Source organism: Bradyrhizobium sp. NBAIM08 (assembly GCF_020193935.1).
Classification (GTDB): Bacteria; Pseudomonadota; Alphaproteobacteria; order Rhizobiales; family Xanthobacteraceae; genus Bradyrhizobium; species Bradyrhizobium yuanmingense.
The window spans coordinates 1-55,268 of record NZ_JADYVR010000018.1 but is presented as its reverse complement, the minus strand read 5'-3'; the positions used below and the strand labels follow the sequence as shown (position 1 = coordinate 55,268).

The following is a 55,268-nucleotide window of genomic DNA, read 5'->3' as shown; positions in this document are numbered from 1 at the left end:
CTCGGCCTCGGCAATGATCACTATCCGTTGCCCTGGCAGTCGCTGAAGTACGACACCGAGCTCGGCGGTTACGTGACTGCGATCACCGCCAAGGATCTGGAAGGCGCGCCGAAATACGGTGAGAAGACCGACTGGAACTGGAGCGACGACGCCGCCGTGCGCGGCATCAACTCCTATTACGGTGTTCCCTTCGCTTGAGCTTTGAGAGGCGCGGCGCCTCACTCACTCCGCCGCTTCTCTCCGCCCCGGGCCCGCATGCACATGCACCTGCTTGGCATGCAGCACCTCGCCGCATTCCGAGCACACCATTACGGGATCGAACAGCTTGCCGCAGCTCTTGTGCTCGTGCAGCAGCGGGCGGCCGCGCTCGTCGCCCATATGGACGTCGCCCCAATGCACCATCGCCATGATGATCGGGTAGAGGTCGAGCCCCTTCTGGGTGAGGATGTATTCGTAGCGCTTCGGTGCCTCGGAATAGGGGACGCGGCGCAGGATGCCGAAGCGGACCAGCTTCTTCAGCCGCTCCGAGAGCAGATGGCGTGTGATCTGCAGCGAGGACTGAAACGCTTCGAACCGCCGTACCCGCAGGAAGCACTCGCGCAGGATCAGCAGCGTCCAGCGGTCGCCAATCGCGGCGACGGTGCGCGCGAGCGAGCAGGGCTCTTCCTCCAGCGTGTCCCATTTCATGATGCGGTTCCTGCAAGTCGTCAGTCTGAAAAAGGAACTAAGTTGATCGATCAGAGAGATTTTCACTAGAAGCTAACATTCAGCCGCTCAGTTTGACAGTTCTATTTTTGAACTATAGCCTCCGGCACATAAATGCCGCGCGCTCGCAGCGCGGCCCATGGGAGGAGGCGGTCTTGTCCAAGCGAAACGCCACTGCGGCCGTCATCGGAGCCGGCGATTTCATCGGCGCCGAGATCGCCAAGAAGTTTGCCGCCGAAGGGTTCTCGGTTTTCGCCGGCCGCCGCAATGGCGATAAGCTGGCGCCGCTGGTGCAAGAGATCGAAGCCGCCGGCGGCGAGATCCACGCCCGCTCACTCGACGCGCGGAAGGAAGACGAGGTCATCGCCTTCCTCAACGACGCCGACAAGCATGCACCGCTCGAAGTCTGCATCTTCAACGTCGGCGCCAACGTCAATTTCCCGATCCTCGACACCACCGAGCGCGTGTTTCGGAAAGTGTGGGAGATGGCCTGCTATTCCGGCTTCCTCGCGGGCCGTGAGGCGGCGCGGCTGATGCTGCCGCGCGGCGGCGGCAACATCTTTTTCACGGGTGCGACTGCAAGCCTGCGCGGCGGCAGCGGGTATGCCGCCTTCGCCAGCGCCAAGTTCGGCCTGCGCGCGGTCGCGCAGGCGATGGCGCGCGAGCTCGGGCCGAAGAACATCCACGTCGCCCATCTCATCATCGATTCCGGCGTCGACACCGAATGGGTGCGCCAGCGCCGGCTCGAGGCGCTCGGGCCGAATGCGCTCGATAATCCCGATCTCCTGATGCCGCCGTCATCGGTCGCGAGCGCCTATTGGCAGCTCTACCAGCAGCCGAAGAGCGCCTGGACCTTCGAGATGGAGATCCGCCCCTTCGGAGAGAAATGGTGACCGCCGCGAGAAAGTCCGGCTAGACTGAGCTCAACATCAAGCAAAACCGGGAGGATTTTCAGTGAAGACCGCGATCACCGAACTGTTCGGCATCGAGCACCCGATCATCCAGGGCGGCATGCATTTCGTCGGCTTCGCCGAGCTGGCCGCTGCCGTCTCCAATGCCGGCGGGCTCGGCATCATCACCGGTCTCACGCAGAAGACACCCGAGCTGCTCGCCAAGGAGATCGCGCGCTGCCGCGACATGACGGACAAGCCGTTCGGCGTCAACCTCACCTTCCTGCCGGCCTTCTCGGCGCCGCCTTATCCGGAATATATCGCGGCCATCGTCGAGGGCGGCATCAAGGCGGTGGAGACCGCGGGCCGCAGCCCGGAAGCCTACATGCCGGCGCTGAAGGCCGCCGGCATCAAGGTGATTCACAAATGCACATCGGTGCGCCACTCGCTGAAGGCCGAGCGCATCGGCTGCGACGCCGTCAGCGTCGACGGCTTCGAGTGCGGCGGCCATCCCGGCGAGGACGACATTCCCAACATGATCCTGCTGCCGCGTGCGGCGGAAGAGCTGAAGATCCCGTTCGTCGCCTCCGGCGGCATGGCCGATGGGCGCAGCCTGGTCGCGGCGCTCTCGCTGGGCGCGGCCGGTATGAACATGGGCACGCGCTTCATCGCCACCAAGGAAGCGCCGGTGCACCAGAACGTCAAGAACGCGCTGGTCGCGGCCACCGAGCTCGACACCCGCCTGATCATGCGGGCGTTGCGCAATACCGAGCGCGTCCTGAAGAACGCCAATGTCGACCGCCTGCTCGAGATCGAGCGCGAGAAGGGCGCCAAGCTCACGATCGACGACATCCACGACCAGGTCGCGGGCGTCTATCCCAGGATCATGCTGGACGGCCAGATGGATGCCGGCGCCTGGAGCTGCGGCATGGTCGCAGGTCTCATCCACGACATTCCTTCCTGCAAGGAGCTCATCGATCGCATCATGGGCGAGGCTGAAACCATCATCCGCAGCCGCCTGATGGGGTTCCTGGACGGGACGGACGCTGCGCGAAAGGTCGCCTGACACCGTCAAACTTCTTAACCACGGCGGCATCTGACCGCTGGAATTACGCGCGGCGCCTCTTAGATAGGGGTAAATTGCCCCTTTCATAAATCGATTTCAGGAGGCGTCCGTGGTCCTGAAAAGCGTTCCCTTCGCAATTGCCCTCGCCCTCCTGGTCGCAGGGGCCGGTGTTGCGCGCGCCGACGACTACAAGCCCGGCGAATATCTCGGTCTCGATCTCTCCAAGGCGGTGCTGTCGCCGAAACGTCTCGGGCCGGAGACGCACTTCGCGCCGGTCGCGCTCGAAGCGCGTGGCGCGAACGAAGCGCAGGCGCGTGCTGAGCCGGTCGATGTGCCGAAGAAGGTTGCCGCCGAACGTGTTCGTGTGGCCGAGCCGAAGAGCGCGCATGCGGCGAGCAGCCAGCCGCGGGGCGCGGCCCGCGCCAAGCTCGCGCACCGCCGCGGCAACCCGCTCGATGCGCAGGCACTGGACACCCGCATCCAGACCTGGCCATGCCGCTCCGGCGGCATCTGCAACTGGAAGCGGTGATCACAGGCGTCATCCCCGCGTCGCAAAACCGTAGGCGCGGAGTCAAGAAACCGTAAGCCGGGAGTCAAGGAGCGCAGGCACCTTCCGTCGCGATTCGACGAAGGTCTCCTGAATGGCAAAGCTCCGCGCCTCGCGCGCATGGACCCGGCGGCAGTTTCTGGTCCGCTCCGCTTCCAGTCTCGCCATCGCCGCGCTCGCGAAGCCTCATTTGAGCCGCGCCGCCGATCGGCCGCAGATCGCAGGCGGCATTCAGTCCGGCGATGTCTCCGGCGGCTCCGCGGTGATCTGGGCGCGCGCCAATCGGCCCGCGCGGATGCAGGTGGAATGCTCTACGGTCGAGAGCTTCAAGACCATCATCGCCTCGGCTTCCGGCGATGCGTTGCCCGACACCGATCTCACTGCAAAACTCCTGCTGGCGGATCTGCCGCCTGGGCAAGACATCTTCTACCGCATCCGCTTCGACGACATCGCCACCGGTCTCCTCGGTGGAAGCCGCGTCGGGCATTTCCGCACCGCGCCGGCAGCGCGCCAGTCGATCTCGTTTCTGTGGTCCGGTGACACCGCGGGCCAGGGCTGGGGCATCGACGTCTCCCGCGGCGGCTATCGCAGCTATCGCACCATGCTCGATAACAATCCGGATTTCTTCATCCACTGTGGCGATCACATCTACGCGGACTGCACGATCCCTTCCGAACAGAAGCTGCCGAACGGCGAGACCTGGCGCAACCTCGTCACCGAAGAGAAGTCGGAGGTGGCGCACACCCTGGCGCAGTTCCGCGGCAACTACAAATACAACCATCTCGACGAACACTTTCGCGCCTTCCATGCGCAGGTGCCGATGTTCGCGCAATGGGACGATCACGAGGTGACCAACGACTGGTCGCCGATCGGGACCTATGACGAGTCCGGACACGAGGACGACGGCACCCCGCGCCTGGTCGCGCGAGCCCGCCGGGCCTTCTTCGACTTCATGCCAATCCGCGACATCGGCGCGCGGCACGGCCGCGTCTATCGCAAGATCGCCTATGGCCCGCTGCTCGACGTCTTCATGATCGACATGCGCAGCTACCGCGACGAGAGCTGGAACAAGGGCGATGATCACCGCGGCTGGATCCTGGGCGCCGAGCAGCTCGCCTGGCTCAAGCGCGAGCTCGCCGCTTCGCGCGCGACCTGGAAGGTGATCGCGGCCGACTTGCCGATTGGCCTGATCAGCCTGGATGCCGTTGCGCTCGGCGATGGGCCGCCCGACCGGCGTGAGCACGAGATCGCCGATCTGCTCGCATTCATCACGCGCGCCGGTATCCGCAACATCGTCTGGCTCACCGCCGACATGCATTACACCGCCGCGCACTACTACGATCCGAAGAAGGCGCAATTTAAGGATTTCGAGCCGTTCTGGGAGTTCGTCTCCGGCCCGCTGCATGCCGGCAGCTGGGGACCGGGCGAGCTCGACGACACCTTCGGCCCGGTCGCGATGTACCAGCATGGCTGCAGCGCTGCGCAAGGCGAGAATCTCGCGCCCTGCTTCGGCTTGCAGTTCTTCGGGCGGGTCGACATCGATGGCCACAGCGGCGTGATGACGGTGACCCTGAAGGACGTCGACAATCGCGACCTCTGGTCGGTCGACATCGTGCCGCAGCCGCAGGTGCATCCGTCGCTGGTGGCGCAGCATTGGTGAGGTTGCTAACCCGATCTTGATTGGCCGCTTTGCTCCTCCCGCGCTAGGGTGAGGGGTCCCGCCACTTCTTTTCCATCACCGAAAAGTCTGCTCACGCGGCATCGCCGCGCGATCCGGTGGGCTGAATTGCTCAGGAGCCTGTTGCATGGATCATCTGAAAACACAGGGCATCAGCATGCCCAAGCTCGGCCTCGGCACCTTCCGCATGCAGGGCGATGCCTGCCGTGCCGCGGTCGAGAGCGCGCTTTCGATCGGCTATCGCCACCTCGATACCGCCGAGATGTACGCCAACGAGGAGGCGATCGGCGCGGCCATCGCCGCGTCCGGCGTGTCGCGTGGCGAGTTGCACGTCACCACGAAAGTCTGGCACGAGAACCTCAGCTCCGATGCGATCCGCCGCGCTTTCGACGCCAGCCTTAGGAAGCTCCGGCTCGACCATGTCGACCTCTATCTCGCGCATTGGCCGTCGAAGGCCGCGAACTGGGGGGCGGTGTTCGAAACGCTGATGACGCTCAAGGAGGAGGGGCGCACGCGCGCCATCGGCGTTGCCAATTTCACCACCGCGCTGCTCAAGGTCGCGGTCGAGGAGATCAAGGCGCCGATCGCCTGCAACCAGGTCGAATATCACGCCATGCTCGATCAATCGAAGGTGCTTGCCTATCTCCAGCCGAGGTCGATCCCGCTGGTTGCCTATTGTCCGCTGGCGCAAGGGCGTTTCGTGGCCGATCCGGTGCTGGCCGACATCGGGGCCCGGCACAATGCCACCGCCGCGCAGGTCGCTTTGAAATGGCTGCTCGACCAGGACGGCGTCGCCGCGATCCCGAAGGCCTCGCGGCGCGAGAGCCAGCAGGCCAATCTCGACGCGCTGAAGATCACGCTCGACGATGCCGATCGCGAGAAGATCGCCGCGCTGGCGAAGGACAGACGCTGCGTCAATCCAGGCTTCGCGCCGGCGTGGGATTAGGCGCTCTTTACCCTCTCCCCCTGTGGGAGAGGGTGTCTCGCCGCAAAGCGGCGAGACGGGTGAGGGGTCTCTCTCCGCGCATGAGTCTTTCACTTTCGGACTTGCTGACGCAACCCCGCATCCGGCGCAATAGCCGATGCGCATTATCGGCGTTCTCAAGAACGGCGGCCGAAGGCCGCCTATGCCACCTTCTCCCACAAGGGAAGAAGGAAAAGAACACAATAGAAATGGCCCCGTGAGGGGCCATTTCCTTGTCGCGTTGCGCATTAGTCCCAGTGGTGATGGCGATGGCTGCGCTTGATCACGACGACCTTGTCGCCGCGATGGTGGCGATGCCAGCCATGATGACGATGTCCGCGGAATTCGGCGCGGGCGCCGTACGGGCCGTGGTGATGATGATGATAGCCGCCGCTGCGCTTGATCACCACCGTCTCCGCACTTGCGAGCGTCGGCGCCGCGATCACGAGCGCACCGAGAGCCGCAACCACATAACCAAGCTTCGTCATGATGTCCTCCTCCAAACGAATGCACATCTAAACCGCAGATTTGCGCGAACGTTCCGGAGGAGCGGGGAGAGAATTCTGAACGGATGTTCAGACGAAGGCGTGCTAATCGCAGCGCTGCTGCGCGGGCGTCGGCGCACCGCTGGCGACGTATTTGCCGTTGCTGATCGTGTACTCGCCGCGCTCGCTGCGATTGTAGATCGCGCGCAGGCTGCCGTCCTTCTGCAACAGCAACCCGAACTCGCGGGCCTGATGCAGCGAGGGGAAGTACACCATGACATTGAGCAGGCCCTCGGCATTGACCGTGGCGGACACCACCTCGTTCTCGTCCCTGGCCTCGCCGAAATCGCGCCGGTACATCACACGGCCGTCTTTCCGGATTTCGTAAGTCAAGCGCGCGCCCTGGTCGCGGTCGGGCCTACCCGAGCAATCGACCGCCCAGGAGCCGAGCAGGCCCCATTGCTCCACGGTCACGGCCAGCGTCTCGGCACCAGCCGTGGGGGTGAACGCGACCCACAGCACCGCAGCCGCGATCCAGCGGCCCGAACAACGCATCATGTCCTGAAAAACCCCGCCTCGAACAATTCCAAAGTTTAGCATCCCGCGCGCGGCCCTGCCACGGCGGCTGCCGATCGCCCGCGAATTTGATCCGCGTCAATGAGGCGGGGCGGTTCGAAGATAAGATGGCGTTTCCCGAAGGCGAACGTGGATAGAGCAATGCTGAATCAAGTCATGGATTTTGCGGGCGAAGTACTGCCGGGGAGCTGTGCCGTACCGCCTTATTCCGAGGCCGCGTTTCTGAGCGAGCTGGGCGATCGGTTGCGGTCCTCACGCATGCGCTGCGATCTGTCGCGCCGGGAGCTCGCCCGGCGCTCGGGGATTTCCGAGCGCTACATCGCCCAGATCGAGGCCGGCAAAGGCAACGTCTCCATCGTCCTGTTGCTGCGGCTGGCTTCCGCGATTCACGGCAGTCAGCCACAGGCGGCGTGAGGAGACGTCCGGACTGGGCCTCAGGCTCGCTTCTCCACATTGGCGCTGCGGGCGGGCACGCCAAACTCCTTGCGGCAGACTTCGGCTAGCACGGCGACGCCATCGCGGATCTGCTGGTGCGTGGGGCTGGCAAAGCACAGCCGCAGCCGCGAGGTGGAATGGCCCTTGCTGGTCGACCATTCCGGCCCCGGATTGATCGAGACGCCGGCGGCGAGCGCGGCCTGATACAGCTTCAGCGTATCGACCTGGTCGGGCAGCTTCACCCAGAGGAAGATGCCGCCCTTGGGCTCCTCGAACTCAGCGGCGGTCCCGAACTGCTCGTTGAGCGCTTCCATGAGCGTGTCGAGCTTGGTGCGCAGCGCCTTGGTCAGGGCCGGCACGTGAGTTGAAAAATGCGGCTTGCAATAGGTGGCGAGCACCATCTGCTCCAGCGCACCGGAGCCAGCATCCGTCTTCAGCGACAGCATCCGCGACATCACCTCCCAGGGCGCCACGACGAAGCCGACGCGCAGCGCCGGCGCGATCGACTTGGAGAACGAGCCGATATGGATCACGCCGCCGCTCTCGCTCATCGCGTAGATCGCGGGCGGCCGCTGCCCCGACCAGATGAGGTCGGCATAGCAATCGTCCTCGAAGATCGGCACGCCATATTCGGTCGCGAGCCGCACCAGCTCGGTGCGGCGGCTCTCGGGCATGATACTGCCGGTCGGATTCTGCACCGTCGGGATCGTGTAGATGTATTTCGGCCGGATGCCGCGGCGCTTCAGGTCGGCCAGCGCGGAGGCCAGCAGATCCATGCGCATGCCGTCCTGGTCGAGGGGAATGCCGACGACGTTGACGCCGAGCCGCGCCAGCCGTGTCAGGGAGCCCTGATAGCTCTCCTGCTCGAAAATCACGGTGTCGCCGCGCGTCAGTAGGGTGGCGTTGACGAGGTCGAGCGCCTGCAGCGAGCCGGAGACGATCAGGAGGTCGTCGACCGTGCAGCTGATGCCGGCGTCGCGCTTGAGTTTCGTCACCAGGAATTCGCGCAACGGCAGGTAGCCCTGCGGACCATGCGCCAGACCGTAGGTGGCGAGCGAGCGGCCCTCGCGCCGCAGCACCGTGTCGGCCGCTTCGATCAGCTCGTCGAGCGGCACCTGTTCGGAATCGTTGTTGCCGCCGACGAAGCTGTATTTGGCAAGGCCCGTCCAACGCGCAGACGGGGCCGGCAGCCCTGCTGGAAACAGGGGCGCGAAATCGAAGCTGGACGTCATGGGAGCGTTCCTCGTTTTGTTCTTGTTGAGCGTCGGCTTTGCACCGGCCGCCTTACTTCTTGCCGGCCGTCCTGGTCGGACGGCCCTGACTGATGAAAGCGTAATGCGCGTTGGCGATGCCGCCAACCATTAAGGCTTCGACCACGGGTTCTGCGATCTCGCCCGTGGCGGCCCAGTCGACCAGAAAATTGGCGCCGGTCCCGCCGCGCACGTCGTCGGTCGGAATGAAGATCGAGACGGTGGCGAGCGGCCTCAACGCCACCGGCGTCTTCAGATAGCTCTCGACCTGCTTGCCTGCGGTGTCGAAATAGGCGATGCGTTTGATGACCAGCGGCTGGGTCTCGGAGGCGTTGTGTACGCTCAGCGTCACCGAGAAGTCGACACGCAGCTTGCCCTGGCTCATCGCGACGCTGGAATAGGCGGGCACGTAGAAACCGCCGGATACGGCGAGGTCCTCCTTCAGCGGCGTGGTGAGCGAATCGGCAAAGTTTTGTTCGATACTGACCTTGGATTGCGCGGCGGCGGGCACGGCAAAGGCGAGGGGAGCGAGCAGCATGGCTGCGAAGAGCCCATTCCGCATGTGACGAATTGCTCGCTTGTCGCACCGCAACCCACCTCTAGGGTGCGGCAAAACGGACCAATTTGGCATGCATGAGCTCATTCGCGATATCACACTCTCTATTCTGTTCGCCTGGATGCTGGGGCTTCTCGCCCATTTCTCCCGGCAACCGCTGATCCTGGCCTACCTTATCGCCGGCTTCTGCATAGGTCCATTCGGCGCCGGCTGGGTCCATTCGCAGGAATCGATCAGCGTCATCTCCGAGCTTGGCCTGATCTTCATGCTGTTCATGATCGGGCTCGAGATCGATCTGAAGAAGATCGTTCGGGCCGGGCGGGTGATCCTGTTCGCGGCGGGCAGCCAGCTGCTGGGCGGCTGTCTGCTCGGGCTTCTGTTCTTCGTCGGCATCGGCCTGTCGCTCGGCGGTGGGCATTTCGATGCGGTCTATCTCTGCGTCGCCTGCGCGCTGTCGAGCACGGTCATCATCGTCAAGGTGCTCTACGAGAAGCGCGAGCTCGATACGCTGCCGGGCCGCATCACGCTCGGCGTGCTGGTGCTCCAGGACATCTTTGCCATCCTGTTCCTGGCGGTGCAGCCGAGTCTCGCCAATCTGCAGGTCAGCGTCATCCTGCTCTCGATCGGCCGCGTCGCGGTGCTGGTCACGGCCGCGCTTCTGGTCAGCCGCTACGTGCTGCCGCGCGTCTTCCACCAGATCGCCCGGCGGCCCGAGCTGATCCTGCTCGGTGCGCTCGCCTGGTGCTTTCTCGTCGCCGAGACCGCCTATCAACTGTCGCTGTCGCGCGAGATGGGTGCGCTGATCGCCGGCGTCTCGCTCTCGACCTTCCCCTATGCGCTCGATGTCACCGCCAAGGTCACCACGCTGCGCGACTTCTTCATCACGCTGTTCTTCGTCGCGCTCGGCATGACCATTCCCGTGCCCGGCCTCTCGGTGATCAGCCTCGCCTTGATGATCGCGGCGTTCACGGTGGTGAGCCGCCTCGTCACCACCTTCACCCCGCTCTATCTGATGAAGCAGGGCCTGCGCGCCAGCCTGTTGCCGGCGCTCAACCTCGCGCAAATCTCCGAGTTCTCGCTGGTCGTGATCCAGACCGGCGTCGCGGACCGCCACATCGCAGCCGAGACGGCGAATGCGGCTTCGTTCGCCTTCGTGGTGCTGGCGGTGCTCTCGACCTTCGTGATGACCCGCAGCGACGAGATCACCCGCTGGGCGATCGGCCCCTTGAAGCGGATCGGCCTGCGCGATCTCGACCATGGCAACGGCCATGCCGAGGAGGGCCACGGGGGCGGCCATGGCGAGGCCCGCCGCATCGTCATCCTCGGCTTTTTCCGTGCGGCGAGTGCGCTGCTGGCCGAGATCGAACGGCAGGCACCGGTGCTGCTGGAGCAGATCACCGTGGTCGATTTCAACCCCAATGTGTACCAGACCCTGCTTTCACGTGGTCTGCACGTGATCTATGGCGACATCAGCAGCGCCGACACGCTGCTCCATGCCGGCGTCGGCAAGTCCGAGATGATCATCCTCAGCGTGCCGGATTCGCTGCTGAAGGGCGCCACCAACGAGAAGCTGGTCCGTCACGTCCGCGCGCTCAATCCGACCGCCCTGATCGTCGCCACGGCCGACCTGTTGGCCGACGTCGGCGCGCTCTACGAGGCCGGCGCCAGCTACGTCACCGTGACCCGGCTCAGCGATGCACATGAGCTGTTTACCGTGATCGAAGCCGCCCAGGCCGGCCTGCTCGCGGACAAGCGCGCCGAGCTCGATCAGCGCCTCGGCGAGCGCCGCGAGGTGCTGCCCTGACAGCGTAGGGCCGCCTTCCTTGCCCGCCTTCCTTGCGGGCAATCTGCGCCTATATCGCTGGTATGCCCGGTGCAAGCCTGAAACCCATCCGGCCGGCCCGCCCTCGGGCATATGTGGTTGCGCTGGGGAGACTAGCGCCCCGACCCAAGTCCGGCTAAGCCTCCCGGCCATAACCGATAGAGATTGGGAAATGCCCGATAGCGTTCAGGAAGTCTTGCAGGCCTTTGCTCGGGGTGAGCTCGTGGTCGTCACCGACGACGAGGACCGCGAGGGCGAGGGCGATCTGATCGTCGCCGCCTCGCTGTGCACCGCCGAGAAGATGGCCTTCATCATCCGCCATACCTCCGGCATCGTCTGTGCGCCTGTGACGACCGAGGACGCGCGCCGGCTGCGGCTCGATCCGATGGTCGCCCACAACGATTCCGCGCACACCACCGCGTTCACGGTCTCGATCGACTACAAGCCCGACGGCGGCACCGGCATCTCCGCCGAGGAGCGCGCCTCGTGCTGCCGCGCGCTCGCCAATCCCAATGTCGGCGCCAACGACTTCGCCCGGCCCGGCCACATCTTCCCGCTGATCGCCAAGGACGGCGGCGTGCTGCTTCGCTCCGGCCACACCGAGGCCGCGGTCGACCTCTGCAAGCTTTCCGGCCTGCCGCCGGTCGGCGTCATCAGCGAGCTCATGAACGACGACGGCAGCGTGATGAAGGGCGAGCAGGTCGCGCAATTCGCGGTCAGGCACAAGCTCAAGCACGTCACCATCGCGGACATGATCGCCTACCGCCAGGCGCGCGAGAAGCTGATCGAGCGGGTCTCGACCTTCGTCACCGACAGCCCGATCGGTCCCTTGCAGGGCTATGCCTACCGCTCGCCGTTCGATTCCATCGCCCACGTCGCCTTCGTCTATAACGGGGTCGGCGACGGCAAGAACGTGCTGACGCGCTTTCACAAGCCGAACATCGTCAAGGACACCTTCACCGGCCACAAGCGCATGGCCGCCGTGCTCGAGCATTTCAAGAAGACCGGCCGCGGCGTGCTGGTCTACCTGCGCGACGGCGCGGCCGGCGTGCCCGTTTCGCCGCTGCCGGACGAGACGTCGACGGAGGCCGACCGCAACCGCCAGTGGCGCGAGGTCGGCGTCGGCGCGCAGATCCTGCGCGACCTCGGCGTGACTTCGATCCGGCATCTCACCTCGTCGGTGCACGACTACAAGGGCCTATCGGGCTTCGGCATCGAGATCGTCGCCAACGAGCAGCTCGAAAGCTGACACGCATTGTCTTTCTCCCGGTCGCGCTGAAAGCGCCACCCCGGAACGACCAAGCCAGGATGCAATTGAACTTGTTGCCGCGGCGCTTTACTTTGTCGGGCAATTATCGACGGAACCAGACGCGAAAGGACGTTTCATGAGCGTGCGCCCTCAGGCCAAGGACAAGCCGGCTGCGGCTTCTTTCCAGTGGGACGATCCGTTCCTGCTCGACGAGCAGCTCACCGAAGACGAGCGCATGGTTCGCGACACCGCCCGCGCCTATGCGCAGGACAAGCTGCTGCCGCGCGTCTCCAAGGCCTATCTCGAAGAGAAGACCGACCGCGAGATCTTCAACGAGATGGGCGAGCTCGGCCTGATCGGCATCACGCTGCCGGAAGAATATGGCTGCGCCAATGCGAGCTACGTCGCCTATGGCCTCGTCGCGCGCGAGATCGAGCGGGTCGATTCCGGCTATCGCTCGATGAACTCGGTGCAGTCCTCGCTGGTGATGTACCCGATCTACGCCTATGGCGACGAGAACCAGCGCAAGAAGTACCTGCCCAAGCTCGCCAGCGGCGAGTGGGTCGGCTGCTTCGGCCTGACCGAGCCCGACGCCGGCTCCGATCCGGCCGGGATGAAGACGCGTGCCGAGAAGGTGTCGGACGGCTATCGCCTCACCGGCAGCAAGATGTGGATCTCGAACGCGCCGATCGCCGACGTCTTCGTGGTCTGGGCCAAGTCGGCCGCGCACGACAACCAGATCCGCGGCTTCGTGCTGGAGAAGGGCATGAAGGGCCTGTCCGCGCCGAAGATCGGCGGCAAGCTCTCGCTGCGCGCCTCCATCACCGGCGAGGTCGTGATGGACGGCGTCGTGGTCCCGGAGGACGCCCTGCTGCCCAACGTGTCCGGCCTCAAGGGCCCGTTCGGCTGCCTCAACCGCGCCCGCTACGGCATCTCCTGGGGTGCGCTTGGCGCCGCCGAGGACTGCATGCACCGCGCCCGTCAATACACGCTCGACCGCAAGCAGTTCGGCAAGCCGCTCGCCGCGACCCAGCTGGTGCAGAAGAAGCTCGCCGACATGGAGACCGAGATCGCCCTCGGCCTGCAGGGCTCGCTTCGCGTCGGCCGCCTGATGGACGAGGGCAAGTTCGCGCCCGAGATGATCTCGATCATGAAGCGCAACAATTGCGGCAAGGCCCTCGACATCGCCCGCACCGCCCGCGACATGCACGGCGGCAACGGCATCTCGATCGAGTATCACGTGATGCGCCACGTCCATAACCTCGAGACGGTCAACACCTACGAGGGCACCCACGACGTCCACGCCCTGATCCTGGGCCGCGCGATCACGGGCATTCAGGCGTTTTTCTAGTCACTGTGTTTTTCCGCCGCGGCTAGCTTGCTCAACTGTCATCGCCCGCGCAGGCGGGCGATCCAGTATCCCAGAGACTTCGCTTTTGTCACTGGCGCTGCGGCGTACTGGATACCCCGCCTTCGCGGGGTATGACGGCAGAGAGTGTGGCACAGGAAGTCCCATGTCCGACAACGACGACGTCCCGTTCAACCGCAACTTTCCGCTGAAGCCCGGCATCGTCGAGGAGGTCCGCCCCGGCGTGCGGCGCGTGCTCTGCAACAATCCGAGCCCGTTCACCTTCACGGGCACGGTCAGCTACATCGTCGGCAAGGGCAATGTCGCGATCATCGATCCCGGTCCAGACGATGCGGCGCATGCGGCGGCGCTGCTCGATGCCGTGCGCGGCGAGACCGTGACGCACATCTTCGTCACCCACACCCATCGCGACCATTCGCCGAACACCGCGCGGATCAAGCAGGCGACGGCGGCGCCGGTCTATGCCGAAGGCCCGCATCGCGCCTCGCGGCCGCGATTCGAGAGCGAGAAGCACAATCCGGAATCCGGCGCCGACCGCGATTTTGCCCCGGACGTCAATCTCGCGCACGGCGACGTCGTGGAAGGTGACGGCTGGCGGCTCGAAGCCGTCGCGACGCCCGGCCACACGGCCAACCATCTGGCATTCGCCTGGCCGGAGCGGAAGTTCAACTTCGTCGGCGATCACGTGATGGGCTGGTCGACCTCGATCGTGGCGCCGCCGGACGGCTCGATGATCGACTACATGGATTCGCTCGACCGGCTCGCCACCCGCGAGGAGGATCTCTATTTCTCGGGCCATGGCCCCGAGATTCCCGAGGGCCAGCGCTTCGTGCGCTTCCTGATCCGCCACCGCAAGGCACGCGAGGCCTCGATCCTGCACCGCCTCGCCAAGGGCGAGACCGACATCCCGACCATGGTCCGCGCGATCTATATCGGTATCGATCCGCGCCTGACGACAGCTGCCGGCTATTCCGTGCTGGCGCATTTGGAAGATCTGGTCGCCCGCGGCGTGGTGGCGACGGATGGCGATCCCGTGATCGGCGGGACCTATCGGATGGCCTAGGGGGCGAATAGCGAATGGGGAATAGCGAATGGGCGGCTCCATTCGCTATTCGCTACTCCCCATTCGCCAAGTCACTTCTTCACCGTCTTCGCCGGCGCCTTGGGCGGCGTCACCGGCGTCTTCTTCACCGGCTTGAGTGCATCGGCGTCGGCGGCGGTGTTGAGGTCGTCGATGAATGCCTTGACGCGTGCGGCGTTGCTGCCGAGGTCGCTGTCGAAATTGCGCGACGCAGAGCGGATATCGACGCGGGAATCATCGCCATCCGGCACGACCCTGATCGAAACGTCCTCGCGGAAACCCATGATCGGCGTGCGCGCCACCGCCTCGATGCGGCCGATGCGGCGCGGCGGCTGCGGTGCGCGCTCGTCGATCACGATCCATTTGCGCTTGTGGACGAGCTGAAGCGCGATCGCATAGGCGCGGTCGGCCGAGATCTCGAGCTCGACGGGCTCGATCTCGGGATAGAAATGGCGCTGCTGCTCCGCCGAATAGAGGCCGGCATAGACCGCGGTGTTGGTGCCCTCGCCGGTGCGCAGGCGCGCCAGCGCATCGAAGCGCGGCGGATCAATCGGATTGGTGGTGATGTCGTAGATCGACGGCAGCTTGCGATATTGAAAGGCCAGATAGGCGGGATAGGCGAGGATCGCCCCGTCGATCAGGAAGGCGAGCAGGATGCGCGCCATGCCGCGCGAGCCGTTCTGCCAGATTGCGGCAAAGCCGGCGAGCCCGAACAGGATCGAGAGGCCGGCGATCGCGAGCCCGCCGATGAACGTCGCCAGCGCCGGCTTGGGCTCCAGGAAATCGAAACGGACGACGATGATCGACACCACCACCGCCAGAACCGCGAACACGGCCAGATTGCGCGCCCAGCTCGCGAGGCTGGACACGGGCTCCGACTGGTAGGGAGCGGAAAACCTGCGGGCCATCGGGTGAGCTCTGCCGGGGTTGGCGATGCCGGCCGATTTGGCGCGACGATGCGCAGTTGAGACCACGGCGCGGGAGCAAATTCAAGGGTTCCGGCTACGCCCAAGCCGTCATGCCCGGGCTTGTCCCGGCCATCCACGTTCACTGCACCGTGGGGCAAGGCGTGGATGGCCGGGACAAGCCCGGCCATGACGTCGTGGAGGCTTCAACAAGTCGGACGCTGACGCCCCTCCAAGGAGGGGCGCACCCAGCCCGTCACGCCGCCGCGTTCGGGAACCGGTAATCCTTAAACTGGTCGCGCAGCGCCGTCTTCAGGATCTTGCCGGTGGCGGTGTGCGGAATGCCGTCGACGAAAGCGACGTCGTCGGGCATCCACCATTTGGCGATCTTGCCCTCCATGAACTTCAGGATGTCCTCGCGCGTGGCCTGCTGGCCCTGCTTGAGCTGCACGATCAGCAGCGGCCGCTCGTCCCATTTGGGGTGGAACACGCCGATCACGGCGGCTTCCGCCACGGCGGGGTGGCCGACCGCGAGGTTTTCGAGGTCGATCGAGGAGATCCACTCGCCGCCGGACTTGATCACATCCTTGGAGCGGTCGGTGATCCGCATATAGCCGTCCTCGTCGATGGTCGAGACGTCGCCGGTGTCGAAGAAGCCGTCCTCGTCGAGGATGTTGCTGTCGACACGGTAATAGGCCTTGGCGACGGCGGGCCCGGAGACCTTGAGGCGGCCAAAGGTCTTGCCGTCCCAGGGCAGCTCCTTGCCGGCATCGTCGGTGATCTTCATCTGCACGGCGAACGGCGCATAACCCTGCATCTGCAGCACGTCGAGCCTGGCATCGCCGGTCGCATTCTGGAACGGCGGCTTCAGCGCCGCGACGGTTCCGATCGGGCTCATCTCGGTCATGCCCCAGGCGTGGCGGACGTTCGAACCCATGTCGAGGAAGGCCTTGATCATCGAGCGCGGCATCGCCGAGCCGCCGCAGATCACCATCTTCAGATCCGGCAGTTTGAGATTGTTGGCCGTCATGTGCTGGAGCAGCATCAGCCACACCGTCGGCACGCCGGCGGTGTGCGTCACCTTCTCGGTCGAGAGCAGTTCGTAGACCGAGGCGCCGTCGAGCTTGGCGCCCGGCATCACCAGCTTGGTGCCCTGCGAGGGCGCGGAGAAGGCGATGCCCCAGCTGTTGGCATGGAACAGCGGAACCACCGGCAGCATTGTCTCGGACGCACTGGTGCCGAGCGCGTCGACGTTGTTGGCCATCAGCGCGTGCAGCACGTTGGAGCGATGCGAATACAGCACACCCTTGGGATCGCCGGTCGTGCCGGAGGTGTAGCACATCGCCGCCGCCGTGTTCTCGTCAAAGTCCTTCCATTTGAATTTGCCGTCGGCCTGCGCAATCCAGTCCTCGTAGGCGACCGCGTTCTTCAGCGTGGTCTCCGGCATGTGAGCCTTGTCGGTGAGCACGATGTAGCGCTCCACGCTGGGCAACTTGTCCGCGATCTTCTCCAGGATCGGAATGAAGGTGAGATCGGTCATCACGACGCGATCCTGCGCATGATTGATGATCCAGGCGATCTGTTCGGGGAAAAGGCGCGGATTGACGGTATGGCAGATGGCGCCGATCCCCATGATGCCGTACCAGACCTCCAGATGGCGCCAGGTGTTCCAGGCGATCGTTGCGACACGATCGCCGAGCTTGATGCCGTCGCGCTCCAGCATTTGCGACACTTTGAGCGCGCGCTTGTGGATCTCGGCGTAGTTGGTGCGATGGATCGGTCCCTCGACCGAGCGTGTGACCACCTCCTGCTTGCCATGAATCCTGGCGGCGTGTTCGATGATCCGGTGGCAGAGCAGGGGCCAATCTTGCATCAAACCAAGCATTCCGACGTTCCTCCGAGAAGTCGCTGGGCGCGTTATCGCTCTCAGCGTTGGGCCAAAGAATTGCCATGAGTTTTAGCCTGCCGGACTTTCGTCGCAAATGGTCTTGTCGCGGCTATATGTCCGCCGGGGCGGCAATGGTTACCGCTGCGGCGGGGCTGTTGCTGCTCGCCGAAAGGGCAGAGGCGCGGAAATATCCTGCGCCGCTCGATATCTTCAACCTTGGAGCACCGAAGCCCCGCGCAACCGTTCGCGCCGCCAGGATTCCGCTGCCGAAGCCGCGTCCCGAGGAGGCCCCCAAAGCGTCGGATGAGGGGGCGGCGCAGGCAGACGGCAAGCCGTCCCCCGACAAGCCAGGTGCGGACAAGCCCGCCGAGGCCGCGCCGCCGCCCGAGAAGCAGGCCTCGGCCTGCCGGCTGGCGCTGACCGAGGAGATCGCGATCGCGCCGTCCATTCCGGATATCCGCGGTCCCGGTGCCTGCGGCGGCGAGGATCTGGTGCGACTGGAGGCCATCGTGCTGCCGGACAAGCGCAAGGTGACGGTCAAGCCGGCGGCCATCCTCCGCTGCACCATGGCGTCCGCGCTCGCCGATTGGGTGCGCAAGGACATGGCGCCGCTGGCGACCAGCCTCGGCTCCGCCGTCAGCGAGCTCGACAATTTCGACAGCTTCGAGTGCCGCGGCCGCAACCGCGTGGCCGGCGCGATGCTGTCCGAGCACGGCAAGGCCAATGCCATCGACATCCGCGCCGTCAAGCTCGCCAATGGGCAGTCGATCGGCCTGACCGACCGCACCACCTCGCGCGAGGTGCGCGAGCGCGTGCTGCACTCGGTCTGCACTCGCTTTTCCACCGTGCTCGGCCCGGGTTCGGACTGGTACCACGAGGACCACATCCATCTCGATCTCGCGCAGCGACGCAACGACTACCGGATTTGCCAATGGAACGTGTGGGATCCGCTGCCTCAGGTCGCACCGCTGCTGCCGGCGGAGCGTCCCGAGGAGGCACCGCCGCGCGAGGTCGCGGCCAAGCCCGAGGCAAAGGAGGGCGCCGACGGCGGTGAGGCGGAAAAGCCTGCTGCACCTGCGGACAAGCCGGCGGCGGATGGCAACAAAACCCGATCGCACCAGCCGGCAACAAAAAAGCGCCGGTGAAACCGGCGCCTTTGAAAGGCCTCGGGCAAGGCCTGCTTAGTAGGGTGAACTGGAACCACCCTGGAGCGCGAGGCGCGGCTTGTAGGGCGAATCGCCGTGCTTGGGCTCGAGCACCACGACGAGGGTGCCGAGCTTGACGCGATCATAGAGATCGATCGCGTCCTCGTTGGTCAGGCGGATGCAGCCTGACGAGATCGAGGCGCCGATATATTCCGGCTGGTTGGTGCCGTGGATGCGGAACAGCGTGTCCTTGCCCCCAGAATGGAGGTACAGCGCGCGGGAGCCCATCGGATTGTCCGGTCCGGGTGCGACATAGGTCGGCACGCCCAAGCGCGAGATTTCGCCGGGGGTGGGGTGCCAGGCCGGCCATTCGGTCTTGCTGGCCACCTTGGCGATGCCCGACCAGGCCATGGCCTCTTCGCCGACAGTGATGCCGTAGCGGATCGCTTTGCCGCCCTCCAGCACGTAATAGAGGTAATGGTTGTCGGAATCGACCACGATCGAGCCCGGCGCTTCCTTGCGGTGGAATTCGACAATGGCGCGGCGGAACGGTTCTGCGACCGCGGTATTCTCGTATTTCACCTTGGCAAGGAGTTCTTTGTCCTTGGGCTTGAACGCCTTGGTGTCCGTCGCCTCGTAACGCGTCGTGGCCTGCATGCAGCCCGACAGCATCAGGCCAGCGGCCAAAATCCCAAACATAATTTTCAGCGACGACATGGTTTGGTTCCAATCAAAACAATACCGTGCGGAAGGGACCTGAGCGTAGCGCCCAAGTTCCTCGACTCCGTTAAGCCCATTATGGTTGAAATCTGCCACAATTCCAGCGCCGAAGCCGGTTTCCAGGGCTGTAAGACCGCACCTGTGGCTTTTCTGCCGCAAATTTGGGGGTGTCGTGCGGGTTTTTTTGGTAAGACGCGCCAGACTGTTCCTCCGGCGCCACAGTTGAGCCCTAGGGCCGCCGCAGATGCAAACGCTCCGTTAATGTTGTTGTCATCGTGAACCTGTCAGAATCGCGCTAAGGGCTGTCGTTCTGTCGCAGGATCTCTGGAGCTTTTGATGTTTTCGGTGTTCGTTCCCTCCGAGACCTCCCTCAAGAAGGCGGTTGTCGAGGATCTCACAGCGCTGCCGGAGAACGCAGTCTGGATCGACCTCGTCAACCCCTCGGCTGCCGAGGACAAGGCGGTCGAGCGGCTGGCGGGCATCGCCATCCCGACCCGAGAAGACATGCAGGAGATCGAGATCTCCAGTCGCCTCTATATGGAAAACGGCGCGCGCTACATGACCGCGACGCTGATGTGCCACTCCGATACCGACATGCCCCGGACCACGGCGGTGACCTTCATCCTCGGCGACCACCGCCTGGTGACGGTCCGCTACGACCTGCCCAAGCCCTTTGCGCTGGTCGAGGCCAAGCTCGCCCGCTCCTGCACGCCCTCGATCACCGGCGAGATGGTGCTGATGGAGCTCCTGGACGCCGTGATCGACCGCTGCGCCGACATTCTGGAGCGCTGCGGCGCCGAGATCGACCAGGTCTCCCACGAGATCTTCGAGCCGGAGAGCGAGCGCCACGGCCACGCCAAGCGATATTCCCAGATCCTGATCTCGATCGGCCGCAAGGGCGACTTGACCTCGAAGGTTCGCGAGAGCCTGGTGTCGATCGGCCGCGTCGTGACGTTCCTGTCCGCCGTGGTCGAGGGCGTGAAGTGGTCGAAGGACATGCGCGAGCAGCTCAAGACCATGCAGCGCGACGTCGCCTCGCTGACCGATCACGCCTCCTATCTCTCCAGCAAGATCACCTTCGTCCTCGACGCCATGCTCGGCGTCGTCAATCTCGAGCAGAACAACATCATCAAGCTGTTTTCGGTCATGGCCGTTGTCCTGATGCCGCCGACCCTGATCGCCTCGATCTACGGCATGAACTTCAAGGTGATGCCGGAACTCGAATGGGTGCACGGTTACCCGATGGCGCTGGTGATGATGCTGATCGCCGCCATCGTTCCCTACTGGATATTCAAGTGGAAGAAGTGGCTGTAGGATCGTGCGCGAGCAAAGATACCTACCGAGACCTTACGCCGCTCGCATAGACACGATGAATCGTGTCGCAGAATCGATCGGGATTGCGGCGACGCGGTGACGCGTGTGTCATGCCGCAATTCCTCCGGTAAAATTTGAGCGGTGGGCTGAACGTTTGCGCGAAACTTGTCTGCGATAAGCAGGGCGTAGCCGCGAGGAAAAGCCATGGTTGAGAAACACATAACGTCGCCCCGCAACGTCATCGATCTGGCGAACTACCGTCAGGTTCTGGCGAGCGGCAAGGCGCCGTCGATGTCGGCACGCATGTGCCGGCACTGTGGTGCTCCGCTGCTCGATGGTGAGAACGACGACGACTGCTCGACTGCATTCAGCACGGCCGCTCCGCGGCCGCGCGAGCGGTCACGTCGGATTCGACTCGATTGAGGAACGGAAGGTAAGGGCGATCCAGGTCTTGCGGCGGCGTTGTCTGGATCGCCTTGCTTCCCTGAGCGGCCATTTCCACTTCCGTCATTGCGAGGAGCCACCCGGTCCCGCCTCCGGCGGGCCGGATGAAAGGCTCCGCGTCGAAGCAATCCAGACTGTCTTTGCGGAGACAGTCTGGATTGCTTCGCTTTCGCTCGCAATGACAGTGCCCGCCTACACGTGCTGGCCGCCGTTGATGTGGATCTCGGCGCCGTTGACGTAGGAGCTGGTGTCCGTGCACAGCACGTAGATGATCTTTGCCACTTCGTCGGGCGTGCCGAGGCGGTGCATCGGGATCTGCTGCTCGACGATCTTCTCGGTGCCCGGCGACAGGATCGAGGTGTCGATCTCGCCCGGGGCGATCGCGTTGACGCGGACGCCGATGCGGCCGAAGTCGGAGGCCATCTCGCGTGTCAGCGCTGCGAGCGCGGCCTTCGAGGTGGCGTAGGCCGCGCCTGCGAAGGGGTGCACGCGCGAGCCCGCGATCGAGGTGACGTTCACGACCGACCCCTTGGCGGCCTTCAATTCCTCGATCAGCCCCCGCGCCATCATGATCGGCGCGAAAAAGTTGACATGGAAGACGTGGGTCCAGGTATCGAGGTCGGTGTCGACCGAGCCCAACCGCGAGCCGCCGGCGCCCTTTGGCGAGATCGCGGCGTTGTTGACCAGCGCATGCAGCGTGCCGCCCTCGAGCCGGTTGCGGATCTCCGAGATCGCGCGCGCGGTGTCCTTGGGATCGCCGAGGTCGACCTGGATGTGGTCCTCCGGCCCTGCGTCCCAGGGGCAGTCCTCCGGGAAAGGATGCCGCGAGCAGGTGATGACGCGCCAGCCCGCCGAGGAGAAACGGATCACGGTGGCGTGGCCGATGCCGCGGCTGGCTCCGGTCAGGAGCAGCGTACGGCGCGGCGCATTGGACGAATGCGGCATGGACATCTTTCAGGTCGGCCCAAAGCTTACGGATACATTCGCGTCTTGGACCACGGTTGGCCGGCCGCGTCACGGCGAAATTCAATGCGGTCGTGCAGGCGGAACGGGCGGTCGTGCCAGAACTCGATCCGCACCGGCGTGATGCGCCAGCCGCTCCAGCCCGGCGGCCGCGGCACTTCGCCGATGACGTATTTGGCCGCGACCTTGGCGATGGCCTGCTCGAACGCGAACCGGCTCTCCAGCTCTTGCGATTGCTTGCTCGCCCAGGCGCCGATCTGGGCCTGCTTCGGTCGCGTCGCGAAATAGGCGTCGGCCTCCGCGTCGGTCACCGGCGTCACGTTGCCGCGGATGCGCACCTGACGGCGCAACGATTTCCAGTGAAAAAGTAACGCTGCCTTAGGATTTGCGGCGAGTTCGCGGCCCTTCTGGCTGGCGATGTGGCTGTAGAAGACGAAACCCTCGGTATCGAAGCCCTTCATCAGCACCATGCGCACATCAGGCAGCCCGTCGGGATCGACCGTTGCGAGCGCCATGGCGTTCGGATCGTTCGGCTCGCTCTTGACCGCTTCGTTGAGCCAGGCCTCGAACAACGCAAATGGCTCGTCGGCAGCGGTGAAATCACCGGATGTTAAGGGTGTCTGGTGTTTCATCGAGGTCGTGTCGGTCATGTCCGGAGTCCGAGTTGCGTCCCGCGGCCCAAAACGCGTTGTTGTCCGCTACCGCCCTATATAGGGCATGGGGACGCGTTGGCCTATCGGCGATCCGACCGTCCGGCTTCGTCATGACGATGATTCTGATCGGGCTTGGTGCCGGCGGCTGCAGCTTTTCCCGCAACGACGGCAGCGCCTATGCCAAGGCCGAGGACAGCGACCTCACCGGCTCGATCGCGCGGCCGGCGAAGGACGCTCCCCCGACCGAGACCGATCTCGCCTTCACCCGCAACGCCGCCTCTGACGTCCTCAGCAAGGGCGACAAGGATTCCAGCCAGCATTGGGAGAATCCGGAGACAGGGGCGCGCGGCTCGGTGACGCCCATCGCCCAGTCCTATGCCGCCGAGGACGGGCGCAAATGCCGCGACTTCCTGGCGAGCTACGTCAACGGCAATACCGAAAGCTGGCTCCAGGGCGCCGGCTGCCAAAGCGGTCGTGGCCGTTGGGAGATTCATACGCTAAAGCCGTGGCGGAACTGAGCATGATCCGGAAACGTGGGAACCGGTTTTCCGATCAGACCATGCTCCAAAGATAGAGCTTCAGCTCGCGTTCCTAGTTGCAAAAATGCCACTCTCTTCCCACATCACCCGCAGGTGGGGCGGGGAGCCCTTTGAACAATTCGATTTCTTGAAGGAGACGTGACGAATGCGCGACCCCTATGAGGTCTTGGGGGTGCCGCGGAGCGCCAGCGCTGCCGCGATCAAAAGCGCCTATCGCAAGCTGGCCAAGAAGCACCATCCTGACAGCAACAAGGGTGATCCGAAGGCTGCCGAACGCTTCGCCGAGATCAACTCGGCCAACGAGATCCTCGGCGACGAGGACAAGCGCAAGCAGTTTGACCGGGGCGAGATCGACGCCGAGGGCAAGCCGCGCTTCCAGGGTTTTCCGGGCGGCGGCGGTCCTCGCGGCCGCGCGGGCCCAGGCGGGTTCGAAAGCTATACGTTCCGAAGCGGCGGTGCGGGCGGCCCGGGCGGCGGTGCGTTCGAGGACATCCTCAACAGCATGTTCGGCGGTGGGATGCGCGGCGCACGGCCCGGAGCCGGCGGCGGCGCCCAGTTCGAGTTCGACACTGGCGGCATCGGGCTCGATCTCGACGTCAACGTCGCCATGAGCGTCTCGCTGGAAGAGGCGGTCAAGGGCGGCGAGAAGCGTGTGCGGCTGCCGACTGGCAAGGAGCTCAACGTCAAGATTCCGGCCGGGGTCACCGAGGGCCAGCAGATCAGGCTGCGGGGGCAGGGAGAAAGTGCGCAGGGCCATCCGCCCGGCGATCTCCTGATCACCATCAACATTGCACCGCACCCGTTCTTCAAGGTCGAGGGCGCAGACCTCAGGATCGACCTGCCGGTCACGCTCTACGAGGCGGTGCTCGGCGGCAGGGTCCGCGTGCCGACCCTCGGCAATGCCGTGGAGCTCTCGGTCCCCAAGAACACGTCCAGCGGCCGGACCTTCCGCCTCAAGGGCAAGGGCCTGCCGAAAGCCGGCGGAACCGGGGATCTCTTCGTCATCATCAGGATTATGCTACCGGACGGGAACGACGCCGAGCTTGAAGCATTGATGGAGAAGTGGCGGGACCAACACCCCTACAATCCACGTAGCGGTGTCGGCTAAAGCATGTCCGGAAAAGTGTGGAGCGGTTTTCCGGAAAGATCATGCGCAAACAAAGAGCTAAAGCGCGAGCCATCGCGCTTTAGGGCGAGAGCGAACTGAAGGGGTTCTCCTAAAGGACCACGGCATCGTCCTGGAGATGATGCCCATCATACGCCTGAGGCGTGGTAGCGCTTCATGGTCTCGACGTGTCGGCTGTCCGGCGGGGCAGCCGATAAAAAGGTGCGGCCTCGAGAGGGGGACCAGCGCGGTACCAAAAACCCCAATCGAGGCCGCCCGCGTCGATCGGCGGATCGAACGCCACTCATAATCGCGTGAGCACCCGGTGCGATAATGAGACGTGTCGATGTCCTGATTCCAAATTTTCGATGACGGAATCTGGGCACTGGCGTTGCGCGGTTGTCTAGGTGCCGTTTTTCTCTGCTTGGTCGTAGACGGCCTGCGCCACCTTGGTCAGCCGCTCGCGATCGCTGCTGCCGCTGACGACGTAGCCGACGCCGCGCTCGGACCAGAATAACGCGCCGTCCTTGTCCGTCTTGGCGTAGCGCATTTGCGTTGCACCATTCTCGGTCTTGGCGCTGTAGATCGTGTACCGCTCGCCCGAGGCGCCCTCGTACATCAGGAACGACGCCGGACCGTTCGGTCCCGGTAGCAGCCGGCCGCCGACCAGCTTCAGCCCGCTCGCCTCCAGGTTCGGCGCGAACACGGTCCAGCCGCAGCGCCGGGTCAGCCAGGCCTGCAAGTGATCGCGCTCGTTGCCGCCGACCTCAACGGGGTGGCGGACCTCGACGACATAGAGGCGGTGGGCGTCGAGTGCGTCCGCCGTAAAGCTCCGGAAGGTCGAGGGCGCGTTGGCGGCGCCATGCGCCACCCAGCCGGCGGTGCCGCCGGCGACGAAGGCGACCAGCACGGCCGCGGCGGCGCCATAAAACCATTGCCGCGGGCGGCGCTCCAGCCTCTCGAGCTCGAGCCGTGCGGGCACCCGTTCATGGGCAATCGAATCGTAACGCGCGTGCAGCATCTCGGCCATGGTCCGCCAGGACTGCACCCGCTCGGCGTCCTCGGGGTGGGCGGCAAGAAAGGCCTCGACGTCGGCGCGTCGCTCGGCCGGCAACTCGCCGTCGACATAGGCGTGCAGTTCGTCCTCGGTTACTGGAATCTTGCGGTCGTTCATATCGGTCGTCTCTGGCTCTGCGGCCCAAAATGCCTTCTGCGAGTTAGCTTCGCGCAGCTCACTATCCGGCTGCGGGCGGAGATCGTTCGATGCGTCGACCCGGCCATCATTTTACCCGCCTGAGCGCCGTACGCTCGCCCTCCAGCGAGGCTTTGACGTGGGCTCTTGCGCGCGCCAGGCGCGACATCACGGTGCCGATCGGCACGCCCTGGATGTCGGCAACCTCGCGGTAGCTCATGCCTTCCAGCATCACCAGCAGCAGCACCGAACGCTGCTCCTCGACGAGGGTGGTCAGCGCCTTCTCGATGTCGCGTCCTTCGGCCTCGGTCCCGCTGGCATCGGGGTTGTTATCCGTCAGCGGCATGAATTGCGGTCGCCTTGCCAGCGAGCGCCGCCGGTTCTTGTTGAGGTTGGTCAGGATCGTATAGAGCCAGCTCCTGACGTCGCCTCCGAGAAACAGCCGCTCCGAACGCAGCGCGCGTACCAACGTATCCTGGACCAGATCGTCGGCCGCATCCGCATCGCGTGTGAGCGCGCGGGCGTAGCGGCGCAACGCCGGGATCATGGCTTCCACACTCTGGCGAAACGCACTCATTGCGGTCCTGACATCCCTGGCGTTCGGCGCGCGCCTATAGCGATCATAACACCCAAGCGGAACGGCTATTCCGGCACTCGAAACAGCGTTAATGCTGCGGATTAGGGCTGTACCGCAGGGGAGGGCTGGTGTACCTCCAGACCTCAACGAGAGTTCGACGGGACGTGCAAAAATGGCGCAGAATTCGGGTCTGATGCAAGGAAAGCGCGGGGTCATCCTCGGCGTCGCCAACAACCGCTCGATCGCCTGGGGAATCGCCAAGGCATGCCACGCCGCGGGCGCCGAGCTCGCCTTCACCTATCAGGGCGATGCGCTGAAGAAGCGCGTCGAGCCGCTCGCCGCCGAGATCGGCGGCCTCGTGCTTGGCCATTGCGACGTCACCGATGCCGCAACCATCGATGCCGTCTTCGCGGTGCTGAAGGAGAAATGGGGCAAGATCGACTTCCTGGTGCATGCGATCGCCTATGGCGAGCAACTCGACGGCCGCTACGTCGACACCACGCAGGAGAATTTTTCGAAGTCGATGCTGATCTCCTGCTATTCGTTCACGGCGGTGGCGCAGCGCGCCGAGAAGCTGATGACGGATGGCGGCTCGCTGATCACGCTCTCCTATTACGGCGCCGAGAAGTGGATGCCGCATTACAACGTCATGGGCGTGGCCAAGGCGGCGCTGGAAGCCAGCGTGCGCTATCTCGCTGCCGATCTCGGCGAGAAGAACATTCGCGTCAACGCGATCTCGGCAGGTCCCATCAAGACGCTGGCGGCGTCCGGCATCGGCGACTTCCGCTATATCCTGAAGTGGAACGAGACCAACGCGCCGATGCGGCGCAACGTGTCCACCGAAGACGTCGGCGGCAGCGCGCTGTATTTCCTTTCCGACCTATCGCGCGGCGTCACCGGCGAGGTGCACCACGTCGATTCCGGCTATCACGTGCTCGGCATGAAGCGGCCGGATGCGCCTGATATCTCGCTTGGCGGGAAGGACTAGCCTCTAACTGAAATGCCCAAGCCTACGATCTACTATCTTCGCCACGGCGAGACCGAGTGGAATGCGCTCGGCAGGCTTCAGGGCACCAGGGACATTCCGCTGAACGCGCGCGGCTGCAGCCAGGCCGTGCAGGCCGGCGGCATTCTCGCCGAACTGTTCAAGCGCGACGGGCGCGACAAGGCCGCGCTGGCTTACGTGTCGAGCCCGCTCGGCCGTGCGCGCCAGACCATGGAGCTCGCGCGCGGCAAGCTCGAATTGCCGCCTGCCGATTACGCGCTCGACGATCGTCTGCGCGAGATCGGCTACGGCACCTGGGAGGGGCTGACGCTGGCCGAGAGTGAGGCGAGGGATCCGGACATCTATGCAAGGCGCCTCGCCGACAAATGGACCGTGGGGCCTGCGGGCGGGGAGACCTACGCCGACGTGCAGGTCCGCGTGCGCACCTGGTACGACCAGCTCCTGTCCGACACCGTCGCAGTGGCCCATGGCGGGACCTGCCGCGCCCTGATGGTGGCCTTGGGCCTCGAGACCCCCGCCAGCGCCGCCGAGCTCTATATCGAGCAGGGCGCCGTCTACGTGTTCCGCGACGGGCGGTTGGAGAAGTTTAGTTAGCCCGGAGCGCTGCCTCGCCCCCGCCGTCATGCCCGGGCTTGTCCCGGGTCCACGGACTTTCGTGCTCGCAGCCACCAAGAACGTGGATGGCCGGGACAAGCCCGGCCATGACGGCTTCGCCGATATTTGACCCCTATTTCAGGGCGAGTTAAGTCAGCATTGACTTACGAACCCGCGAGCAGCGATGTCCTTCAACACTTTCGGCCACATGTTCCGCGTCACCACCTTCGGCGAGAGCCATGGGGTGGCGATCGGCTGCGTGGTTGACGGCTGCCCGCCGATGATCCCGCTCACCGAGGCCGACATCCAGCGGGATCTCGACCGGCGCCGTCCCGGCCAGTCGCGCTTCACCACCCAACGCCAGGAGCCGGACCAGGTGAAGATCCTGTCCGGCGTGATGGCCCATCCCGAGACCGGCGTTCAGGTGACGACGGGCACGCCGATCGGCCTTCTGATCGAGAACACCGACCAGCGCTCGAAGGATTATTCCGAGATCAAGGACAAGTTTCGTCCCGGTCATGCCGACTTCACCTATGAGGCGAAGTACGGCCTGCGCGATTATCGCGGCGGCGGGCGCTCCTCGGCGCGCGAGACCGCGATGCGCGTTGCCGCAGGCGCCATCGCGCGGAAAGTGCTGCCGGATGTGAAGGTGCGGGGCGCCTTGGTGCAGATCGGCCCGCACAAGATCGATCGCGACAAGTGGGACTGGGACGAGGTCGCCAACAATCCGTTCTTCTGTCCCGACAAGGACAAGGCCGCGTTCTTCGAGACCTATCTCGATGGCATCCGCAAAAGCGGCTCCTCGATCGGCGCCGTGATCGAGGTCGTCGCCGAGGGCGTGCCGGCAGGTCTCGGCGCGCCGATCTACGCCAAGCTCGATTCCGATCTGGCGGGCGCGATGATGACCATCAACGCGGTGAAAGGCGTCGAGATCGGCGCCGGTTTTGGCGCGGCGGAACTGACGGGCGAACAGAACGCCGACGAGATGCGCTCCGGCAATGACGGCACGCGCTTCCTCTCCAACCACGCCGGCGGCGTGCTGGGCGGTATCTCCACCGGGCAGCCGGTGGTGGTGCGTTTCGCGGTGAAGCCGACCTCGTCGATCCTGCAGCCGCGTCTCACCGTCGATCGGCAAGGCACCGAGACCGAGATCTTCACCAAGGGCCGCCACGATCCCTGCGTCGGCATCCGCGCCGTCCCCGTCGGCGAGGCCATGATGGCCTGCGTGCTGGCCGATCACTTCCTGCGCGATCGCGGACAGGTCGGGCGTTGAACTCGCGGTACTAGTCCACCGCGCAGCTTGACGGCCCTGCAACTTCGTCCGCAAATGCGGCCATGAACAGCTCCGAGCTTCAGCGCATCTCCAACTGGCTGATCGACGGCACTTGGGCGGCTCAGGAGTCGGCCGTAGGGATTGCCGATTTCTGTGAACGTCTGGTCGCGGCCGGCCTGCCGCTGTGGCGGTTCGGCATCTTCATCCGCACGCTGCATCCCGAAGTCTTCGGCCGCAACTTCATCTGGCGGCAGGGCGAGGGAGTTGAAATCGGCAGCGTCGATTTTGAGATCCTGGACACGCCCCAATTCGCCCACAGCCCGCTTCGCGTGGTTTTCGAGCAGGGCATCGAGGTCAGGGGCCGCGCAGGCGACCCCGACAGCAAGCGATTTCCGTTCCTCGAGGACATGCACGCCGAAGGCGCGACCGATTATATCGCGGTGCCGGTGCCTTTTCTCGACGGCTCCATTCACGCGACGAGCTGGATCACGCGGCAGCCCGGCGGCTTCAGCGACGACGACATCGCAGCCATCCGAGCTCTCATAGCGCCTCTCGCACGCATCAGCGAGATCATCACTATGCGCCGCACCGCCGAGATGCTGCTCGACACCTATGTCGGTAATCGCGCCGGCGCGCGCATCCTCGGCGGCCAGATCCGCCGCGGTCACAACGACACCATGCAGGCGGCGATCTGGCTGTCGGACCTGCGCGGCTTCACCGCGCTGTCGGATCGGCTGCCGCCCGAGACGGTTGTCCAGATCCTCAATCATTATTTCGACTGCCAGGTCACGGCGATCCGAGACCATGGCGGCGAGGTGCTGAAGTTCATGGGCGACGGCCTGCTCGCCGTGTTCCCGATCGACGAATATGTCGGCGATGCCGCTCATGTCTGCGCGCAGGTGCTGGAGGCGGCGCGCGACTCGCGCGCCAGCGTCGAGGCGCTCGCCTTTCCGGTGGGCGAGGCCGTCGAGCGCTTCCGCTTCGGCGTCGCGCTGCATGTCGGAAACATCCTTTACGGCAATATCGGCGGCGGCAATCGCCTCGACTTCACCTGCATTGGCCCGGCGGTCAATCTCGCGGCAAGGCTGGAGAAGATCACGGGGCGCCTGGGGCGGACCGTCGTCGCCTCGGAAGGTTTTGCCAATGTCTGCCGCCATGATTGGCATCAGCTCGGCGAGTTTCCGATCGCAGGATTTTCCAAGGCGCAGCGCGTCTACGGGCTGGCGGAGGAGACGCCGGTGGTGATGGCCTGATGTGCACTGAGCTGAAGGTCATTCATCGTCGCAGGATGAAACCTATTCCTCCGGCTCCGTCGTGAACAATAGCGGATAGCCCTTGGCGCGGCCGGCGTCGGTGGCGCGCGTTGCCTTGGTTTCGGCGACGTCCTTGGTGAATACGGCCACCACGCAGGCGCCCAGCTTGTGCGCGGTGATCATCACCTTGTAGGCCTGATCCTCGGTCATGCGGAATTCGGCCTTCAGCACCATGGTGACGAATTCACGCGGCGTGTAGTCGTCGTTGATCAGGATGACCTTGTGGAGCTTCGGCCGCTCGACCTTGGTCCTGGTCCTGGTTTTCGGTTTGGTGACGGTGTCGTTCATCGTGTCCCGAAACGCCCTGGCTCGAATGAGCCACCAGCCAACACATCATACCGCAGGAGCGGGGAGCGCTCCAAGATATGCGGCCGCTCGCCACTATGCCGTCGCGGCTGGGCAGGAATGCACGACTTGCGCCTGCGTGAGTTACGGAAGTGCGCGAACGAGCTGTAATGCGGCGATCAGAGCGCCCACCGACAGCACGACCGACGCAATCATGTAGGCGGCAGATGCCCATGTCTGGCCGCGCTCGATCAGATACCAGGCATCCAGTGAGAACGTCGAGAACGTCGTGTACCCGCCACAAATTCCGACCGTCAGAAAGATCCGCGCGGCCTGCGGCAGGTTCCATTTGGTCGCGAACAGCGCGGTAAAAATGCCGATCAGGAACGATCCGGTGACGTTGACGATCAGCGTGCCCCACGGAAAATCCGTACCGAACGCGCGGCCCGACCCGATCGCAACGAGATAGCGTATGACCGCGCCGAGCGCTCCGCCGCCGGCAACGGCGAGAATGTATTGAATGTTCAATGTCTCGTTCCCCACTTCGCCATTTGCTTCACTTGCCCTCGGTGGCCAGACCTTTGCCGACGGCGAGCAGCCCCACCAGCGAAACCAGCGCGAATCCAAGCCCGGCAAGAAACGTTCCCGCCGGTCCATAGGCGTCCCACAGCGCACCCGCGATCACGCTCGCAGCCAGCAAGGCAAGCCCGGTGAACAGGTTGAAATAGCCGAAGGCGGTGCCGCGCAGGCTTGGCGGGGCGGCATCGGCGACCATGGCCGAGAGCAGGCCCTGCGTCAGTCCCATATGGAGTCCCCACAGCACGACTCCGAGCGCGAGGCCCGCAAGGCTCGGGAGCAGCGCCAGCGCGAGGTCGGCCGCGGCGAGGAAGACCAGGCCGAGCGCGAGCAGGCCGGTCCGGTTGATCCGGTCCGACAGCACGCCGGCCGGATAGGCCGACAGTGCATAGGCGACGTTCATCAGCACCAGTACAGCCGGCACCCACATCACGTCGAGCCCGATGTTCTGTGCGCGCAAGATTAGGAAGGCCTCGCTGAAGCGCGCGAGCGTGAACACGACGCCCACGGCGACGACGCGCCAATAGACCGCTCCGAGCTGGCGCATTGCGGCGAGATTGAGCGGATTTTCCGCACGTTTCCGGCTCGGATCGGGCTCCGGCTCCTTCACCGCGAACGCGATCAGCCCGAAGGACAGGAAGGCCGGCAGCACCGCGACCCAGAACACGAGAGTAAAATTGTCGGCCGTCCACCACATCAGGCCGATGGCCACGAGCGGCCCGACGAAGGCGCCGATCGTGTCGAGCGATTGCCGCAGGCCGAAACTCGCGCCGCGCAGGCCGACCGGGGCGATATCGGCGATCAGCGCATCGCGCGGCGCGCCGCGAATCCCCTTGCCGACGCGATCGATGAAGCGCGCCGCCACCAGCCATCCGACGCTGGGCGCGAGCGGGAACAGCGGCTTGGTGAAGGCGGCCAGCCCATAGCCGAGCGCGGCGAGCAGCTTGCGGCGGCCGAGCCAGTCCGACAGCGCACCGGAGAAGATCTTGGTGATCGAGGCGGTCGCCTCGGCAATGCCCTCGATGAAGCCGACGGTGAGGGTGGAGGCGCCGAGCACGGTGACGAGATAGACCGGCAGCAGCGCGTGGATCATCTCGGAGGAGATGTCCATGAACATCGAGACAAAGCCGAGCACCCAGATCCCTCTGGGCAGCGTGGTACGTACGGCATTCGGTGTCGTCACGTCTTCGTCGTCCCCTCGCATTCGCCTGCCGGCCGCCAGCAGGCAACAAAAAACCCGCCATCGGCGGGTGTGTCCATGCTCCCGCCAAAGGCAGAGGCCCAAGATTGCCTCTCCTCGAGCAGGAGTCATCAGCCCATGAGGTCATCGACCGCCGGGCGGTTGTCGGGGGACTCCATCCCCATCTGTGCGACCAACCTAGCATGGAAATCGTGCCGGACAAGTGGGCGGGGTCGCGTGCCTCCGCCGGCAGCTGGATTCCGGGCCCTCGCTTCGCGAGTCCCGGAACGACGGCTCTTGAGATCGCCCCTGTTCCCGACGCAAGCGCGGCAACATGGCGGCAGACTTGCGTAACGTGTGAATTCCTAACTCGAATGTGAAGCACAAGCGATCTTCGGCCTTTGCGGCAAGCCGATTGCATGTCACCATCGCGTCATACGACGGGAGACTGCGATGCGTTTGCTGTTCTCGATCGGGGCTGTGCTGGTGGCCGGCATGTTCGCCGGAGGGGACGTCGCGGGCATCGCGGCACCAGGACCCAAATTCGAATCGCCCAGAACTCAACCGCAGCGGCTTGCGGCCGACAAGGACGCGCAGAGCGTCGATGTCGAGCTGATCCTCGCGGTCGACGTGTCCTACTCGATGGACATGGACGAGCTCGCGATCCAGCGCGAGGGCTATGCACAGGCGATCCAGTCGAAGGAGTTCCTGCAGGCGCTGAAGCTCGGCCCGAACGGCCGCATCGCAGTGACCTATTTCGAGTGGGCCGCCTCCAGCGACCAGAAGATCATCATTCCCTGGCGGCTGATCGATGGTCCGGAGACGGCGGACGCGGTTGCCGCCGAGATCATGAAGACGCCGATCCGGCGCGCTTCGCGCACCTCGATATCAGGCGCGATCAACTTCGCGATGCCGCTGTTCGACGAGGATCCCTATCGCGGCCTGCGCCGCGTCATCGACATTTCCGGCGACGGTCCGAACAACAATGGCGGCCCGGTCACGATGGCGCGTGACGCCGCGCTGGAGAAAGGCATCGTCATCAACGGCCTGCCGATCATGGTCAAGGAGCCGTCCTATTCGACCATGGATATCGACAATCTCGATCTTTATTACGAGGACTGCGTCATCGGAGGGCCGGGGTCCTTCGTCATCACGATCAAGGAGCGCGACAAGTTCAAGGAAGCGATCCGCACCAAGCTGCTGATGGAAATCGCCGGCCGCACCCCGGAGCGGCCCGTGATGCCGGTTGCCGACAAGGAGCCGCGCGTCAATTGCCTCATCGGCGAGAAGATCTGGTCCGATCGCTGGGGGCGGTGAGGGGGCGGTTTTTTCCGGCGGCATCACGCCCGCCAGTTCCGGCTGAGACCTTTTGCCCGCCCGGCCGACGCGCGCGCTTAACGGCTCGTTAACGGGGGCGTGGCCCTAATCGCATCGTTACTGTTCGTTCCCGCCGGCATCCTGACCTGCCCAAGCCAGCGAAAGCGGGTTTGTGAGGCCCGTCCGAGCAATCCAATGGCCATCGTCACATCGAGCACCAGCCAGATTTCGCCCGCCAACGAGCGGCTGTATCGCCAGAGCGCTCTGCTCGGTGACTGGAAGGGCAATTGGGTCGGCAACAACCAGCCCGTCGGCTTCAAGGTCGTCAACATCCGCGGCGCCCGGGCGCAGGTCGAGTACACCCACAACGGACGCACCGAGCGCGGCTTCGGCGAGGTTCAGGGCACGCTCATCACCTTCGGCGGGGTCACGGTCGGCACCAAGGACGGCAAGAACATGGTGATGCTGTTCTCGTTCGGGGGCGTCGGCAAGCAAACCGCAAATCTGCAAAAGCAGGACCCGCCCGCGTCCGACAGCCGCCTGATGGGAAGCTGGGGCGGCTATTCCAGCGAGAACGGCAAGAGCGCGAGCTTCAAGGTGCTGTCCGTCAATGGCAAGGAGGCCGAGGTCAGCGTCACCACCGACGGCGTCACCCGCAAGGGCACCGGCTTCGTCTACAAGAACGTCATCATGTTCGGACAGACGCAGATCGCAAGCGACGACGGGCAGAACGGCAAGATCATCTACCAGGTCGGCACCAAATCCTTCATGGTGCCGGTGACGAAATATCCGCCGGCGGATTCGTCGTCTTCGGTCGACAAGACCGCATAACCCTTTACGGCGCTGTTCCGCCGGAGTGAGCCAGCGCCTTCAATTCTCGGTCGACCTGCCGCAGCACTGCGCAGGCCTGTGCGAAGCCGCCGTCGGCGACGAGTTGCCAGATCCGGTCGGACTGCTCCACCAGGTGCGGAATCGTCAGCGGCAAGCTGGCTGCCTCCTGCAGCGCCCCCTTCTCGTTGATCAGATAGCGCTCGTTCAGTGCGAACAGAACCTGCGCGACGCAGGCGAGCGATCTGTAGAGGCAGCCCGCGACATGGGTCCTTTCGTTGCGTGCGGCCGCGAGCTCGGCATTTTCGATGCTGAACAGGACTTCCCATTGGAAGCGCCGGATCAGGGCGCTGCGCAGTGGCTCCGGATAGGGAAGCGCGATCGACTTGAGCCGGGCAATCAGGCCGGTCGGATCGTGCAGCGGCTGACAATATGCGATCTCGCCCATCCAGATCGCCGAGCAGAAGCCATGTGGATGGCCGGGTTGGTAGTCCATGGTGACCACGCCGGCGCCGCAGGATTCCATGACGGCCTCGACCGCGTCGGCGTCGCGATAGAGCAGGTCGACCTTGCAGCCTCCCACCGAAAGCCAGGCGCCGCCGACGATCCAGGGCCCCCATTCTCCGACGGGCGTCACCGTCGTGGCGGCGGGATCGTCCGCGATCGTCTTCGCGGCGGCCAGCAACCGTCCGATGTCCAGCGCTGACTTGAAATAGAGTCCGATATCGTAGTCCGAGGCCGCATGCGCGCGGCCCCGCGCGCGAGAGCCGCCGAGTACGACAGCTTGAACGCCAGGTACATCGGCAACAACGGATGTCAGGCGGGTGAGCAGCGGATCGTCCGGCATCAGGTGCGGTTCCCCGAAAGACCTGCGGCCGCGAGGGCCGGCGCGGTCACTCCGCTGGCATTGAGGATGGTCGAGGAGTATAGTTTTGCAGTGTTTCAGACGGTAGCCAGAATGTTCGACCTTGCACGCTCATGCGCTCTTGCGGCTCTCGCCGTGTTCTGCCTCGGCGGAGCGCCGGTTCACGCGCAAGTGGCGCCGCTGCGATATTGGATTCCCGGCGGGCCTTTCGGCCTTGGCGGCGCTGCCGGCCTGAGCTCCGACAGCTATGGCAACTTTGCGGGCTTCAACGCCGGAGAGGCCGATTGGCGTACGAGCTCTGCGAACGGCTTCTTCATCGGTCGCGAACGCGGCAATCTCGGATTGAGCGGCTTCAACCAGGCGGGCTCGCTCGGCAATTTCAGCGCGCTCTCTTATGACAGCACGCAATTCGGCTATCAGATGAAGACCGCCGGCGGCATGCCCGTCACCTTCTTTGCCGGCTTCGACACGCTGAAATACGGCAACGGCATCGGCAGCTCATTGGCGCCGCTCACCTCCAGCGCCGGGCCCGGTTATGGCGGGTTTGCGGGTGTCGAATTCAAGCCGACCTCAAATCTCAGCCTGTCGTTCGGTGTCGGCTACGCCCAGCAGGATTCGGGCCGCATGGACAGCGACATCAGATCGAACATGCTGCCCGGCGAATCGCCGGCGCTGAGCGGCCTGCGACGCTAAAGCTTGATCCGGACCCGAAGGGCCGCGTTAGCGCAAAGTGCGAAGCGGTTTTCCGGAAAGATCATGCGCCAGCGCTTTACGATCGCATCACCAGCTCCGGCGGACGCCGCAGCGATTGCGGCAGGCTTGGGCCGGTGCCGAAGCGCATCACGATGTCGGGGCGTCGTACGCCGAGGCCGAGCCGGGTCGCGAATTGCTGCCTCAGTGCCGCGACCTCGACCGGCTGGTTGACGAAGGAATATTTCAGTCCCAGCGCTGTCGCCTGCAAGCCGAAGCGCTGGCAGGCGCGGCCGACCGCGATCCAGTGCGAGGTGTCGCTGCGATCGGCAGCAAGCACGACGACACCGGCCGAGCTGTCGAGCTGCTCGCGGTATTTCTTGTTTTCTCCGCTCTCGGTGAAGAACAGCTTCAGAAGCGGCCGGGCTATCCAGGACGGCAGCGCAGGATTTCCCGATGCGGGCGCGAACAACCCGTCCATCGTCGCGACCGCCTCTGCCTCGTTGAAGCGGATCCAGTCGACGAGCTCGCGCATGAAGGCCTTGTCGCGCATCTGCGCCGAATTGCCTTCGAGCACATAGTCGGTGACCTCAGCCATCCCGGCACGCTCGGTGATCAGGATCGCAGCGACGCCGGGTTGCCGGCAGGCGTTCTCGAGCTGGCGCAGGATCTCGGGCGCGGCAGGCTTGCCGGCGAAGGCCGCGCGGGTGCATTGTCTGACGGGAATTGCATCGGCCAGGGCCGATGCGGCAGGAGCGGCCTCGTCGAGCGTGATCACGATGCGATCGCCGTCGACGACCGGATCGGCGCGCCAGCCCAGCGTGGCCGCGGCGAGGATGAGGTTTTCGGCGGCACAGCCGAGACTGACGAAGAGATGATGATCGTCGGGATCGACGGCCGGACAGCGCCGCGCGACGTCAGGCGCAATCGTGATGACATTGCCGCGGACGGCGAAGATCCACGGCTGGGTGTTGTGGCTGTTGGCCGCAAGCGTCGCAAACCGGACGAGCTCGCGATCCCTGGGCGCTGCTCGCAGCGGAGCCCGTGACGCGTTGATGGCCTCGTCATAGGTCATCGCCGCCAGCGCGGCGGAAGGGCTGCCGATCGCTGCCGCAGAAAGCCCGAGCGCGGTCGTGATGAATTGTCGCCGGTTGGCCACGGACTTCCGCTCCACACCCCATGATGAGGCATTCTTAGCGCCAGGCGGCGCCGAGAAGATTGACCGGAATCAAGGTCGGCAGGATCACGATACGCCGGCGACCAGCGGACGCTGCAGGTGCCGGGCCATCAGGTCGGCGGCTTCGCTGTAGCGCCGCGCTTCCAGAACGTCGAGCAGGCGCAGATGCTCGCGCACGTGCCGCCTCATGCCGTCACGATCGGCGAAGCTGCGATAGGCGAACAGGCGCCTGATCGAGTTCACGCGCTTGAGCGCTTCGAGGAAGAATGGATTGCCTGTTCCGCGGATGATCTCCTCGTGGAATTCGCAGCCGGAGTGAAAGATCTCGCCAATCGTCATCTTCTCGATTTCGCCGTCGAAGACCCGCTGTTGGCGCTCACGCAGGCGTGTGATCACCTCCTGGGGCAGTGCAAAGCCGGGCTGTGCGATCGCCGCCGGCTCGATCACCGCGCGAAACGCCTTGGCCTGCGCCTGCGCTTCGGGGCTCGAGACCGTCTCCGCGAAACGCCAGCCATAGCCGGGCAGGCGTGCGATCCAGCCCTCGGCGGCGATACGGTCCAGCAGCCGCTGCAACTCCGCGCGGCTCAGATCATAGCGGCGCAAGAGCTCCGCCTCCGTGACGTCGGCTGGGAGTCGGCTCGCGAGCACGTCCCCTGCGATGGCCGTATAAACCTGCTCGCCGCGCCTGACGGCCGCGAGCGCCGGTTGGGCGGCGCCGCTGGTCGGATTCTTCGCCAGCACGAAGCCGCGATGCGGCTCGCCGCGCGCCAGCCCCGCCGCTTCCAGGGCCTTCAGGCCGAGCCGGATCGGCGCGCGTGAAAGATCCAGCGCATCCGCAAGCCTTTGTTCGACCAAGCGGTCTCCGGCCTTCATGCCTTCGCGGCGGGCTAGCGCCATGATCAGGCCGGCGAGCTGCTCGGCCCGCTCGGAACCGTTCTTGTCGCTGCGCGGTCGGGAACTGTCGGTGGCGCTCATTGCAGTGCACGCAAGTTTTAGGGCTTGACAGACTGTCTCATGGATTGTTCTTTTATGCAACAATATACAATCGTCCCCAGGGAGACCCACATGGCCCGCGAGCCCGATGTCCACATTTGCGAGGTCGCGCCCCGCGATGGTCTTCAGAACCTGGACATCTTCGTTCCGACCGAGGCCAAATGCGCGTTGATCGACATGATCGCCGCCGCGGGCATACGCGAGATCGATGCCGGGTCGTTCGTCCCGCCGAAGGTCGTGCCGCAATTCGCCGACGTTGATGCGGTGATGGCGCATGCGCTCATGCACAAATCGACTCTCATCGGTGCGCTGGTGCCGAACCCGAAGGGCGCCGAGCGCGCCATCGGCGCCGGCGTCGACGCCGTCTATTTCGTCATCTCGGCCAGCGAGACGCACAACCGCGCAAACGTGCGCCGCTCGGTCGACGAGCAGGTCGAGGGGTTTCGCGCAGTCCGCGCTGCGATCGACGCCCAGCCGTTGGGGCAGCGGCCGCGCTTGATGGGGGCGATCTCCACCTCCTTCGGCTGCTCGCTGGAAGGGGAGGTGAGCGAAGCGGCGGTGTGCCGGGTTGCGCGCGCTTTTGCCGAAGCGCGTGCCGACGAGATCGGGCTTGCCGACACCGTCGGTTATGCGACGCCGAAATCGATCCGGCAGATCGTCGGGGCGGTGCAGCGCGAGCTCGGGTCGCAAATGACGCTGCGGCTGCATCTGCACGATACGCTCGGCGCCGGCCTGGCCAATGCCGTCGCCGGCCTTGAAGCGGGCATTCGCCGTTTCGATGCCGCCGTATCCGGCCTCGGCGGATGTCCCTTCGCTCCGGGCGCACGCGGCAACATCGTCACCGAGGATCTGGTGTTCATGCTGGAGCGCATGGGGCTCTCCACCGGCATCGACCTCGACCGCCTGATGCAGACCCGCGAGATTCTCGCCCGCCACATCCCCGCAGACCATCTGACCGGGCATCTGCACGAGGCCGGAATTCCCAAGCTCCTGCGGAGCGCGGCATGACCATGGCTGTGCGTGAGACGGGATCTGAGCTTCGTCCGTTGGCGGGCCTTCGGGTCATCGAGTTCAGCCAGATGGTGATGGGGCCGAGCTGCGGCTTGATCCTGGCCGATCTCGGTGCCGACGTGATCAAGGTCGAGCCGCCCAAAGGTGACCGTACCCGCGCCTTCAAGGGACCTGCCGCCGGCTTCTTTGCGACCTACAGCCGCAACAAGCGCAGCATCGCTCTGGACACGTCGACAGCACAGGGCCAGCACATCGCACGCAGACTGATCGAGCACAGCGACGTGCTGATCGAGAACTTCCGGCCGGGCCTGTTGAAGCGGATTGGTCTCGACTACGAGAGCGTCGCGGCTTTCGCGCCGCGCCTGATCTATTGCTCGCTCAAGGGCTATCTGCCTGGTCCTTACGAGAACCGCCTGGCGCTCGACGAAGTCGTGCAGATGATGGGCGGCCTCGCCTACATGACCGGTTTGCCCGACAGGCCGATGCGCGCCGGCGCCTCGGTCAATGACGTCATGGGCGGCATGTTCGGTGTGATCGCGATCCAGGCCGCGCTCGCCGAGCGGCAGCGTACCGGCCGGGGCCGCTACATCCAGAGTGCGCTGTATGAGAACAACGTGTTCCTGATGGCCCAGGCGATGATGTGCGAGGTGGTCAGCGGGCAGCCATCGATCCCCTATTCGATCAAGGACAGCCCGTGGCCCGTCTACGACCTCTTCGACACCAGGGATGGCTCAAAACTGTTCGTCACCATCGTCGGTGAAGAGCAATGGGAAGCGTTCTGTCGCGCCTTCGATCGCGAAGCCTGGCTCTCCGATCCACGCTTTGCGACCAGCAATGGCCGGGTCGATCATCGCGGCTGGTTGATCCCGGAAATCGCGAATATCTTCAAGCAATGGGACAAGGCCGATCTCGCCGCGCGGCTCGAGCAGCTCGATCTGCCCTACGCACCGGTGAACAAGCCCGGCGATCTCTTCGATGATCCGCATCTCAACCAATCCGGCGGCCTGACCGACATCCGTTTGCCTGACGGTAATGAGGTCAAGACACCGCTGTTGCCGATTGCCATGGACGGAAAGCGGCTGTCCAACCGCTACGATCCACCCGGTATCGGCGAGCACAGCGGCGAGATCCTGCGCGAGATCGGGATGTCGCCGGATGAGATCGAACAGCTGCGACAAGCAGGGACAATCAAGGTCCCGCCGTCCTGACGGACCGCGCGATTGAACAATAACCAAGGGAGGAGGATCACATGAGCATTTCGAGACGCCAGGCGCTGTTCGCGGGGTCTGCATGGGCCGGCGCGTCACTGCTGCCGGGGCCATTGCGTGCGGAGGCCAAGCAGGTCTCGCTCGCTTTCGGGCCGGTGTCGCCGGTTTACGCCGTCGGCATGATCGCGGAGCTGAAGGGGTACTTCAAGGACGAAGGACTCGATTCCAAGCTCGTTACCGGCAATGCCGGTACGTTCGGCCGGCAGACATTGGCGGCGGGGCAGGCGCTGTTCGCGCATGGCGATGCCAGCCATCCGCTCCAGCTCGGTGCGCGCGGCAAGCCCTGCAAGATGCTGCTCGCGACCGAGATGGTATGCTCCTACGCCAACATCGTGGTCCGGCAGGACCTCTACGAGAGCGGCATCAATTCGGTCGAGAAGCTCGCGGATTACAAGCGCCCCGACGACGCCAAGCCGATCGTTGCCGCGACCGCCATCGGGTCAGGCACCTGGGTGTACGGCACCTATGTGTTCGAAGCGCGTGGGCTCGGCAACAAGGTGAACTGGGTTGCGGGCGGCGGGCCCAACACGATGTTCCCATCGCTGCAGACCAAGCAGTTCGACGCCATCGTGGCGCCGCCGAGCTGGATCGTCGAGGTCGAGAAGAAGGGTTTTGGCCGGACGATCTACGACACGTCGAAGCCTGGCGTGTTCGAGAAGGATTTCGGCGGGACGTTGCCCGTGCTGGTGATCTATACGCTCCAGGACACGGTCCAGCAGGACAAGGCGATGGTGCAGGCCTACGTCAACGCGATCTACCGGGCGATGGCTTTTGTGAAGGCGACGCCGCTCGCGGAGGTGCAGGCGCTGGTCACGCCGAAGTATTTTTCAGGGATAGATCCCGATGCGGTCAGCGCCGAGCTCGGCTTCGACAAGTCGACCTGGGCCTATGACGGCGTCATCGACAAGGCGTCGTTCGAGCGCGGCGCCAAGCCCTGGTACCGCAAGGGCACGGACATTCCCGAGACCAGGTACGAGGATGCGGTCGACATGAGCTTCCTTCAGGCGGCCAGGGCGAAATACAAATGATCGCCGCGCCAAGCCAGAGCCTCGCGCTCGCGCGCGACGAGGATCGAGCAGCGGCTGCGCGCACGCGCATCGCCGTACAGGGTCTTGCCAAGCGCTTCAACGCGTCCGGACGCGAGTTCGTGGCGGTGGATGACGTTTCCTTCGAGGTCAAGCAGGGCGAGTTCGTCGCGCTGCTCGGTCCATCCGGCTGCGGCAAAAGCACCATTCTCAATATGGTCGCGGGGCTGTTGCCGCGCTCCGGCGGACGCATCCTGATCGACCAGGACACGGTCGAGACCGGCGAGGTCAACCCCAGGGTCGGCTATGTCTTCCAGCGCGATACGCTGTTTCCGTGGCGGACCGTGGAGCAGAACATCGGCTATGGGCTGGAGATCGCGGGAGTGCCAAAAAGCGAGCGCGCCGCGCGCGTTGCCACCGCCATCGAGAAGGCCGGCCTTGCAGGCTTTGCGCAGAGCTTCCCGCGCATGCTGTCCGGCGGCATGCGCCAGCGTGTCGCCTTAATGCGCACGCTGATCCTGGAGCCCGAGATCCTGCTGATGGACGAGCCGTTCGGCGCGCTCGACACCCACACCAAGCTCGAGATGCACAAGACGCTGCTGGAGATCTGGGAACGCGAGCGGCAGACCGTTCTGTTCGTGACGCACGATCTCGGCGAAGCCTTGACGCTGGCGAGCCGCATCATCCTGCTCTCGGCGCGCCCCGGGCGTCTCAAGGAAGACTTCGACGTCGCCATTCCGCGTCCGCGCGATCCCGTGGCCGTGCGCGAGACGGCCGAGTTCGCCCGGCTCTATTCCCACATCTGGCATTCCCTCGGCGAAGAATTCCGCCGCACCAGGGCCGACTGATCATGTCCAACAGCCGCACCGTCATCCTGTTCTGGCAATTGGCCATTCTCGCAGTGGTTCTCGTCGTCTGGCAATGGGGCTTCGAATGGAGCAAGACGCTGCTGCCGAAGGCCTACGTGCCGAAAATCCTCGATCCCTATTTCGTCGCCAAGCCGTCGCTGATCTGGCAGAGTTTCTTGCGGCTTGGCTGCTTCGCAGACGCGACCGGCTTTACCGCCTGTATCAAGGGCAGCGACAACAATCTATGGCTTGCCACACTCGTCACGTTGAAGAACACCTGGTGGGGCTTTCTGTTCGGCTCGGCGAGCGGGATCGCGGCCGGCCTGGTGCTCGGCCGTTCCGATTTCCTCTCTCGCGTGTTCAGCCCCTACATCGTGGCGCTCAACTCCATACCGCGCATTGCGCTGGTCCCGCTCGTCATCCTGATTTTCGGTCTCGGTGACCTCTCTAAGATCGCGACCGCCTGGCTCGTCGTGTTCTTCGTGGTGTTTTTCAACACCTTCGAAGGAACGCGTGCGGTCGACCGTGACCAGATCGCTGCCGCCCGCCTGCTCGGCGCCAGCGAATTCACGGTGCTGCGCACGGTCGTGATCCCGTCCGCGCTCGCCTGGGTGTTTGCCTCGCTCCTGCCGGCCGTTTCTTTCGCGCTGATCGGCGTCATCGTCGGCGAGTTCATCGGCGCCGAACGCGGTCTCGGCAAGCTCATCATCGAAGCCGAGGCGCGGGCCAATGCCAGCGAGATGATGGTGGCCATCTTCGTCATGATGTTCGTCGGCATCCTGCTGGCGATCGCAGTGCGCTCGCTGCAGTCCTACCTCTTGCGATGGCAGCCGCAATTCGAGGTTTCGGCGTAGCCCGTGTCAGCGGCTGAACCGCGCCACCAGCTCGACATGCGGCGTGTGGCGGAACTGGTCGACCGGCACCACGGACTCCAGCCGGTAGCCGCCGTCGATCAGGAGCCGTGCGTCGCGGGCAAAGGTCGCGGCGTTGCAGGACACGGCGATCACGATCGGCACCTTGCTCGCCGCAAGCTTCAGAGCCTGCGCCTGCGCGCCCTGGCGCGGCGGGTCGAATACCACGGCGTCGAAGTCCCGCAGCTCCTGCGGCACCAGCGGGCGGCGGAACAGATCGCGGGGCTCGCACTTGATCGGCTTCAGGCCAGGTGTTCGCGCAGCTTTCGCCAGCGCCGCGATGGCGCCGGCGTCGTTGTCATAGGCGGTGACGCGCGCCTTCTCCGCGAGCCTGAGCGCAAACGGGCCGACGCCGCAGAAGAGGTCGAGCACCTCCTTGGCCTTGCCGATGCGCTCTGCGACGAGTGCCGCAAGCGTCTCTTCGCCCGCCACCGTCGCCTGCAGGAACGAGCCCGGCGGCAGCGTCACCTCGGCGCGGCCCATCCTCACCGTCGGCGGCAGGCGTTGCAGCACCAGCTCGCCATGCCGGGTCAGCCGCGCCAGACGGTGCTGTTCGGCGACTCGCGACAGCGCCGTGACCAGCGCCGTCGGCAGCGGGCCCGAGCCGCGCACGTCGACATCGAGCCCGTTGGCGGTCGCGGTGACCTGGATGTCCAATGGCTTGGTCACCGGCATCTTGGACGTCAGCGGCTCGGCGAGTGCCCAGGCGGCATCGAGTGCGCCCTCGAGCGCGGGATCGAGGATCGGACAACGATGGATCGGGATGACGTCGTGCGAGCTCGCAGCCGAAAAGCCGACCTTGAGGATATCGTGCGTGCCGAACCGGCCGTGCAGCGTGATGCGTCGACGCCCGGCGCCGTGGGCGTCGACCAGCGGCGCCACCTCGCAATCGATGCCGGCCTGCGCCAGCGTTTCGATCACCATGTTGCGCTTCCAGGCCCGATACGGCTCGTTCGCCCAATGCTGGATCGCGCAGCCGCCACACACGCCGAAATGCGGACAGAATGGTTCGACGCGTTCCGGGCTTGCGACCTCCACCGCCAGCAGCTTGCGCCGGTCGGGATGATGGCCTGCGACGTGATCGACCTCGACGGTCTCGCCGCCGAGCGTATAGGGCACATAGATTGCTTCGCCGGCGTCGAGGCAGACGCCGTCGCCGCGATGGCCGACATGATCGATCTTGATGCGCTCAACCACGGCGCGCGCCCAGGAAGAATTCGATATTGCCGTCGCCGCCCGTGATCGGCGAGGGGAATATGTCGATCTCGGTGCAGCCGAGCGAAGCCGCGAAGGCTGCGATGTCGTCGCAGATCTCCCGGTGCACGGCGGCATCGCGGATGATGCCCTTCTTGTTGTGCTTCCTGTCAGCCTCGAATTGCGGCTTGATCAGCGCCAGCAGGCTCATCGGTGCGGCTGCCAGCGACAGAGCTACCGGCAGCACTGATTTCAGCGAGATGAAGCTGACGTCGATGACGACGACATCGGGCCGCGCCGGCAGGCGCTTGCCCTCATAGCTGCGGATGTCGGTCTCCTCCATCGACACGATCTTGGGATGATCGCGCAGCGAGGGATGCAGCTGGCTTGTGCCGACATCGATGGCGAACACCAGGCTCGCGCCGTTCGCCAGCAGCACCTCGGTGAAGCCGCCGGTGGAGGCGCCGACGTCGAGGCAGACATGGTCCTCGATCTCGATCGGGTACCGCTCCAGCGCCCCGGCGAGCTTGACGCCGCCGCGGGAGACGTAAGGGTGCGCCGGCTCGGCCTGGATCACCGCGTCCTCGGCAATCGTCTCCGACGGCTTTGCGACCTGCTTGTCGTCGGCCGTGACGAGGCCGGCCTCGATCGCCGCGCGGGCCCGCGCCCGGCTCTCGAACAGGCCGCGCTCGACCAGCAATACATCCGCGCGCTTGCGGGCAGGGGGCATCGGATCTCCGACGGACGACTAAAAAGCTTATGTAGCGATCAATCGCGCGGCCGCCATCCGGACGCAAGTCTCGAACGCGGTGAGATCGTGCCAGACGTCGGTCGGCATAGTGGCCGGCGTCACCAGCGGGCAGCCGTGCAGCTCCAGCGCATGGATCATCATGAGGTTGTCGACGAGGCCGAAATCTTCGACCGCCAGCCCCTGGGCATCGACCAGCCGACCATCCTCGGACACGACGTCCATGAAGCGACTGAGGCGGTCGGCATAGGCGGCGCCATCGTTGGAATAAGCCAGGCAGAATTTGCGGCGGCCGGCCATGTAGCCGAGCTCGTAGACGGTGCCGGGATCGGCGCCGGCGCCGCGGAACGGCGTGAGGTTGGCGATGATGGCATCGGCCGCGTCCATCATCGCCTCGTTGCCGCAGAAAATCTGCCGCGAAGCGTCGCGCGCGGTGAGGTCGATCGCGTTGTCGAGGGGGTAGAGCCCGGTAAGCCCGTGCGCGGCGCAGATTTCGACCTTGCGCCGGCCGATCTCGACGGCATCCGGCAGGAACACGTCGGGGCCTGCCAGATAGATTTTCATCGCACGACCGATTGAGAAGGCATCGGAGTTGCCGCGACGTTGGCGGTGCAAAACCTCTCCCAAGGGGAGAGGTCGCGCCAAAGGCGCGGGTGAGGGGTTACGTTCTCACGTGGGATCTGAGCCCCTCACCCGGATTGCACTGGACGATGCTTCGCATCGCCAGGAGCAATCCGACCTCTCCCTACGGGAGAGGTGGGGTTCAGCGTCTGCCGCGACAATCAAGCCAGCTTGACCGTCTCAGTCTTCACATCCTTGCCGAGCGCCTCGAACACCTTGGCCACGATGCCCTTGGCGTCGAGGCCGGCGCGGGCGTACATGGCGGCCGGGGTGTCGTGATCCTGAAACACGTCGGGCAGCACCATCGAGCGGAACTTGACCATGCCGCTGTCGAGCACGCCCTGGTCGGTCAGGAACTGCGCGACATGCGAGCCGAAACCGCCGATCGAGCCTTCCTCGATCGTGATCAGGATCTCGTGGTCGCGCGCGAGCTTGAGCACCAGCTCGGTGTCGAGCGGCTTCATGAAGCGCGCATCGGCGATCGTGGTCGACAGGCCGTGGGCGGCGAGCTCGTCGGCCGCCTTCTCGCATTCGGCGAGGCGGGTGCCGAAGGAGAGCAGGGCGATCTTGCTGCCCTGGCGGATCATGCGACCCTTGCCGATCTCGAGCGGAATGCCGACCTCGGGCATCTCGATGCCGCGGCCTTCGCCGCGCGGATAGCGCAGCGAGCTCGGACGGTCGTCGATCGCAACCTGGGTCGCCACCATGTGCACCAGCTCGGCTTCATCCGCCGCCGCCATGATCACCATGTTAGGCAGGCAGCCGAGATAGGCGTTGTCGAACGAGCCGGCATGGGTCGCACCGTCGGCGCCGACGAGGCCGGCGCGATCGATGGCGAAGCGGACGGGCAGGCTCTGGATCGCGACGTCGTGGACGATCTGGTCGTAGCCGCGCTGCAGGAAGGTCGAGTAGATCGCGCAGAACGGCTTGTAGCCTTCGGTCGCAAGGCCCGCGGCAAAGGTCACCGCGTGCTGCTCGGCGATGCCGACGTCGAAGGTGCGGTCGGGGAAGGCCTTGTTGAAGATGTCGACGCCGGTGCCCGAGGGCATCGCCGCGGTGATGGCGACGATCTTGTCGTCCTTCTGGGCTTCCTTGACGAGGCTCTGGCCGAACACGTTCTGATAAGCCGGCGCGTTCGGCTTGGCCTTGGCCTGCGTGCCGGTCGCGACGTCGAACTTGACGACGGCGTGATACTTGTCGGCGGAGGCTTCCGCCGGGCCGTAGCCCTTGCCCTTCTGCGTCACGACGTGGACCAGGATCGGACCGGTCTCCATGTCGCGGACGTTCTTCAGCACGGGCAGGAGATGGTCGAGGTTGTGGCCGTCGATCGGGCCGACATAGTAGAAGCCGAGCTCCTCGAACAGCGTGCCGCCGTCCATCATGAAGCCGCGGGAATATTCCTCGACGCGATTGGCGCGGTTGGCGAGGATCTTTGGCAGGCGCTTGTTGATCTGCTTGGCCGCATCGCGCAGCGTGCGATAGGTCTTGCCGGAATAGAGGCGCGACAGATAGGCGCTCATGGCGCCGACCGGCGGCGCGATCGACATGTCGTTGTCGTTGAGAATGACGATCAGGCGCGAGTTCATCGCACCCGCATTGTTCATGGCCTCATACGCCATGCCGGCCGACATCGCGCCGTCACCGATCACGGCGATAACGTTGTTCTTGCCGCCGGAGAGGTCGCGCGCCACGGCCATGCCGAGGCCGGCGGAGATCGAGGTCGAGGAATGCGCCGCGCCGAACGGATCGTAGTCGCTCTCGCTGCGCTTGGTGAAGCCGGACAGGCCGCCGCCGGTGCGCAGCGTGCGGATGCGGTCGCGCCGGCCGGTGAGGATCTTGTGCGGATAGGCCTGGTGGCCGACGTCCCAGATCAGCCGGTCGCGCGGCGTATCGAAGACGTAATGGATCGCGGTGGTGAGCTCGACCACGCCGAGGCCCGCGCCGAAGTGACCGCCGGTCACCGAGACGGCATCGATGGTCTCCTGCCGCAGCTCGTCGGCAACCTGGCGAACCTGCTCGACCTTGAGCTTGCGCAGATCTTCCGGCGTCCGGATGGTGTCGAGAAGCGGCGTCTTACTGTATGCGTTCACGGCGATTTCCAATTTGTCAGCACCGGAAGGTCATTCCGGTGCGCGATGGGTTTGCACAATATCGGCGCAGCGCGAGTCCTATAACCGTCGGAGCCACCTGCACGGGGCAAGGCCCCGCCTTCAAGCTTAGGTAAGCTTAAGTGTGCTCCGGTTCAGTCTCTGTGATCCCTGTCACTTAGATCGGCTTCGTCCGTCCCAAGCCAATTTCATTAGCAGTTTGAAGCGCTTGTCGTCGGTAATCGGTGCCCACGCAAGGCTTACAAAAAGCCACACTCCGCGCAGCTTTACACCAAAGCTTAGGCCAAAGCCAACCCGCTGGGCCGATTAGGGGTATGCAGGTGCAACTCGCGGACCAGAAGTGGTTAACCTCGGTGCGGGGTAAGGGGTTCCGGCCTTGCTCGGTTCTTGGCAGGCTTTTTGGCCCGAGTATGGGCTTTTCTAGCTCTCAACGACCCGATTCGAAGGCAGGGGCGTATCCACCGCCAGGGAACCGCATGCCGGCCGGGAGCTGCGCACTGCGATAAGGACGCAGCGGCCACGCTTACCGCGAACACATTCTACGCGGACCTGCGTCGCGGTCTTGCGCCGCCCTGCGGGGGCAGAAGACTGAGCGGGAGAGCACTCTTATTACTGGACGTCGAGCGGGGCCGTGCCGGTGGCCTGGCCGCTGGCATCGGTGGTGATCTTGTCGACGCGCGCCTCGGCCTGGCGCAACAATTCCTCGCAGCGCCGCTTCAGGGCCTCGCCGCGCTCGTAGATCGTCACGGATTCCTCGAGCGGCACCTTGCCGTCCTCGAGCCGCTTCACGATCGTTTCGAGTTCCTCGATCGCGCGCTCGAAGGTGAGCCTGGAGACGTCGACTTGAGTGTTTTCGGCCATATCCGTTTCCGATTGCCCGATTCGCTTCACCTTTGAGAAAGCAGAGTTTTACGGGCGTAATGTGGCGGGTGGGTCAAGCGCCCATCAGGGCGCCGACATGCGCCGTAACAGATTCTTTCAGTCCCTGCAGGTCATAGCCGCCCTCGAGCACCGAAACAACGCGGCCGCCGGCGGTCTTGTCGGCGAGGTCCATCAGCTTGCGCGTCACCCAGGCATAGTCCTCCGCGCGCAGGTTGAGCGAAGCCAGGGGATCGCGATAATGCGCGTCGAAGCCGGCCGAGATGATCAAGAGCTCCGGGCTGAATTTCTCGAGCTGCGGCAGGATCAGATTCTCGAACGCGACGCGGAATTCCGGGCCGCCGTCCTCGGAGGCGAGCGGCGCATTGACGATGGTGTCGTGATCGCCGCGCTCGCTTTTGGCGCCGGTGCCCGGAAACAGCGGCATCTGGTGCGTCGAGCAGTACATCACGGTCGGGTCCGACCAGAAGATGTCCTGCGTGCCGTTGCCGTGATGCACGTCGAAGTCGACGATGGCCGCGCGCTTGATGCCGTATTTGCGCTGGGCGTGGCGCGCGGCGATCGCGACGTTGTCGAAGAAGCAGAAGCCCATCGGCTTGCCGATCTCGGCGTGATGTCCGGGCGGGCGGACCGCGACGAAGGCGTTGCGATGCTCGCCGGCCATCACCGCTTCGGTCGCCGCAACCGCGCCGCCGACGCCGCGCATCACCGCCTCCCACGTGCCGGGGGACATCGAGGTGTCGCCGTCGATGTAGACCTGACCGCTGGTGGGCGCGATGTGGCGCAGCTCGGTGACATAATGCTCGTTGTGGCAGAGCGTGACGAGATCGAGATCGCCCTCAGGCGCCTCCTCGCGCGCCAGGAACTGGAAGCGCTCATGCGACAACGCTTCCTCCACCGCGCGCAGGCGATCCGGCCTCTCAGGGTGTCCCGGCGGCGTGACATGGTCGAGGCAGGCCTTGTGGGAAAGGAGAAGCGTGCTCATCAGGTCGGCCTCACGGAAAACGGGCTTTTGCCGTCGTTGGCGCATCCGGCGCCAAAACGCAATGCAAAATCCAATCTAAGCGCTTGGCCGGGAATGGCAAAGGGCTGCCCGCTTGATCCGGATCAATTCACCCGCAGGATGCGCCGGGGCGGCAGCGGACCGACCGGCCCGTGCGCCCGGAAGAACGCGAACAGCGCGTCCGCATCGTAACCGCCGTATTGTGGCGCGGTGCCCTGCTTGGCGACGGTAAACCCGTCTCCGCCGACGGCGAGGTAATCGTTGAGCGTGACGCGGTAGCCGCTTCCCGGCTCGATCGGCCTGCCGCCCAGCGTCATCTTCTCGAGGCTGACGCGCTCGCCGAACGGTTTTGAAGCATCCCAAGTATAGCTGAAGCCGTTCGACACCTGGAGAATCCGCGGCCGCTTCGGGTCCAGCCATTGCTGCTCGAGCAAGTCCTTGAGCTGGCTGCCCGTCAGCGTCATGGTGACAAGACGATTGCGGAACGGCTGGCTGGCGAAGACGTCGCCGAACGTGATCGCGCCGTTCTCCTTTGGAACGATGTCGGTGCGGATGCCGCCGGGATTGGTGAGCGCGATGACAGCGCTGCCATCCTTCGCATCGCGCGTTGCGAGCAATTGCGCGTCGGCGATGATATCGCCGAGCGCGCTTTCGCCGGCCTCGTTCGGCACGCGCGACAATGTCTGCGTCACTGAGCCGGCGGGCCGGTTGGCGATCGGCGCGGAGAGCTTGTCGTAGGCGTCGATCAACGCGGTCTGCTCGGGATCCCTGGCCAGCGAAGCATTGGCGACGATGACGTTCTCGGCCTTGGCGGCGACGATATCGCGAGTCACAGGATCGAGCTTGAGGTCGATCGCGGTGACGAGTGTGCCGTATTTGTCGCCGCTAGTGACGAGCCGCCCGTCGATATTGCAGATGTAGGCGCGATGGGTGTGGCCGCTGACGACGACGTCGACGGCAGGATCGAACTTCCTGACTATGTCGACGATCGGTCCCGTGATGGCAGGGCATTCATTGTAGTCGCCGGCGGGCTCGCCGCCCTGGTGGATCAGCACCACGATCGCTTCGACGCCGCGCGACTTCAGCTGCGGCACCAGCGCGTTCACCGTCTCGGCCTCGTCGCGGAATTCGAGCCCGGCGATGCCCGCTGGCGAGACGATGCCGGCGGTCTCCTTCAACGTCAGGCCGATGAAGCCGACGGGGATGCCGTCGAACTCCCTGATCTCGTAGGGCGGCAGCACGCTCTTGCCGGTCGCGGTCTCGACGGTGGAGGCCGCGAGATAACGGAATTTGGCGCCCGTGAAGGGATGCGGCCCCTGGCAGCCGTCGACGGGATGACAGCCGCCGTTCTGCATGCGCAGAAGCTCGGTGTTGCCCTCGTCGAATTCGTGATTGCCGACCGAGCTTATCGCAAGGCCCATCATCGAGAGCGCCTCAATCGAGGGCTCGTCGTGAAACATCGCCGACAGAAACGGGCTCGCGCCGATCAGGTCGCCAGCGGCGACGAAGATGGCGTTCTTGTGTCCTTCGCGCAGCTGCTTCAGCAGCGTCGCCATGTACTCGGCGCCGCCGGCTACCACCGTCACCTTCTTGGACTTGTCCTCGGGGTCGTTGATGCGGATGCCGCCCGGCGGCGGCCGCAGATGGCCGTGAAAATCATTGATCGCGAGAATGCGCAGCTCGACGGGGGCTGCGCTCTGGGCCGCAGCAGGGAGGGTGCCGGTGAGAGCGAGGACGAAGCAAGCCAGGCGGAGAAGATGTCGCATGGAGTTAGACTATTCGTTCGGCGCGAAGATTTCACGAAGGTTGTTGTCATCATTTTTGAGGCACGCGCAGCGTCGTTCCCCCGACAATCCCATCATCGCACGAGCCATGCCGCTCGATGAATGCCAGGTCCGCTACGTGCCGCAACAATTAGCTACAATGTTTCATTTGAAAAACCGCTGGTTGTGGTGCACGATCCGGCCCCGTTCGCTTCAGACAGACCGTCAGATTCATGATTGCCGCCCCCCGGATCGACGAATCCTCACCGTATTATCGCGGCTGGCGGGTCGTGCTGGCGTGCTTCCTGATGGCCTTCTTCATGTTCGGCTTCGGCCTCTACGGCCAAGGCGTCTATCTCGCCGAGTTGCAGCGCGCTCACGGCTGGCCGGGCACGCTGATCTCCGCGGCCAGCACCTTCTCGTTTCTCCTGACCTCCGTGCTCGTCATCTTCACCGATGACCTGCTCGAGCGCATCGGGCTGCGCGCGCTGATCCTGTGCGGCCTGTCGGCGCTCGGCGCTTCGACTGTGCTGCTGGCGCTGGTGCAGACGCCCTGGCAGCTCTATCTCGCCTATGCGCTGATGTCGGTTGGCTGGACCGGCATGGGCACGGTGGTGATCGCGACCGTGCTGAATTCCTGGTTCGAGCAGCGGCGCGGCCTCGCGCTCAGCCTTGCCTTCAACGGCGCGACTTGCGGCGGCATCATTCTCGTTCCGCTGTTGCTATCGCTGACCGGCAGCATCGGCTTCCGGTCTGCGATGCTGACGGCGACCCTCGCGATGATGGTGCTGGTGCTGCCGGCGGTCGTGACCTTCATCGGATGGCCCGCAGGGATGTCGCCTGCAGCCGGCGGACGTTCCTCCGGCTCCTCAGCGCCGGTTCGCTCGCGCAAGGCGGTGCTCGCCAACGCGGCGTTCTGGACCATGGTGCTGCCGATCGCGTTCGCGCTGCTGGCGCAGATGGGTTTCATCGTCCACCAGGTGACGTTTCTCGAGCCGCTGATCGGCCGCTCCGACGCAGGGCTTGCCGTCACGATCATGGCGGCGATGGCGATCGTCGGGCGCCTCTCGCTCGGCCTGTTCGTCGACCGGCTCGATGCCCGGCTCGCCTGTGCGGTTTCGATGACGAGCCAGGCGGCTGCGCTGTTCGTGGCTCTGCAAAGCACGAGCCTGACCGTGCTGCTGGCCTGCTGCGCCGTCTACGGCTTCTCGATGGGGAACATGATCACGTTCCCGCCCTTGATCATCCAGCGGGAGATCGGTGCTTCGGCCTTCGCGACCGCGGTGGGCTTGGGCACCTCGATCAGCGGCATCGTCAGCGCCTTCGGCCCCGGTGTCGTCGGTCTCGTGCGGAGCGTTACGGGCAATTACACGACGGCGTTTGCGATCTGCGTGGTGCTCGATCTCGCCGCGGCGGGCGTGGTGCTGTGGCGGCCGGGGAGAAGGGCTCAGGTCGCAGCTTTGTAGCCCGGATGGAGCGCAGCGCAATCCGGGACCGCTGTATCCGCGGTGAGACTTTCCCGGATTTCGCTACGCTCCATCCGGGCTACGATGTCGCGTTTGCGGCGCTCACCTTACCCCAGCAACGCCACATCCGCCGCGGCGACCGACTCCGCGCTCTCCGTCACGGTGCGCTCGAGTGCGCCGGCCTGCACCGCGATGTTCTCGGCGAAGAAGCGCGCCAGCGCGACGTAGCGTGGCGCATCGCCAAGGCCTTCGGCCTTGGCGGCGAGCGCCTGGGAGGCGAGCAGGCAGCCGCCGAGCGTCGCGCCGAATTGCTGCAGATAGGGCGTCGCGCCCGCGAGCGCGTCGTTCGGCGCGGAGGCAACGCGCTCCAGCAGCCATTTGCTGGTGCGCGTGAGCGCCTCCAGCGCCTCGCGCAGCTTGGTGCCGGTGGTGCCGAAGGCCGGATCGTTGGAGGCCTCCACCTGCTTGACGGTCGCCGAGAGCTCGTCGAGCAGCGCCCACACCGACGCGCCGCCATTGGCAGCTAACTTGCGCGTGACGAGATCGATCGCCTGGATGCCGTTGGTGCCCTCGTAGATCGCGGTGATGCGGGCATCGCGGTAGTGCTGGGCCGCGCCGGTCTCCTCGATGAAGCCCATGCCGCCATGCACCTGCACGCCGAGATAGGCGACCTCGTTGCCAATATCGGTGGAATAGGCCTTGGCCATTGGCGTCAGCAGCGCCGCGCGCGCGGCCGCTTCAGCGCGCACCTTCGGATCCTTGGCGCGCGTCGAGACGTCGATCGCGACCGCCGTCGCATAGCAGATGGTGCGCGCGGCCGCGGTCTGCGCCCGCATCCGCATCAGCATGCGCTTGACGTCGGGATGCACGAAGATCGCATCCGAGCCGTCGCCTTTCTTGCCTACCGCGCGGCCTTGGCGGCGCTCCTGCGCATACGACAGGGCCTGCTGGTAGGCCCGGTCGGCAACGCCGACGCCCTCCAGGCCGACGCCGAGGCGGGCCTGGTTCATCATCGTGAACATGCAGCGCATGCCCTGGTTCTCTTCGCCGATCAAAAAGCCGATCGCGCCGCCATGATCGCCCATGGTCATGGTGCAGGTCGGCGAGGCATGCATGCCGAGCTTGTGCTCGACGCCGCTCGCATAGATGTCGTTGCGCGGCCCCAGCGAGCCGTCCGCGTTGACCATGAACTTCGGCACCAGGAACAGCGAGATCCCCTTGGTGCCGGCGGGCGCATCGGGCAGACGCGCGAGCACGAAATGCACGATGTTGTCGGTCATGTCGTGCTCGCCATAGGTGATGAAGATCTTCGTCCCCTTGATGCGATAGGTGCCGTCCGCCTGCTTTTCGGCGCGGGTGCGCAGCGCGCCGACGTCTGAGCCGGCCTGCGGCTCGGTCAGCTGCATCGTTCCGGTCCATTCGCCGGAGACGAGCTTTTCGAGATAGATTGTCTTCAGCTCGTCGCTACCATGCGCGTCCAGCGCCTCGATCGCCGATGCCGTCAGCAGCGGGCAGAGGCCGAAGGCGACGTTGGCCGCGCTCCAGATCTCTGTGCAGGCGGCATTGATCGCGAGCGGCAGGCCCTGGCCGCCGAAATCTTCCGGGCCGGACACCGCGTTCCAGCCGCCCTCGGTCCAGCGCTTGTAGGCGTCAGGCCAGCCCGGCGCGGTCGTGACCTTGCCATCCTCGAGCTTGATGCCGTGCTCGTCGCCGATCTTGTTGAGGGGCGCCAGCACGTCGGATGCGAACTTGCCGGCTTCCTCCAGCACGGCGGCCGCGAGGTCGGCGTCGAAATCGCCGTAATGGCCGGCCTCCAGGGCGGCCTTGAGGCCCGCGCCATGGTTGAGCGACAGCAGCATGTCAGAAATCGGCGCGCGGTAGGTCATGGCTCACTCCCCGAGAACAGATATTGGCGCCGTATTCCCATGAAACGGGAGCGGTCTCAACTGCCGGGACGCCGGATGGCCTGGCCGGAACGGGCAGGGCCGTCGGGGCCCAGCATAGAGTGTCGGCCGCCGGGCCCTTTTTGCCCCTCCAGGCGGTTGAAATGCCGCGCCGCTCCCTATAGACCGGCTGCGACCGACGGGAATCTGCGGGTGCCGGTTCTGCCCGTTCCGTTCGTCGTCTGTTGGGGCGTAGCCAAGCGGTAAGGCAGCGGATTTTGATTCCGCCATTCGGAGGTTCGATCCCTCCCGCCCCAGCCAGATC

The 55,268-nt window shown here is 64.9% G+C and carries 55 protein-coding genes, 1 tRNA gene and 1 riboswitch (1 of these 57 running past the window's edge); of the genes, 30 read left to right on the top strand and 26 right to left on the bottom strand.

The window, feature by feature from the left end; genetic code table 11:
• Positions 1–198: the 3' portion of a PRC-barrel domain-containing protein gene (locus I6F37_RS35270; RefSeq protein ID WP_036003959.1), read on the top strand. 177 nt of this gene lie to the left of the window's left edge; the window shows 198 of its 375 coding nt (coding positions 178–375); its start codon lies beyond the left edge, outside the window; the stop codon is at positions 196–198.
• Between the two features lie 24 nt (positions 199–222).
• On the opposite strand, the gene I6F37_RS35265 is transcribed toward I6F37_RS35270, so the two are convergent.
• Positions 223–687, bottom strand: coding sequence for a helix-turn-helix domain-containing protein (locus I6F37_RS35265; RefSeq protein WP_036003962.1), 465 nt, complete (start codon positions 685–687; stop codon positions 223–225).
• A 173-nt stretch (positions 688–860) separates the two neighbouring features.
• Between I6F37_RS35265 and I6F37_RS35260 the strand changes: the two genes are divergently transcribed.
• From I6F37_RS35260 to I6F37_RS35240, 5 genes are all read left to right on the top strand, one after another.
• Positions 861–1,598 (top strand): SDR family oxidoreductase, encoded by a 738-nt coding sequence (locus I6F37_RS35260; protein ID WP_225153997.1) that lies wholly within the window; start codon positions 861–863, stop codon positions 1,596–1,598.
• 61 nt (positions 1,599–1,659) lie between these two features.
• Complete coding sequence (locus tag I6F37_RS35255) at positions 1,660–2,661, top strand: nitronate monooxygenase family protein (RefSeq protein ID WP_225153995.1); 1,002 nt, start codon at positions 1,660–1,662, stop codon at positions 2,659–2,661.
• Positions 2,662–2,770: 109 nt separating this feature from the next.
• On the top strand, positions 2,771–3,190 hold the full coding sequence (locus tag I6F37_RS35250; protein WP_225153993.1) for a hypothetical protein: 420 nt from the start codon (positions 2,771–2,773) through the stop codon (positions 3,188–3,190).
• Positions 3,191–3,302: 112 nt separating this feature from the next.
• Complete coding sequence (locus tag I6F37_RS35245) at positions 3,303–4,868, top strand: alkaline phosphatase (RefSeq protein ID WP_225153991.1); 1,566 nt, start codon at positions 3,303–3,305, stop codon at positions 4,866–4,868.
• Between the two features lie 145 nt (positions 4,869–5,013).
• Positions 5,014–5,832: an aldo/keto reductase gene (locus I6F37_RS35240; RefSeq protein ID WP_225153989.1), complete on the top strand. Its 819-nt coding sequence runs from the start codon at positions 5,014–5,016 to the stop codon at positions 5,830–5,832.
• Positions 5,833–6,098: 266 nt separating this feature from the next.
• Here I6F37_RS35240 and I6F37_RS35235 read toward each other — a convergent pair whose 3' ends face one another.
• Both I6F37_RS35235 and I6F37_RS35230 read right to left on the bottom strand, forming a co-directional pair.
• Positions 6,099–6,338: a hypothetical protein gene (locus I6F37_RS35235; protein WP_225136478.1), complete on the bottom strand. Its 240-nt coding sequence runs from the start codon at positions 6,336–6,338 to the stop codon at positions 6,099–6,101.
• 102 nt (positions 6,339–6,440) lie between these two features.
• Entirely contained in the window at positions 6,441–6,893 is a 453-nt protein-coding gene (locus I6F37_RS35230) for a hypothetical protein (RefSeq protein ID WP_225112628.1), read from the bottom strand.
• 159 nt (positions 6,894–7,052) lie between these two features.
• Between I6F37_RS35230 and I6F37_RS35225 the strand changes: the two genes are divergently transcribed.
• A complete protein-coding gene (locus I6F37_RS35225) occupies positions 7,053–7,325 on the top strand; it encodes a helix-turn-helix domain-containing protein (RefSeq protein WP_036031024.1) in 273 nt (90 codons plus the stop codon).
• Between the two features lie 20 nt (positions 7,326–7,345).
• On the opposite strand, the gene I6F37_RS35220 is transcribed toward I6F37_RS35225, so the two are convergent.
• Both I6F37_RS35220 and I6F37_RS35215 read right to left on the bottom strand, forming a co-directional pair.
• Positions 7,346–8,578, bottom strand: coding sequence for a PLP-dependent aminotransferase family protein (locus I6F37_RS35220; protein WP_225139690.1), 1,233 nt, complete (start codon positions 8,576–8,578; stop codon positions 7,346–7,348).
• 52 nt (positions 8,579–8,630) lie between these two features.
• Entirely contained in the window at positions 8,631–9,158 is a 528-nt protein-coding gene (locus I6F37_RS35215; protein ID WP_225139689.1) for a DUF3124 domain-containing protein, read from the bottom strand.
• Between the two features lie 67 nt (positions 9,159–9,225).
• Here I6F37_RS35215 and I6F37_RS35210 point away from each other — a divergent pair, with 67 nt between their 5' ends.
• The 4 genes from I6F37_RS35210 (at position 9,226) to I6F37_RS35195 (ending at position 14,655) form a co-directional block, all read left to right on the top strand.
• Positions 9,226–10,956 (top strand): cation:proton antiporter, encoded by a 1,731-nt coding sequence (locus tag I6F37_RS35210; protein ID WP_036004008.1) that lies wholly within the window; start codon positions 9,226–9,228, stop codon positions 10,954–10,956.
• 190 nt (positions 10,957–11,146) lie between these two features.
• Positions 11,147–12,223: a 3,4-dihydroxy-2-butanone-4-phosphate synthase gene (gene ribB / locus I6F37_RS35205; protein WP_036004011.1), complete on the top strand. Its 1,077-nt coding sequence runs from the start codon at positions 11,147–11,149 to the stop codon at positions 12,221–12,223.
• A gap of 136 nt (positions 12,224–12,359) precedes the next feature.
• Positions 12,360–13,574 (top strand): acyl-CoA dehydrogenase, encoded by a 1,215-nt coding sequence (locus I6F37_RS35200; RefSeq protein ID WP_036004014.1) that lies wholly within the window; start codon positions 12,360–12,362, stop codon positions 13,572–13,574.
• Positions 13,575–13,737: 163 nt separating this feature from the next.
• Positions 13,738–14,655 (top strand): MBL fold metallo-hydrolase, encoded by a 918-nt coding sequence (locus I6F37_RS35195; RefSeq protein ID WP_036004017.1) that lies wholly within the window; start codon positions 13,738–13,740, stop codon positions 14,653–14,655.
• 71 nt (positions 14,656–14,726) lie between these two features.
• Here I6F37_RS35195 and I6F37_RS35190 read toward each other — a convergent pair whose 3' ends face one another.
• Both I6F37_RS35190 and I6F37_RS35185 read right to left on the bottom strand, forming a co-directional pair.
• Positions 14,727–15,581: a DUF1499 domain-containing protein gene (locus I6F37_RS35190; protein ID WP_057026863.1), complete on the bottom strand. Its 855-nt coding sequence runs from the start codon at positions 15,579–15,581 to the stop codon at positions 14,727–14,729.
• Between the two features lie 253 nt (positions 15,582–15,834).
• On the bottom strand, positions 15,835–17,463 hold the full coding sequence (locus I6F37_RS35185; protein WP_036004029.1) for a fatty-acid--CoA ligase: 1,629 nt from the start codon (positions 17,461–17,463) through the stop codon (positions 15,835–15,837).
• Between the two features lie 65 nt (positions 17,464–17,528).
• On the opposite strand from I6F37_RS35185, the gene I6F37_RS35180 reads away from it, so the two are divergent.
• Positions 17,529–18,611 (top strand): extensin family protein, encoded by a 1,083-nt coding sequence (locus I6F37_RS35180; protein WP_225153987.1) that lies wholly within the window; start codon positions 17,529–17,531, stop codon positions 18,609–18,611.
• A gap of 36 nt (positions 18,612–18,647) precedes the next feature.
• On the opposite strand, the gene I6F37_RS35175 is transcribed toward I6F37_RS35180, so the two are convergent.
• On the bottom strand, positions 18,648–19,328 hold the full coding sequence (locus I6F37_RS35175; protein WP_036031037.1) for a L,D-transpeptidase: 681 nt from the start codon (positions 19,326–19,328) through the stop codon (positions 18,648–18,650).
• Positions 19,329–19,667: 339 nt separating this feature from the next.
• Between I6F37_RS35175 and I6F37_RS35170 the strand changes: the two genes are divergently transcribed.
• Both I6F37_RS35170 and I6F37_RS35165 read left to right on the top strand, forming a co-directional pair.
• Entirely contained in the window at positions 19,668–20,645 is a 978-nt protein-coding gene (locus I6F37_RS35170; RefSeq protein ID WP_109144626.1) for a magnesium transporter CorA family protein, read from the top strand.
• 204 nt (positions 20,646–20,849) lie between these two features.
• Positions 20,850–21,068 carry a hypothetical protein gene (locus I6F37_RS35165; protein ID WP_035696491.1) on the top strand — a complete coding sequence of 73 codons (219 nt, stop codon included), beginning with the start codon at positions 20,850–20,852 and terminating at the stop codon, positions 21,066–21,068.
• A 213-nt stretch (positions 21,069–21,281) separates the two neighbouring features.
• Here the strand turns inward: I6F37_RS35165 and I6F37_RS35160 are convergent, their stop codons facing one another.
• Positions 21,282–22,034, bottom strand: a complete 753-nt coding sequence (locus tag I6F37_RS35160) for an SDR family NAD(P)-dependent oxidoreductase (protein WP_036004050.1) — start codon at positions 22,032–22,034, stop codon at positions 21,282–21,284.
• A 26-nt stretch (positions 22,035–22,060) separates the two neighbouring features.
• The gene (gene pdxH, locus I6F37_RS35155; protein ID WP_036004041.1) at positions 22,061–22,702 is read right to left on the bottom strand and encodes a pyridoxamine 5'-phosphate oxidase; all 642 of its coding nucleotides are present in this window, start codon (positions 22,700–22,702) and stop codon (positions 22,061–22,063) included.
• Positions 22,703–22,815: 113 nt separating this feature from the next.
• Between pdxH and I6F37_RS35150 the strand changes: the two genes are divergently transcribed.
• Positions 22,816–23,223, top strand: a complete 408-nt coding sequence (locus I6F37_RS35150; protein ID WP_225153985.1) for an RT0821/Lpp0805 family surface protein — start codon at positions 22,816–22,818, stop codon at positions 23,221–23,223.
• 166 nt (positions 23,224–23,389) lie between these two features.
• Positions 23,390–24,352, top strand: coding sequence for a DnaJ C-terminal domain-containing protein (locus I6F37_RS35145; RefSeq protein WP_225112631.1), 963 nt, complete (start codon positions 23,390–23,392; stop codon positions 24,350–24,352).
• A gap of 400 nt (positions 24,353–24,752) precedes the next feature.
• Here the strand turns inward: I6F37_RS35145 and I6F37_RS35140 are convergent, their stop codons facing one another.
• Entirely contained in the window at positions 24,753–25,523 is a 771-nt protein-coding gene (locus I6F37_RS35140; protein ID WP_036004055.1) for an anti-sigma factor, read from the bottom strand.
• A gap of 106 nt (positions 25,524–25,629) precedes the next feature.
• The gene (locus I6F37_RS35135) at positions 25,630–26,118 is read right to left on the bottom strand and encodes an RNA polymerase sigma factor (protein ID WP_157284797.1); all 489 of its coding nucleotides are present in this window, start codon (positions 26,116–26,118) and stop codon (positions 25,630–25,632) included.
• 172 nt (positions 26,119–26,290) lie between these two features.
• Here I6F37_RS35135 and fabI point away from each other — a divergent pair, with 172 nt between their 5' ends.
• The 4 genes from fabI to I6F37_RS35115 all read left to right on the top strand — a co-directional run bounded on the left by fabI (position 26,291) and on the right by I6F37_RS35115 (position 30,244).
• Positions 26,291–27,106, top strand: coding sequence for an enoyl-ACP reductase FabI (fabI, locus tag I6F37_RS35130; RefSeq protein ID WP_018648668.1), 816 nt, complete (start codon positions 26,291–26,293; stop codon positions 27,104–27,106).
• A gap of 12 nt (positions 27,107–27,118) precedes the next feature.
• Complete coding sequence (locus I6F37_RS35125) at positions 27,119–27,718, top strand: histidine phosphatase family protein (RefSeq protein WP_036004064.1); 600 nt, start codon at positions 27,119–27,121, stop codon at positions 27,716–27,718.
• A gap of 184 nt (positions 27,719–27,902) precedes the next feature.
• Positions 27,903–28,991: a chorismate synthase gene (aroC, locus tag I6F37_RS35120; protein WP_057026858.1), complete on the top strand. Its 1,089-nt coding sequence runs from the start codon at positions 27,903–27,905 to the stop codon at positions 28,989–28,991.
• A gap of 62 nt (positions 28,992–29,053) precedes the next feature.
• On the top strand, positions 29,054–30,244 hold the full coding sequence (locus tag I6F37_RS35115; protein WP_036004070.1) for an adenylate/guanylate cyclase domain-containing protein: 1,191 nt from the start codon (positions 29,054–29,056) through the stop codon (positions 30,242–30,244).
• Positions 30,245–30,286: 42 nt separating this feature from the next.
• On the opposite strand, the gene clpS is transcribed toward I6F37_RS35115, so the two are convergent.
• From clpS to I6F37_RS35100, 3 genes are all read right to left on the bottom strand, one after another.
• Positions 30,287–30,592 carry an ATP-dependent Clp protease adapter ClpS gene (gene clpS / locus I6F37_RS35110; protein WP_036004073.1) on the bottom strand — a complete coding sequence of 102 codons (306 nt, stop codon included), beginning with the start codon at positions 30,590–30,592 and terminating at the stop codon, positions 30,287–30,289.
• Positions 30,593–30,733: 141 nt separating this feature from the next.
• Complete coding sequence (gene crcB, locus I6F37_RS35105) at positions 30,734–31,117, bottom strand: fluoride efflux transporter CrcB (RefSeq protein ID WP_036004076.1); 384 nt, start codon at positions 31,115–31,117, stop codon at positions 30,734–30,736.
• A gap of 28 nt (positions 31,118–31,145) precedes the next feature.
• Positions 31,146–32,348, bottom strand: coding sequence for an MFS transporter (locus I6F37_RS35100; protein ID WP_057027003.1), 1,203 nt, complete (start codon positions 32,346–32,348; stop codon positions 31,146–31,148).
• A 112-nt stretch (positions 32,349–32,460) separates the two neighbouring features.
• Positions 32,461–32,537, bottom strand: a riboswitch (Fluoride riboswitch).
• Positions 32,538–32,798: 261 nt separating this feature from the next.
• Between I6F37_RS35100 and I6F37_RS35095 the strand changes: the two genes are divergently transcribed.
• Together I6F37_RS35095 and I6F37_RS35090 are read left to right on the top strand one after the other, a co-directional pair.
• Entirely contained in the window at positions 32,799–33,662 is an 864-nt protein-coding gene (locus I6F37_RS35095; RefSeq protein ID WP_036004084.1) for a DUF1194 domain-containing protein, read from the top strand.
• 195 nt (positions 33,663–33,857) lie between these two features.
• Positions 33,858–34,493 carry a hypothetical protein gene (locus tag I6F37_RS35090; protein WP_036004087.1) on the top strand — a complete coding sequence of 212 codons (636 nt, stop codon included), beginning with the start codon at positions 33,858–33,860 and terminating at the stop codon, positions 34,491–34,493.
• A 4-nt stretch (positions 34,494–34,497) separates the two neighbouring features.
• Here I6F37_RS35090 and I6F37_RS35085 read toward each other — a convergent pair whose 3' ends face one another.
• The gene (locus tag I6F37_RS35085) at positions 34,498–35,337 is read right to left on the bottom strand and encodes a nucleotidyltransferase domain-containing protein (protein WP_225153983.1); all 840 of its coding nucleotides are present in this window, start codon (positions 35,335–35,337) and stop codon (positions 34,498–34,500) included.
• Positions 35,338–35,448: 111 nt separating this feature from the next.
• Between I6F37_RS35085 and I6F37_RS35080 the strand changes: the two genes are divergently transcribed.
• Positions 35,449–36,048: a hypothetical protein gene (locus tag I6F37_RS35080; RefSeq protein WP_225153981.1), complete on the top strand. Its 600-nt coding sequence runs from the start codon at positions 35,449–35,451 to the stop codon at positions 36,046–36,048.
• A gap of 76 nt (positions 36,049–36,124) precedes the next feature.
• Here the strand turns inward: I6F37_RS35080 and I6F37_RS35075 are convergent, their stop codons facing one another.
• A complete protein-coding gene (locus tag I6F37_RS35075; protein WP_225153979.1) occupies positions 36,125–37,204 on the bottom strand; it encodes a Tat pathway signal protein in 1,080 nt (359 codons plus the stop codon).
• Between the two features lie 84 nt (positions 37,205–37,288).
• Complete coding sequence (locus tag I6F37_RS35070) at positions 37,289–38,197, bottom strand: GntR family transcriptional regulator (RefSeq protein ID WP_051056869.1); 909 nt, start codon at positions 38,195–38,197, stop codon at positions 37,289–37,291.
• 90 nt (positions 38,198–38,287) lie between these two features.
• Between I6F37_RS35070 and I6F37_RS35065 the strand changes: the two genes are divergently transcribed.
• From I6F37_RS35065 to I6F37_RS35045, 5 genes are read left to right on the top strand one after another with little or no spacing between them, the layout of a single operon-like run.
• Positions 38,288–39,223 (top strand): hydroxymethylglutaryl-CoA lyase, encoded by a 936-nt coding sequence (locus I6F37_RS35065; protein WP_036004099.1) that lies wholly within the window; start codon positions 38,288–38,290, stop codon positions 39,221–39,223.
• Positions 39,220–40,434, top strand: a complete 1,215-nt coding sequence (locus I6F37_RS35060; RefSeq protein ID WP_051056870.1) for a CaiB/BaiF CoA-transferase family protein — start codon at positions 39,220–39,222, stop codon at positions 40,432–40,434. Before I6F37_RS35065 ends, I6F37_RS35060 begins: the two co-directional genes overlap by 4 nt.
• 41 nt (positions 40,435–40,475) lie before the next feature.
• A complete protein-coding gene (locus tag I6F37_RS35055; protein ID WP_036004105.1) occupies positions 40,476–41,522 on the top strand; it encodes an ABC transporter substrate-binding protein in 1,047 nt (348 codons plus the stop codon).
• Entirely contained in the window at positions 41,519–42,367 is an 849-nt protein-coding gene (locus tag I6F37_RS35050; RefSeq protein WP_225127544.1) for an ABC transporter ATP-binding protein, read from the top strand. The genes I6F37_RS35055 and I6F37_RS35050 overlap by 4 nt, the downstream gene beginning before the upstream one ends.
• Before the next feature lie 2 nt (positions 42,368–42,369).
• The gene (locus I6F37_RS35045; protein ID WP_225153977.1) at positions 42,370–43,221 is read left to right on the top strand and encodes an ABC transporter permease; all 852 of its coding nucleotides are present in this window, start codon (positions 42,370–42,372) and stop codon (positions 43,219–43,221) included.
• A gap of 6 nt (positions 43,222–43,227) precedes the next feature.
• Here the strand turns inward: I6F37_RS35045 and I6F37_RS35040 are convergent, their stop codons facing one another.
• From I6F37_RS35040 to I6F37_RS35010, 7 genes are all read right to left on the bottom strand, one after another.
• Entirely contained in the window at positions 43,228–44,475 is a 1,248-nt protein-coding gene (locus I6F37_RS35040) for a methyltransferase (RefSeq protein ID WP_225153976.1), read from the bottom strand.
• Positions 44,468–45,202 carry a TlyA family RNA methyltransferase gene (locus I6F37_RS35035; RefSeq protein ID WP_128263630.1) on the bottom strand — a complete coding sequence of 245 codons (735 nt, stop codon included), beginning with the start codon at positions 45,200–45,202 and terminating at the stop codon, positions 44,468–44,470. The genes I6F37_RS35040 and I6F37_RS35035 overlap by 8 nt, the downstream gene beginning before the upstream one ends.
• Before the next feature lie 27 nt (positions 45,203–45,229).
• Complete coding sequence (locus tag I6F37_RS35030) at positions 45,230–45,784, bottom strand: nucleoside 2-deoxyribosyltransferase (protein ID WP_225112640.1); 555 nt, start codon at positions 45,782–45,784, stop codon at positions 45,230–45,232.
• A gap of 218 nt (positions 45,785–46,002) precedes the next feature.
• A complete protein-coding gene (dxs, locus tag I6F37_RS35025) occupies positions 46,003–47,931 on the bottom strand; it encodes a 1-deoxy-D-xylulose-5-phosphate synthase (protein WP_225112641.1) in 1,929 nt (642 codons plus the stop codon).
• Between the two features lie 627 nt (positions 47,932–48,558).
• Positions 48,559–48,810, bottom strand: a complete 252-nt coding sequence (locus I6F37_RS35020; protein WP_008132970.1) for an exodeoxyribonuclease VII small subunit — start codon at positions 48,808–48,810, stop codon at positions 48,559–48,561.
• A 73-nt stretch (positions 48,811–48,883) separates the two neighbouring features.
• Entirely contained in the window at positions 48,884–49,813 is a 930-nt protein-coding gene (locus I6F37_RS35015; RefSeq protein ID WP_036004131.1) for a histone deacetylase family protein, read from the bottom strand.
• Between the two features lie 122 nt (positions 49,814–49,935).
• The gene (locus I6F37_RS35010; protein ID WP_225153974.1) at positions 49,936–51,597 is read right to left on the bottom strand and encodes a bifunctional UDP-sugar hydrolase/5'-nucleotidase; all 1,662 of its coding nucleotides are present in this window, start codon (positions 51,595–51,597) and stop codon (positions 49,936–49,938) included.
• A gap of 230 nt (positions 51,598–51,827) precedes the next feature.
• On the opposite strand from I6F37_RS35010, the gene I6F37_RS35005 reads away from it, so the two are divergent.
• Positions 51,828–53,060 (top strand): MFS transporter, encoded by a 1,233-nt coding sequence (locus tag I6F37_RS35005; protein WP_036004135.1) that lies wholly within the window; start codon positions 51,828–51,830, stop codon positions 53,058–53,060.
• A gap of 107 nt (positions 53,061–53,167) precedes the next feature.
• On the opposite strand, the gene I6F37_RS35000 is transcribed toward I6F37_RS35005, so the two are convergent.
• Positions 53,168–54,946, bottom strand: coding sequence for an acyl-CoA dehydrogenase (locus I6F37_RS35000; protein WP_225153972.1), 1,779 nt, complete (start codon positions 54,944–54,946; stop codon positions 53,168–53,170).
• Between the two features lie 243 nt (positions 54,947–55,189).
• Here I6F37_RS35000 and I6F37_RS34995 point away from each other — a divergent pair.
• A tRNA-Gln gene (locus I6F37_RS34995) sits at positions 55,190–55,264 on the top strand.
• The last annotated feature ends 4 nt before the right edge of the window (positions 55,265–55,268 follow it).

What these genes read in the sequence shown, in the direction of transcription:
- I6F37_RS35215 (WP_225139689.1), bottom strand. Translation starts at nt 9,158, where the DNA reads ATGCGGAATGGGCTCTTCGCAGCCATGCTGCTCGCTCCCCTCGCCTTT.
- I6F37_RS35080 (WP_225153981.1), top strand. Translation starts at nt 35,449, where the DNA reads ATGTTCGACCTTGCACGCTCATGCGCTCTTGCGGCTCTCGCCGTGTTC.
- I6F37_RS35175 (WP_036031037.1), bottom strand. Translation starts at nt 19,328, where the DNA reads ATGTCGTCGCTGAAAATTATGTTTGGGATTTTGGCCGCTGGCCTGATG.
- I6F37_RS35225 (WP_036031024.1), top strand. Translation starts at nt 7,053, where the DNA reads ATGCTGAATCAAGTCATGGATTTTGCGGGCGAAGTACTGCCGGGGAGC.
- I6F37_RS35140 (WP_036004055.1), bottom strand. Translation starts at nt 25,523, where the DNA reads ATGAACGACCGCAAGATTCCAGTAACCGAGGACGAACTGCACGCCTAT.
- I6F37_RS35165 (WP_035696491.1), top strand. Translation starts at nt 20,850, where the DNA reads ATGGTTGAGAAACACATAACGTCGCCCCGCAACGTCATCGATCTGGCG.
- I6F37_RS35065 (WP_036004099.1), top strand. Translation starts at nt 38,288, where the DNA reads ATGGCCCGCGAGCCCGATGTCCACATTTGCGAGGTCGCGCCCCGCGAT.
- I6F37_RS35180 (WP_225153987.1), top strand. Translation starts at nt 17,529, where the DNA reads ATGAGTTTTAGCCTGCCGGACTTTCGTCGCAAATGGTCTTGTCGCGGC.
- I6F37_RS35045 (WP_225153977.1), top strand. Translation starts at nt 42,370, where the DNA reads ATGTCCAACAGCCGCACCGTCATCCTGTTCTGGCAATTGGCCATTCTC.
- I6F37_RS35195 (WP_036004017.1), top strand. Translation starts at nt 13,738, where the DNA reads ATGTCCGACAACGACGACGTCCCGTTCAACCGCAACTTTCCGCTGAAG.
- I6F37_RS35055 (WP_036004105.1), top strand. Translation starts at nt 40,476, where the DNA reads ATGAGCATTTCGAGACGCCAGGCGCTGTTCGCGGGGTCTGCATGGGCC.
- I6F37_RS35030 (WP_225112640.1), bottom strand. Translation starts at nt 45,784, where the DNA reads ATGAAAATCTATCTGGCAGGCCCCGACGTGTTCCTGCCGGATGCCGTC.
- I6F37_RS35265 (WP_036003962.1), bottom strand. Translation starts at nt 687, where the DNA reads ATGAAATGGGACACGCTGGAGGAAGAGCCCTGCTCGCTCGCGCGCACC.
- I6F37_RS35070 (WP_051056869.1), bottom strand. Translation starts at nt 38,197, where the DNA reads ATGAGCGCCACCGACAGTTCCCGACCGCGCAGCGACAAGAACGGTTCC.
- I6F37_RS35060 (WP_051056870.1), top strand. Translation starts at nt 39,220, where the DNA reads ATGACCATGGCTGTGCGTGAGACGGGATCTGAGCTTCGTCCGTTGGCG.
- I6F37_RS35145 (WP_225112631.1), top strand. Translation starts at nt 23,390, where the DNA reads ATGCGCGACCCCTATGAGGTCTTGGGGGTGCCGCGGAGCGCCAGCGCT.
- I6F37_RS35150 (WP_225153985.1), top strand. Translation starts at nt 22,816, where the DNA reads ATGACGATGATTCTGATCGGGCTTGGTGCCGGCGGCTGCAGCTTTTCC.
- I6F37_RS35220 (WP_225139690.1), bottom strand. Translation starts at nt 8,578, where the DNA reads ATGACGTCCAGCTTCGATTTCGCGCCCCTGTTTCCAGCAGGGCTGCCG.
- ribB (WP_036004011.1), top strand. Translation starts at nt 11,147, where the DNA reads ATGCCCGATAGCGTTCAGGAAGTCTTGCAGGCCTTTGCTCGGGGTGAG.
- I6F37_RS35190 (WP_057026863.1), bottom strand. Translation starts at nt 15,581, where the DNA reads ATGGCCCGCAGGTTTTCCGCTCCCTACCAGTCGGAGCCCGTGTCCAGC.
- I6F37_RS35005 (WP_036004135.1), top strand. Translation starts at nt 51,828, where the DNA reads ATGATTGCCGCCCCCCGGATCGACGAATCCTCACCGTATTATCGCGGC.
- I6F37_RS35095 (WP_036004084.1), top strand. Translation starts at nt 32,799, where the DNA reads ATGCGTTTGCTGTTCTCGATCGGGGCTGTGCTGGTGGCCGGCATGTTC.
- I6F37_RS35010 (WP_225153974.1), bottom strand. Translation starts at nt 51,597, where the DNA reads ATGCGACATCTTCTCCGCCTGGCTTGCTTCGTCCTCGCTCTCACCGGC.
- I6F37_RS35170 (WP_109144626.1), top strand. Translation starts at nt 19,668, where the DNA reads ATGTTTTCGGTGTTCGTTCCCTCCGAGACCTCCCTCAAGAAGGCGGTT.
- I6F37_RS35240 (WP_225153989.1), top strand. Translation starts at nt 5,014, where the DNA reads ATGGATCATCTGAAAACACAGGGCATCAGCATGCCCAAGCTCGGCCTC.
- clpS (WP_036004073.1), bottom strand. Translation starts at nt 30,592, where the DNA reads ATGAACGACACCGTCACCAAACCGAAAACCAGGACCAGGACCAAGGTC.
- I6F37_RS35090 (WP_036004087.1), top strand. Translation starts at nt 33,858, where the DNA reads ATGGCCATCGTCACATCGAGCACCAGCCAGATTTCGCCCGCCAACGAG.
- I6F37_RS35035 (WP_128263630.1), bottom strand. Translation starts at nt 45,202, where the DNA reads ATGCCCCCTGCCCGCAAGCGCGCGGATGTATTGCTGGTCGAGCGCGGC.
- I6F37_RS35235 (WP_225136478.1), bottom strand. Translation starts at nt 6,338, where the DNA reads ATGACGAAGCTTGGTTATGTGGTTGCGGCTCTCGGTGCGCTCGTGATC.
- fabI (WP_018648668.1), top strand. Translation starts at nt 26,291, where the DNA reads ATGGCGCAGAATTCGGGTCTGATGCAAGGAAAGCGCGGGGTCATCCTC.
- I6F37_RS35200 (WP_036004014.1), top strand. Translation starts at nt 12,360, where the DNA reads ATGAGCGTGCGCCCTCAGGCCAAGGACAAGCCGGCTGCGGCTTCTTTC.
- I6F37_RS35115 (WP_036004070.1), top strand. Translation starts at nt 29,054, where the DNA reads ATGAACAGCTCCGAGCTTCAGCGCATCTCCAACTGGCTGATCGACGGC.
- I6F37_RS35245 (WP_225153991.1), top strand. Translation starts at nt 3,303, where the DNA reads ATGGCAAAGCTCCGCGCCTCGCGCGCATGGACCCGGCGGCAGTTTCTG.
- I6F37_RS35135 (WP_157284797.1), bottom strand. Translation starts at nt 26,118, where the DNA reads ATGAGTGCGTTTCGCCAGAGTGTGGAAGCCATGATCCCGGCGTTGCGC.
- I6F37_RS35020 (WP_008132970.1), bottom strand. Translation starts at nt 48,810, where the DNA reads ATGGCCGAAAACACTCAAGTCGACGTCTCCAGGCTCACCTTCGAGCGC.
- I6F37_RS35230 (WP_225112628.1), bottom strand. Translation starts at nt 6,893, where the DNA reads ATGATGCGTTGTTCGGGCCGCTGGATCGCGGCTGCGGTGCTGTGGGTC.
- I6F37_RS35000 (WP_225153972.1), bottom strand. Translation starts at nt 54,946, where the DNA reads ATGACCTACCGCGCGCCGATTTCTGACATGCTGCTGTCGCTCAACCAT.
- I6F37_RS35210 (WP_036004008.1), top strand. Translation starts at nt 9,226, where the DNA reads ATGCATGAGCTCATTCGCGATATCACACTCTCTATTCTGTTCGCCTGG.
- I6F37_RS35185 (WP_036004029.1), bottom strand. Translation starts at nt 17,463, where the DNA reads ATGCTTGGTTTGATGCAAGATTGGCCCCTGCTCTGCCACCGGATCATC.
- pdxH (WP_036004041.1), bottom strand. Translation starts at nt 22,702, where the DNA reads ATGACCGACACGACCTCGATGAAACACCAGACACCCTTAACATCCGGT.
- I6F37_RS35015 (WP_036004131.1), bottom strand. Translation starts at nt 49,813, where the DNA reads ATGAGCACGCTTCTCCTTTCCCACAAGGCCTGCCTCGACCATGTCACG.
- I6F37_RS35050 (WP_225127544.1), top strand. Translation starts at nt 41,519, where the DNA reads ATGATCGCCGCGCCAAGCCAGAGCCTCGCGCTCGCGCGCGACGAGGAT.
- I6F37_RS35160 (WP_036004050.1), bottom strand. Translation starts at nt 22,034, where the DNA reads ATGCCGCATTCGTCCAATGCGCCGCGCCGTACGCTGCTCCTGACCGGA.
- aroC (WP_057026858.1), top strand. Translation starts at nt 27,903, where the DNA reads ATGTCCTTCAACACTTTCGGCCACATGTTCCGCGTCACCACCTTCGGC.
- I6F37_RS35085 (WP_225153983.1), bottom strand. Translation starts at nt 35,337, where the DNA reads ATGCCGGACGATCCGCTGCTCACCCGCCTGACATCCGTTGTTGCCGAT.
- I6F37_RS35125 (WP_036004064.1), top strand. Translation starts at nt 27,119, where the DNA reads ATGCCCAAGCCTACGATCTACTATCTTCGCCACGGCGAGACCGAGTGG.